The sequence below is a fragment of the Mesorhizobium sp. CA14 genome, from assembly GCF_020165195.1.
Taxonomy (GTDB): Bacteria; Pseudomonadota; Alphaproteobacteria; order Rhizobiales; family Rhizobiaceae; genus Mesorhizobium.
In genome coordinates this window covers 282860-339641 of record NZ_JAIUHR010000004.1, presented here as the reverse complement: position 1 = coordinate 339641, position 56782 = coordinate 282860, and the positions used below count along the sequence as shown (strand labels likewise).

Below are 56782 nucleotides of genomic sequence, written 5' to 3'. Positions count from 1 at the left end.
GACGCTGACCTCGGGCAACACAACTTTGTTCGGATCGGCCACAACCAGCGCCGCCAACATTTCCGGCGCGGGATCCAGCTGGAATGTGGGTGGATTTTTGACAGTTGGCAGGGGCCAGGGCAACGCCGGAACCGGCAGCGGCACGCTCAAGGTGACAAACGGCGCAGTGGTGACCGCCACCGGCATTATCACTATCGCTGGTAATAACCTAAGTGGAGCGGGAACCGGCACGGTGACTGTCTCCGGCACGGGCTCCCAGTTGAACACTAGCGCGGCACTCAACATCGGTGCCTATGGCCAGGGTACGTTGACGGTTTCCAACGGAGCGGCGGCGACCGCCAATACGGTGACAATGACCGCCATCGCGGCCTCAACGGCCACGCTCAACATATCTGGCGACGGCACCCTTTCCACAGGGGCGCTGACAGCCGGTCCAGGAACGGTGCAGGCCAACTTTGACGGCGCCACGCTGCGCGCCACCGCGAGCAACACAGCCTTTATTAGCGGTTTTACCGGCACCGGGCTCAACATCGCTGCGGGTGGGCTCACGCTCGATACCGGCGCCTTCAGCGTCACTGCCATATCGCCGTTCAGCGGCACGGGTGCGATCACCAAGATCGGCACCGGCACGGGGACGACGATCTCGGCGGGCACCCTGCAGCTCGGCAATGGCGGCGCGTCGGGCTCGATCCTTGGCGACGTGACCAACAACGGCACGCTGGCCTTCGACCGGTCAGACGCCTACACCTTCGCCGGGCTGATCTCGGGCAACGGTGCGGTCAATCAGATCGGCTCCGGCACCACCATCCTGACGGCGGACAACGGCTACACCGGCGGGACGACGATCTCGGCGGGCACCCTGCAGCTCGGCAATGGCGGCGCGTCGGGCTCGATCCTTGGCGACGTGACCAACAACGGCACGCTGGCCTTCGACCGGTCAGACGCCTACACCTTCGCCGGGCTGATCTCGGGCAACGGTGCGGTCAATCAGATCGGCTCCGGCACCACCATCCTGACGGCGGACAACGGCTACACCGGTGGGACGACGATCTCGGCGGGCACCCTGCAGCTCGGCAATGGCGGCGCGTCGGGCTCGATCACCGGCGATGTCGTCGACAACGGCATGCTGGCCTTCGACCGCTCGGACGCCGTCACCTTCGGCGGCGTGATCTCCGGCACTGGCGGGCTGAACCAGATCGGCGCCGGCACCACGATCCTGACCGCCGCCAACAGCTATGGCGGGCCGACCAACGTCAACAGCGGCACCTTGCTCGTCAACGGCAACCAGGCCGGCGCCACCGGCCAGACCGCGGTGGCAGGCGGGGCGACGCTCGGCGGCACCGGCATCATCGGCGGCGATGTCACCATGGCGGATGGCAGCACGCTCAGCCCCGGCGGCAGCGGCAATTCCGCCGGCGCGCTGACCATCAACGGCAACCTGACGCTCAGCGGCGGCACCAGCCTGGCGTATAATTTCGGGCAGGCCAACGCGCCCGGCGGCGCGCTGAACGACGTCGTCAATGTCGGCGGAAACCTGACGCTCGACGGCACGCTCAACATCACGCCGACCGCCGGCGGCAGCTTTGGGCCCGGCGTCTACCGCGTGTTCAACTACAACGGCGCGCTGATCGACAACGGGCTCGCCCTGACATCGCCCGACTATTCGGTGCAGACGTCGATCGCCAATCAGGTCAACCTCATCAACACGGCCGGGCAGCTGCTGACCTTCTGGGACGGCGATGCCGGCCCCAAGAACAACAGCGTGGTCGACGGCGGCAACGGCACCTGGCAGGTCGCCGGCTCCGGCAACAACTGGACAACGCCAGGCGGCGAGGTCAATGCGCCGTGGAGCAACGGCCAGTTCGCCGTGTTCCAAGGCACGCCCGGAACGGTGAGCGTGGACAACGGCAACGGCGCGGTGACCGTCAACGGCATGCAGTTCGCCGCCGACGGCTATGTCATCCAGGGCGGCGACATCAGCCTTGTTGGGCCGCAGTCGACGATCCGGGTGGGCGACGGCAGCAGTGCGGGCGCAGGCTACAAGGCCACCATCGCGTCGGACCTTGTTGGAAACTCAGGGCTGACCAAGGTCGACTACGGTACCCTGATCCTTGCCGGCAACAGCTCCTATGTCGGGGCGACGACCGTGCAGGGCGGAACCCTGGCGGCCGGCAAGGCAGGCGCCTTCAACGCAACCTCTGCATTCGCTGTCCAGTCGGGAGGCACGCTGGATCTCGCCGGCTTCGACCAGACGGTCGCCTCGCTCAATAACAGCGGCGCGGTGCGGCTTGGTGCTGCGGCACCCGGCACGGTGCTCACGGTCAGCGGCGACTATGTCGGCAATGGCGGCAAAATCCTCATCAATGCCGCGCTGAACGGCGATGCTTCTGCGACCGACAGGCTGGTAGTGCATGGCAACACCTCGGGCACCGGCATCCTGGCGGTCACCAATGTCGGCGGCGCGGGCGCGCAGACCAGCGAGGGCATCAAGATCGTCGACATCGACGGCAGCTCGGCCGGCACCTTCACGCTCGCCGGCGATTATATCTACCAGGGCGACCAGGCGGTGGTCGGCGGCGCCTATGCCTACCGGCTCTATAAGAACGGCGTGAGCACGCCCAGCGACGGCGACTGGTATCTGCGCTCCACCCTGATCAACCAGACCGGTCCGCTCTATGCGCCAAGCACGCCGCTCTATGAGGCCTATGCCGGCGTGCTGCAGAGCTTCAACGAGCTGGGCACGCTGCAGCAGCGCATCGGCAACCGGGCCTGGGGCGAGGACGCGACGCCGCAGGGCGCGGACGTGCCCGGCCAGGGTCCGGTCGACGGCAACGCCATCTGGGCGCGTGTCGATGCCGCCCACGGCAAGTTCGAGCCGAAGACCTCGACCACCGGCACCGACTACGACGTGACGACGTGGAAGATCAACGCCGGCGTCGACGGCCTGCTGCATGACAGCGAGGCCGGCATCCTGCTGGGCGGTATCACGGTTCACTACGGCACCGTCGCATCGGACGTCTCATCGACCTTTGGCACCGGCTCGATCTCGGCCACCGGCTACGGTGTTGGCGGCACGCTGACCTGGTTCGGCAACAGCGGCTTCTATGTCGACACGCAGGCGCAGGCGACCTGGTATGACAGCGACATCAACTCGGCCGAGCTGGGCAAGCTTGCCGACGGCAACAACGGCTTCGGCTATGCGCTTAGCATCGAGAGCGGTCAGAAGATCGCGCTGCGCTCCAACTGGTCGCTGACCCCGCAGGCGCAACTTTCCTATTCGGCGGTCGACTTCGACAAGTTCACCGATCGGTTTGGCGCGATCGTGTCGCCCGGCAGCGGCGACAGCCTGATCGGCCGCCTCGGCATCTCGGCCGACTATGAGGACCAGTGGGCCGACAGCGCCGGGCAGGTGAGCCGGGCGCATGTCTACGGCATCGCCAACCTCTACTATGACTTCCTCGGCGGAACCGATGTCGATGTCTCGGGCGTCAAGCTTGCCAGCCAGAACCAGAAGTTCTGGGGCGGCGTCGGCCTCGGCGGCTCGCTCGATTTCGGCGACGGCAAGTACTCGGTCTATGGCGAGGCACTGGCCAAGACGAGCCTGGCGAGCTTCGGCGACAGCAATGTCATCAGCGGCAAGCTCGGCTTCAGCGTGCGCTGGTAGCGGCGTCGACGAGGCATCGGGCACAGCTGTCCGCCGGTAGATTGTTCGGTCTCCAAACCGCAAGTCGCAAATCCGAAGCCCTGCTGCCTGTGCCATTTTCCAGGGTCGCGGGCCGATGAGCGGCCGCTCCGCGGTTGAAAATCGGTGAGCGGCTTGCCATATGGCGAGAATTGGGGCATAAGCCCCGTATAGCCGGGACGGGACGACTGGATGGTTCCGAGGCGGCGTTGAGACATAAAGCGGACCCTTGCCACTTGCGTGGATTAAGAATCGGTTTTATGTAGACAAGACAGACACGCGACGCGTGGAGCTGGGAAGCCGGCTTTACGCGTCTGATTTGCGTGGGTGAAATAGCGGCGCTGATTCGCGCCGCATAGAGCCCAGGCGGCACGTCCCGGTCAGCGGGATCATCCAGGAGGCCCGGCCAACGGGTCTCGAAAACAGGCGGCGCATGGCTTCGAAAACCACTAATCCCTTCACCTTTCTCCAGCAGGTTCGCGCGGAGACGGCCAAGGTGACATGGCCTTCGCGGCGCGAAACAATGATTTCGACCGTGATGGTCCTGATATTCGCGGTGATCGCGATGCTGTTCTTCTTCGCTGCCGATATTCTGATGGGCTATGCGATCGAGTGGATCCTGGGTCTCGGGCATTAATTCGGCGGTTTACGGAGAGGTCGTGAAATGACTGCGCGGTGGTATATCGTCCACGCCTATTCGAACTTCGAGAAGAAGGTCGCCGAGGACATCGAGAACAAGGCCAAGCAGAAGGGCCTGTCAGGTGACATCGAACAGATCGTGGTCCCGACCGAAAAGGTCGTCGAGATCCGTCGCGGCCGCAAGGTCGATGCCGAGCGCAAGTTCTTCCCGGGCTATGTGCTCTTGAAGGCCAACCTGACCGATGCCGTGTTCTCGCTGGTCAAGAACACGCCGAAGGTCACCGGCTTCCTGGGCGACTCCAAGCCTGTGCCGATCACCGAGACCGAGGCGCAGCGCATCCTGAACCAGGTCCAGGAAGGCGTCGAGAGGCCGAAGCCTTCGGTCACCTTCGAGATCGGCGAGGCGATCCGCGTTTCGGACGGTCCTTTCGCGTCGTTCAACGGCGTCGTTCAGGAAGTGGACGAGGAGCGGGCCCGCCTCAAGGTGGAAGTTTCGATCTTCGGGCGCGCCGTGCCCGTCGATCTGGAATTCGGACAGGTCGAAAAGGGCTGATCCGTAAAGCCGCGCCGAAAGGCGTCGGCACACCCGCGCCGAAAGGCGTCGGGTTCCCTGCTCCGATAGGTGCCAGGGGCGGTTGCTTAAAGCGCCGCATGAACGGGTGGGAGGCGAAGGCGGCATAGCCGGCCGTCGGAACCGCACCACCAGACTGCAACCGCCGGCGTCCCGGATCATGGGGTCGGCATGAGAAAAAGGCAGGAATAGAGATGGCTAAGAAAGTTGCAGGCCAGCTCAAGCTCCAGGTTGCCGCGGGCTCGGCCACGCCGTCGCCCCCGATCGGCCCGGCGCTTGGTCAGCGCGGCATCAACATTATGGAGTTCTGCAAGGCGTTCAACGCGCAGACCCAGGAGATGGAGAAGGGGTCGCCGATCCCGGTCGTCATCACCTACTACCAGGACAAGTCGTTCACCTTCGTCATGAAGACGCCGCCGGTGAGCTACTTCCTGAAAAAGGCCGCCAACCTGAAGTCGGGCTCCAAGGAGCCGGGCAAGACCAAGGTCGGCACGATCAGCCGCGACAAGGTGCGCGCGATCGCCGAGCAGAAGATGAAGGACCTGAACGCAAACGACGTCGAGGCGGCCATGCGCATGGTCGAGGGCTCCGCCCGCTCGATGGGCCTGGAAGTGGTGGGCTAAGATCATGGCAAAGATTGCAAAGCGTGTTGCCAAGAGCCGCGAAGGCATCGATCCGAACAAGGCTTACGCCCTCAATGAGGCGCTGCAGCTGCTCAAGGACCGGTCCGCGGTGAAGTTCGACGAGACCGTCGAGATCTCGATGAATCTCGGCGTCGATCCGCGTCATGCCGACCAGATGGTCCGCGGCGTGGTCAATCTGCCGAACGGCACCGGCCGCTCGGTGCGTGTCGCGGTGTTCGCCCGCGGCGACAAGGCCGAGGAAGCCAAGGCCGCCGGCGCCGATATCGTTGGCGCCGAGGACCTGGTCGACATCGTCCAGAAGGGCACGATCGATTTCGATCGCTGCATCGCCACCCCGGACATGATGCCGCTGGTCGGTCGTCTGGGTAAGGTGCTCGGCCCGCGCGGCATGATGCCGAATCCGAAGGTCGGCACCGTGACCACCGATGTGGCCGCAGCCGTCAAGGCTTCGAAGGGCGGCGCCGTCGAGTTCCGCGTCGAGAAAGCCGGTATCGTCCAGGCCGGCGTCGGCAAGGTCTCGTTCGACGTCAAGGCGCTGGAAGAGAATGTCCGCGCCTTCGCCGATGCGGTGAACAAGGCGAAGCCCGCGGGCGCCAAGGGCAACTACGTCAAGAAGGTGTCGGTCACCTCGACGATGGGCCCTGGCCTCAAGCTCGACATCGCGACGCTCGCCGCGTCGTAAGTGTCGTCTGACCGGGCTCAAGGCCGGTCATTGAAGAATTCCGGACCGCCGATCCGTCGGCGGCCCGGTACCCGGGAGCCGAGAGGTTTCCGGATATCCTGTCCGAGATTGCAGGCGGCCAGCCTTGTTCAAAAGGGGGCCTTAATTCATGTGGGCCTGCATGAGACGGGTGAAGACCCGACAAAGGAGCAAGTGCTCCAATGAAAGGTTCGAACCGTGTTTGCCTTTTGTCAGCGCATCGCCGGCTTGCCGTCGGTGTCGCGAAAAGGGGGCAGGATCCTCGAGCGCCGTTCGGGAGATCCAGGATTTTGGATGGCCCGGCCGGCAAAAGGCAACCCGACTTCTGACCTCGAGAATGAGGCAGAGGTCAACTGGAGATAGGCAGTGGACAGAGCGGAAAAGCGCGAACTCGTCACGGGCCTGAACGAAGCGTTCTCGAACGCGGGTTCAGTCGTCGTGGCCCACTACGCCGGTATCACCGTGGCGCAAATGAACGACCTTCGGTCGAAAATGCGCGCCGCCGGCGGCACCGTCAAAGTCGCGAAGAACCGTCTCGCCAAGATCGCTCTTCAGGGCACGGACTCCGCATCGATCATCGATCTGTTCAAGGGACAGACGCTGGTCGCTTATTCGGAGGATCCGGTTGCGGCGCCGAAGGTCACGTCCGATTTCGCCAAAGGGAATGACAAGCTGATCATTCTCGGCGGCGCGATGGGCTCGACCTCGCTCAACGCCGATGGTGTCAAGGCACTCGCCACGATGCCGTCGCTCGACGAGCTGCGCGCCAGGCTGGTTGGCATGATCGCCACCCCGGCTACCCGGATCGCCCAGATCGTCAATGCGCCCGCGGCTTCGGTCGCGCGTGTCATCGGCGCTTACGCCCGGAAGGACGAGGCGGCATGAGGCCGTTCCTCGCTGTCAACAACACACGTTCGAACCAACTAAAGGAATATCAAAATGGCTGATCTCGCGAAGATCGTAGACGACCTTTCGAAGCTGACCGTCCTCGAGGCGGCTGAGCTGTCGAAGCTCCTGGAAGAGAAGTGGGGCGTTTCGGCCGCCGCTCCGGTGGCTGTTGCCGCCGCTGGCGGTGGTGCTGCCGCTGCCGCTGCTCCGGTTGAAGAGAAGACGGAATTCGACGTCGTTCTCGCCGACGCCGGCGCCCAGAAGATCAACGTCATCAAGGAAGTCCGCGCCATCACCGGCCTTGGCCTCAAGGAAGCCAAGGACCTGGTCGAAGCGGCTCCGAAGCCGGTCAAGGAAGGCGTTTCCAAGGCCGACGCCGACAAGTTCAAGGCTCAGCTGGAAGCAGCTGGCGCCAAGGTCGAGCTGAAGTAAGCCTGTTAGGCGAGGGCGGACGGTCTCGCGCCGTCCGCCCCCTCCCTTGGATTGAGGGAGGCTTTGTTGCGCGAGGCGTTTGAAAACCTCTTTCCTGAGGGCCGAAAAGCGGCCTTCCGGAAACGGGTTTTCTCCCGTTTTAGCCGGTACCCCGTCAAAAGAGCGGCGAGGGCGGCCGGAAAACAGATAGGGGCAGCCGCCGAGGCCGCCCGTTGGTGCAAGGCGAGCCGCGGCGAGGTTCGCCCCGAGTTTAGAGCTAAGGAGCGACGATGGCCCAGACCCAGACTTTCAATGGCCGCAGACGCGTACGCAAGTTCTTCGGAAAGATCCCGGAAGTTGCGGAGATGCCGAACCTCATCGAGGTTCAGAAGGCATCCTATGACCAGTTCCTGATGGTGGACGAGCCCAAGGGCGGCCGTCCGGACGAAGGACTGCAGGCCGTTTTCAAGTCGGTCTTCCCGATCTCCGACTTTTCCGGCTCCTCCATGCTGGAGTTCGTGAAGTATGAGTTCGAGGCACCGAAATTCGACGTTGACGAATGCCGTCAGCGCGACCTGACCTATGCTGCGCCGCTCAAGGTGACGCTGCGCCTCATCGTGTTCGATATCGACGAGGATACCGGCGCGAAGTCGATCAAGGACATCAAGGAGCAGGACGTCTATATGGGCGACATGCCGCTCATGACGTCGAACGGCACCTTCATCGTCAACGGCACCGAGCGCGTCATCGTCTCGCAGATGCACCGCTCGCCGGGCGTCTTCTTCGACCATGACAAGGGCAAGTCGCACTCGTCGGGCAAGCTGCTGTTTGCCGCGCGCGTCATCCCCTACCGCGGCTCGTGGCTCGACATCGAGTTCGATTCCAAGGACGTCGTGCACGCCCGCATCGACCGCCGCCGCAAGATTCCGGTGACGTCGCTCTTGATGGCGCTCGGCATGGACGGCGAAGAGATCCTGTCGACCTTTTACAACAAGATCACCTACAAGCGCGCCGGCGACCATTGGCGCATTCCGTTCAACGTCGAGCGTTTCCGCGGCCTCAAGGCCGTTGGCGACCTGGTCGACGCCGACACGGGTGAAATCGTTGTCGAGGCCGGCAAGAAGATCACCGCCCGCCAGGCCCGCCAGCTCGGCGAGAAGGGTCTCAAGGCCATCAAGGCGACCGACGAGGATCTGCTCGGCAACTACCTTGCCGAAGACATCGTCAACTACGCCACCGGCGAGATCTTCCTCGAAGCCGGCGACGAGATCGACGACAAGACGCTGAAGGTGCTGCTCGGCACCGGCGAGGACGAGATCCAGATCCTGGACATCGACCACGTCAATGTCGGCGCCTACATCCGCAACACGCTCAACGTCGACAAGAACGAGAGCCGCCAGGACGCCCTGTTCGATATCTACCGCGTCATGCGCCCGGGCGAGCCGCCGACGCTCGAGACCGCCGAAGCCATGTTCAACTCGCTGTTCTTCGACAGCGAGCGCTACGACCTGTCGGCCGTCGGCCGTGTCAAGATGAACATGCGCCTCGAGCTCAAGGCAGAGGACACCGTGCGCGTGCTGCGCAAGGAAGACATCCTGGCCGTGGTCAAGACGCTGGTCGAGCTGCGCGACGGCAAGGGCGAGATCGACGACATCGACAATCTCGGCAACCGCCGCGTGCGTTCGGTCGGCGAGCTCATGGAGAACCAGTACCGCGTTGGCCTGCTGCGCATGGAGCGCGCGATCAAGGAACGCATGTCCTCGATCGAGATCGATACGGTCATGCCGCAGGACCTGATCAACGCCAAGCCGGCGGCCGCCGCCGTGCGCGAGTTCTTCGGTTCCTCGCAGCTGTCGCAGTTCATGGACCAGACCAACCCGCTGTCGGAGATCACCCACAAGCGTCGCCTGTCGGCGCTTGGACCGGGCGGTCTGACCCGCGAGCGCGCCGGCTTCGAAGTGCGCGACGTGCACCCGACGCATTACGGCCGTATCTGCCCGATCGAAACGCCGGAAGGCCCGAATATCGGTCTGATCAACTCGCTGGCCACCTTCGCACGCGTCAACAAGTACGGCTTCATCGAAAGCCCGTACCGCAAGATAGTGGGCGGCAAGCTGACCAACGAGGTCGTCTACCTGTCGGCGATGGAAGAGGCCAAGCACTATGTCGCGCAGGCCAACGCCGAGCTCGACAAGAATGGCAGCTTCGTCGACGAGTTCGTCATTTGCCGTAACGCCGGCGAAGTGATGATGGCGCCGCGCGAGAACGTCGACCTGATGGACGTCTCGCCGAAGCAGATGGTGTCCGTCGCGGCGGCACTCATTCCGTTCCTCGAGAACGACGACGCCAACCGCGCGCTGATGGGCTCGAACATGCAACGTCAGGCCGTGCCGCTGGTGCGCGCCGAAGCGCCGTTCGTCGGCACCGGCATGGAGCCGGTCGTCGCCCGTGACTCGGGCGCGGCCATCGGCGCCCGCCGCGGCGGCGTGGTCGACCAGGTGGACGCCACCCGTATCGTCATCCGCGCCACGGAAGATCTCGATCCCGGCAAATCCGGTGTCGACATCTACCGGCTGATGAAGTTCCAGCGTTCGAACCAGAACACCTGCATCAACCAGCGTCCGCTGGTGCGCATGGGCGACCGCGTCAACAAGGGCGACATCATTGCCGACGGTCCGTCGACCGAGCTCGGCGATCTGGCGCTCGGCCGCAACGTGCTGGTCGCGTTCATGCCGTGGAACGGCTACAACTACGAGGACTCGATCCTGCTCTCCGAGCGCATCGTGGCCGACGACGTCTTCACCTCGATCCACATCGAGGAGTTCGAGGTCATGGCGCGCGACACCAAGCTCGGGCCGGAGGAAATCACGCGCGACATTCCGAACGTTTCGGAAGAGGCGCTGAAGAACCTCGACGAGGCCGGCATCGTCTATATCGGTGCCGAGGTGCAGCCGGGCGACATCCTGGTCGGCAAGATCACGCCGAAGGGCGAAAGCCCGATGACGCCGGAAGAGAAGCTTCTGCGCGCCATCTTCGGCGAAAAGGCCTCGGACGTTCGCGACACCTCAATGCGCATGCCCCCGGGCACCTTCGGCACGGTCGTCGAAGTGCGCGTCTTCAACCGCCACGGCGTGGAGAAGGACGAGCGCGCGATGGCGATCGAGCGCGAGGAGATCGAGCGTCTGGCCAAGGACCGCGACGACGAACAGGCGATCCTGGATCGCAACGTCTATGCGCGCCTCTCCGACGTGCTGATCGGCAAGGAAGCGATCGCCGGACCGAAGGGCTTCAAGAAGGGCTCGAAGCTGTCGAAGGACACGCTCGACGAGTATCCGCGTTCGCAGTGGTGGCAGTTCGCCGTCGAGAACGAGAAGCTCCAGGGCGAGCTCGAGGCTCTGCGCGGCCAATATGACGAGTCCAAGAAGGCGCTCGAGCAGCGCTTCATGGACAAGGTCGAGAAGGTGCAGCGCGGCGACGAAATGCCTCCGGGCGTCATGAAGATGGTCAAGGTCTTCGTGGCGGTGAAGCGCAAGATGCAGCCGGGCGACAAGATGGCCGGCCGTCACGGCAACAAGGGTGTCGTGTCGCGCATCGTTCCGGTCGAGGACATGCCTTTCCTCGAGGACGGCACGCATGCCGACATCGTGCTCAACCCGCTGGGTGTGCCGAGCCGCATGAATGTCGGCCAGATCCTGGAAACGCATCTGGGCTGGGCTTGCGCAGGCATGGGCAGGAAGATCGGCGAACTGATCGATGCGTATAAGGGCGGCGGCGACATCAAGCCGCTGCGCAAGACGCTGGAAAGCTTCATGCCGGCCAACGACCGCAACGAGCCGATCCGCGAGTATGACGACGAGAGCATCGTTCGCCTGAGCGAGCAGATGCGCCGCGGCGTCTCCATCGCGACCCCGGTGTTCGACGGCGCGCATGAGGCCGACATCAACACCATGCTGGAGCAGGCTGGCCTGCACACCAGCGGTCAGTCGCAGCTCTATGACGGCCGCACCGGCGAGCCATTCGATCGCAAGGTGACGATGGGCTATATCTATATGCTCAAGCTGCACCACCTGGTGGATGACAAGATCCACGCGCGTTCGATCGGTCCGTACTCGCTCGTCACCCAGCAGCCGCTGGGCGGCAAGGCCCAGTTCGGCGGCCAGCGTTTCGGCGAAATGGAGGTCTGGGCGCTCGAAGCCTACGGCGCAGCCTACACGCTGCAGGAAATGCTGACGGTGAAGTCGGACGACGTCGCCGGCCGCACCAAGGTCTACGAGGCGATCGTGCGCGGCGACGACACGTTCGAGGCGGGCATTCCGGAGAGCTTCAACGTTCTCGTCAAGGAAATGCGTTCGCTCGGTCTCAACGTGGAGCTGGAGAACACCCAGGTCGAAGAGACCCCGACGCGTCTGCCCGACGCAGCCGAGTAAGCCTATGGCGCGCCGCGCTCAAAGACGCGGCGCGCCCCAAGAAATCTTCGGCCGGTTCGACCGGCCATTCTGCGGACAAGTCGTCCGCGATCGATGCAAGGGGTTATCGAGGACCCCGAAAAGGAGAACGGCATGAACCAAGAGGTCATGAATCTCTTCAACCCGCAGGCGCCTGCGCAGGTGTTCGATTCCATCCGGATCTCGCTTGCCAGCCCAGAGAAGATTCTGTCCTGGTCGTTCGGCGAGATCAAGAAGCCGGAGACCATCAACTACCGCACCTTCAAGCCGGAGCGTGACGGCCTGTTCTGCGCGCGCATTTTTGGCCCGATCAAGGACTATGAGTGCCTGTGCGGCAAGTACAAGCGCATGAAGTACAAGGGCGTCATCTGCGAAAAGTGCGGCGTCGAAGTCACGCTGTCGCGCGTTCGCCGCGAGCGCATGGGCCATATCGAGCTCGCCGCGCCCGTCGCCCATATCTGGTTCCTGAAGTCGCTGCCCTCGCGCATCGGCACGCTGCTCGACATGACGCTCAAGGATATCGAGCGCGTGCTCTATTTCGAGAACTACATCGTCACCGAGCCCGGCCTCACCGCGCTGAAGGAGAACCAACTCCTCAGCGAGGAAGAGTACATGCTTGCGGTCGACGAGTATGGCGAGGACTCTTTCACCGCCATGATCGGCGCCGAGGCCATCCATGACCTGCTTGCCGGCATGGACCTGGAGAAGATCGCCGGCGACCTGCGTTCGGAGCTGGCCTCCACCACCTCCGAGCTCAAGCAGAAGAAGTATCTGAAGCGGCTCAAGGTTGTTGAGAACTTCATGGAATCCGGCAATCGTCCGGAATGGATGATCATGAAGGTGGTTCCGGTGATCCCGCCGGACCTGCGTCCGCTGGTTCCGCTGGACGGCGGCCGCTTTGCCACGTCCGACCTCAACGATCTCTATCGCCGCGTCATCAACCGCAACAACCGCCTGAAGCGGCTGATCGAGCTGCGCGCGCCCGGCATCATCGTGCGCAATGAAAAGCGCATGCTGCAGGAAGCCGTCGATGCGCTGTTCGACAACGGCCGTCGCGGCCGCGTCATCACCGGCGCCAACAAGCGTCCGCTGAAGTCGCTGTCGGACATGCTCAAGGGCAAGCAGGGCCGGTTCCGCCAGAACCTGCTCGGCAAGCGCGTCGACTATTCCGGCCGCTCGGTCATCGTGACCGGTCCGGAGCTGAAGCTGCATCAGTGCGGCCTGCCGAAGAAGATGGCGCTCGAGCTCTTCAAGCCCTTCATCTACGCCCGTCTCGACGCCAAGGGTTTCTCCTCGACCGTCAAGCAGGCGAAGAAGCTGGTCGAGAAGGAGCGTCCGGAGGTTTGGGATATCCTCGATGAGGTGATCCGCGAGCATCCGGTGCTGTTGAACCGTGCGCCGACGCTGCACCGCCTCGGCATCCAGGCGTTCGAGCCGACCCTGATCGAAGGCAAGGCGATCCAGCTGCATCCGCTGGTCTGCACCGCCTTCAACGCCGACTTCGACGGTGACCAGATGGCGGTCCATGTGCCGCTGTCCTTGGAAGCGCAGCTTGAAGCCCGCGTGCTGATGATGTCGACCAACAACATCCTGCACCCGGCCTCCGGCGCGCCGATCATCGTGCCGTCGCAGGACATGGTTCTCGGTCTCTACTATCTGTCGATCGTCAACCAGAACGAGCCGGGCGAAGGCATGGTGTTTGCCGACATGGGCGAGCTCCAGCACGCGCTGGAGACCAAGGCCGTGACGTTGCACGCCAAGATCAAGGGCCGCTTCCGCTCCGTCGACGCGGAAGGCAAGGTCGTGTCGAAGATCTACGACACCACGCCTGGCCGCATGATCATCGGTGAGCTTCTGCCGAAGAACGTCAATGTTCCGTACGACATCGCCAACCAGGAGATGACCAAGAAGAACATCTCCAAGATGATCGACACCGTCTACCGCCATTGCGGTCAGAAGGAGACGGTCATCTTCTGTGACCGCATCATGGCGCTCGGCTTTGCGCATGCCTGCCGTGCCGGCATTTCGTTCGGCAAGGACGACATGGTCATTCCGGACACCAAGCTGAAGCTTGTTTCCGACACCGAGGCTTTGGCCAAGGAATACGAGCAGCAGTACAATGACGGCCTGATCACGCAGGGCGAGAAGTACAACAAGGTCGTCGACGCCTGGGCCAAGTGCTCGGAGAAGGTCGCCGACGAGATGATGGCGCGCATCAAGGCAGTGGAGTTCGAAGACAACGGCCGTCAGAAGCCGATGAACTCGATCTACATGATGTCGCATTCGGGCGCCCGCGGTTCGCCCACCCAGATGCGTCAGCTCGCCGGCATGCGCGGCCTGATGGCCAAGCCCTCGGGTGAAATCATCGAGACGCCGATCATCTCGAACTTCAAGGAAGGCCTCACCGTGCTCGAGTACTTCAACTCGACCCACGGCGCCCGCAAGGGTCTGGCCGACACCGCCTTGAAGACGGCGAACTCGGGTTACCTCACCCGCCGCCTCGTCGACGTGGCGCAGGACTGCATCGTCAATTCGCTGGATTGCGGCACCGACAAGGGCCTCACCATGCAGCCGATCGTCGATGCCGGTCAGGTCGTCGCCTCGGTCGGCCAGCGCGTGCTGGGCCGCACCGCGCTCGACGACATCAACCATCCGGTCAGCGGCGAACTGCTGGTCAAGGCCGGCACGCTGATGGACGAGCGCGACGTGGAGCAGATCGAGAAGGCCGGCGTGCAGTCGGTCCGCATCCGCTCGGCGTTGACCTGCGAGGTCAGGACCGGCGTGTGCGCGGTCTGCTACGGACGCGACCTGGCCCGCGGTACCCCTGTCAACCAGGGCGAGGCCGTCGGCGTCATCGCGGCGCAGTCGATCGGCGAGCCGGGCACTCAGCTCACCATGCGTACCTTCCACATGGGCGGCACGGCGCAGGTCGTGGATTCCTCGTTCCTTGAAGCCTCCTATGAGGGCAAGGTGCAGATCCGCAACCGCAACGTGGTGCGCAACTCGGAAGGCCAGCAGATGGTCATGGGCCGCAACATGGCGGTGCTCATCCTCGATGAGACCGGCAAGGAACGCGCCACGCACCGCGTCGCCTATGGTTCGCGTATCTTCGTGGACGATGGCGACAAGGTGAAGCGCGGCCAGCGTATCGCCGAGTGGGATCCTTACACCCGCCCGATCCTCACCGAAATCGAGGGTCGCGTCGCGTTCGAGGATCTGGTCGACGGCATCTCCGTTCAGGAAACGGCCGACGAATCGACCGGCATCACCAAGCGTGAGGTCATCGACTGGCGTTCGACGCCGCGCGGCAGCGACCTGAAGCCCGCGATCGTCGTCCAGGATGCCAAGGGCAAGGTCGGCAAGCTGTCGAAGGGCGGCGATGCGCGCTTCCTGCTCTCGGTCGAGGCCATCCTCTCGGTCGAGCCGGGCGCCCATGTGAAGCCTGGCGACGTGCTGGCGCGTATCCCGATGGAAAGCGCCAAGACCAAGGACATCACCGGTGGTCTGCCGCGCGTTGCGGAACTGTTCGAGGCTCGCCGTCCGAAGGATCACGCCATCATCGCCGAGATCGATGGCACGATCCGCTTCGGCCGCGACTACAAGAACAAGCGCCGCATCATCATCGAGCCGCATGACTCGACGCTCGAGCCGGTGGAGTACCTGATCCCGAAGGGCAAGCCGTTCCATCTCCAGGACGGCGACGTCATCGAGAAGGGCGACTACATCCTCGACGGTAATCCGGCGCCGCACGACATCCTGGCGATCAAGGGCGTGGAGGCGCTTGCCTCCTACCTCGTCAATGAAATCCAGGAGGTCTACCGTCTGCAGGGCGTGTCGATCAACGACAAGCACATCGAGGTGATCGTTCGCCAGATGCTGCAGAAGGTCGAGATCACCACGCAGGGCGATTCGACCTACATCCCGGGCGACCACGTCGACGTGATCGAGCTGGAAGAGGTCAACGAGCGCCTGATCGAGGACGGCAAGAAGCCGGCCGAAGGTCAGCCGGTGCTGCTCGGTATCACCAAGGCCTCGCTGCAGACGCCGTCCTTCATCTCGGCCGCCTCCTTCCAGGAGACGACCAGGGTGCTCACCGAGGCGGCGGTTGCCGGCAAGACCGACATGCTGCAGGGCCTGAAGGAAAACGTCATCGTCGGCCGCCTGATCCCGGCCGGCACCGGCGGCACGATGAGCCAGATAAGGCGCATCGCCACCTCGCGCGACGAGCTTATCATCGACGAGCGCCGCAAGGCCTCCGGTGTCGAGGTCGCCGAGCCGATGCTGACCGATATGGTCAACGCCGCGCAGTAAGTGGCTTGATATGACAAACGAAGAGAAGGGGCCCACGCGGCCCCTTCTTGCATTTTGGCTTCACCAACGAGGAAGAGCTATGAGCAGCAAGACCTGGACGGCTGTCGACGACTACATCGTTGCCTCTCTTTTCGAAGCGGATCCCGTGCTGGATGCAGTGCTTAAGGCCAACCGCGATCAGGGCCTGCCGGCGATCGACGTCTCGGCCGCGCAAGGCAAGCTGCTGTCGCTGCTGGTACGCATCCGCGGAGCGAGAACTGTGCTGGAGGTCGGCACGCTGGGCGGCTACTCGACCATCTGGATGGCGAGGGGATTGCCGGCGGACGGCAAGGTCGTGACGCTGGAGCTGGACCCGCATCACGCCAAGGTCGCGCGCTCGAATTTCGAGCGGGCAGGGGTTTCCGGCAAGGTCGACCTGCGGGTCGGTCCAGCGCTGCAATCGCTCGCCGCGCTGGCCGGCGAAAATGCCGGTCCGTTCGACCTGATCTTCATCGACGCCGACAAGCCGAACAACCCGAATTATCTGAACTGGGCGATGAAGCTGTCGCGCTCGGGCACGGTCATCGTCTGCGACAACGTCATCCGCGACGGCGCGGTCGTGAAAAAGAATAGCGGCGATGCCAATGTCGAAGGCGCTCGCGAGGCGTTCTCGTTCATCGGCGGCGAGAAGCGGCTGGACGGCACTGCCATCCAGACCGTCGGCGCCAAGGGTTATGACGGTTTTGCCATCGCGATCGTCGCGTGAGATTGCCGTTCGCCTCGACGCTTTGCCGCTGTCTCAGTCGAAAAACGCCTCGACCACATTGCGCTTGCCCAGCATGAAGGCATCGGCGACGTGCTGCAGCGGCGCGAGATCGATATCGGAAACGCCTGCGCGAACGATCTCGGCGAAGCGCTTGTAGAGCATCGGATATTCGGCCTCCGGCTCGTCATGGATGGTCTGCCCATCGACGGCGAGCTTGGCGCCGCCGCCCGAAAGCACCATTCTGCCCTTGTCGGTCTCGGCGACGATGTCCCAGCTTTGCGGGCCGGTCTGCAGCCAGTCGAGCTCCATCGTCACCGGCAGGCCGCTCGAAGTGCGGAAGGCGACATGCGCCGCGACCGGCGCCGCGCGGTTCTCCGGAAAGTCGAGCACGGCCGAAGTGATGAACATCGGCGGCAGGATATGGGTGGCGATCGACAGCGCATTGATGCCCGGGTCGAACACCCCGAAGCCGCCGGGCTCCCAGATCCATTCCTGGTTCGGATGCCAGCGGCGTACGTCTTCCTTCCAGTTGATGGCGGCCGAGGTCAGCCTGGCCGAGGCGAGGAAGCTGCGCGCGGCCTCGACCGCCGGCGCATAGCGGGAGTGCCAGCTGGCGAAGAGCGAGACACCGTTCTTGTCGGCAAGCGCCTTGAGGTGCTCGACCTCGCTCACCGTCGCGCCCGGCGGCTTTTCGAGGAACACGTGCTTTTTCGCTTCCAGCGCGGTGCGCGCGGCATCGTAGCGGAACTGCGGCGGCATGCAGAGCGAGACGGCTTCCAGGCTGGGCTCGGCCGCAAGCATCGCCTCGATCGTCGGGTAGTTCGCAATGCCATCGACTTTGCCATGTCGGCTGGCTGCGGCTGCGAGACGGTAATTGCCGTCCTTGGCGATCGCCGGCAGGTGCTGGTCGCGCACGATCTTGCCCACGCCGACGATGGCGAGCTGGATGGGGGTGATGGTCATGGGAACTCCGGAAAGGGAAGAGTAGCGTCGATTGGTTGAGGGATAAGCCGAAAAAACCCGGCGCGCCGGGGCCGCGATATCAGAAGGGCTCGTCGAAGGTGACGATCGAAACCTCGCCTTCGAGTGCGCCCTGATAGGCCGACAGATGCGGCTCCTCGTCGGGCTCGCCTTCCATGTCGCCGATCTGGTCGAGCTCGGCCTCCGCGAATCCTTCCGCCGCGAGCGATTCGAGCGCACGGCGCACGGCAGAATCATCGTCGGGCGCAACCAGCATCACATGCACGCCTTCCGGCTTGCCGCCTTTCTTGCGCCAGACCCGTCCGGTGATGATGGTGACCGGCCGTTCCTCATTGTCGTTCACGGGCTGATTCCTCGTTTTACCGGGAGATTGTCCGGCTCAAGCCGCCTTTTGACACGAAGCAGGCCGGGAAGACAGCCGCAAGCCGGTCACTTTCTTCCTCGCTCTTGAAAAAAGACGCAAGAAAATTACATGCGTTTTTCGCATGGCTGCCCAGCCTCCGGTTGGGCGCAATATTTGCCGCTTCGGGGTTGACGGACCTTGGGGTTGCGAGTAGAAGCCGCGACGTCAGAACCGATGTGAGGCTCTCCTGTCCGAAGCGACACGCTTTGGAGTTTGCCTCAAACAGGGTTCGTTTTACGAGCGAAAAGACATTTCCGGCGCGCATGAAGCGGCTTCCGCTTCCTCTGCAATTTGTTCGGGCAGGACCGCGAGGCGCGGTGTGTTGCCCGAATTTGCGTATGGAAATGACGCTTTGAGCGGCCCTGACAGGGCAGACACGGAATTGAGAGACAAGAGGGTTTAATGCCTACCGTCAACCAGCTGATCCGCAAGCCGCGCCTGGCGCCGGTGAAGCGCAACAAGGTCCCGGCCATGCAGCAGAACCCGCAGAAGCGGGGCGTCTGCACGCGCGTCTACACGACGACGCCGAAGAAGCCGAACTCGGCGCTGCGCAAGGTGGCCAAGATTCGCCTGACCAACGGCTTTGAAGTGATCGGCTACATCCCGGGCGAAGGTCACAACCTTCAGGAGCACTCGGTGGTCATGATCCGCGGCGGCCGCGTCAAGGATCTGCCGGGCGTCCGCTACCACATCATCCGCGGCGTGCTCGACACGCAGGGTGTGAAGAACCGCAAGCAGCGTCGTTCGAAATACGGCGCCAAGCGTCCGAAGTAAGGGTTTCCCATGTCCCGTCGTCACAGTGCAGAAAAGCGTGAGATCAATCCGGACCCCAAGTTCGGCGATCTGGTCGTCACCAAGTTCATGAACGCCGTCATGTATGACGGCAAGAAGTCGGTTGCCGAGACCATCGTCTACGGCGCGTTGGACCAGGTCCAGGCCAAGACCAAGCAGGAGCCGGTCACCGTCTTCCACCAGGCGCTCGACAATGTCGCGCCGCATGTGGAAGTGCGCTCGCGCCGCGTCGGCGGCGCCACCTACCAGGTTCCGGTCGACGTGCGCCCTGAGCGCCGTCAGGCGCTGGCCATCCGCTGGCTGATCGCCGCGGCCCGCAACCGCAACGAGACCACCATGGTCGACCGCCTCTCGGGCGAGCTGATGGACGCGGCCAACAACCGCGGAACGGCCGTCAAGAAGCGTGAAGACACCCACAAGATGGCGGAAGCCAACCGCGCCTTCGCGCATTACCGCTGGTAACGCGAAAGAGACTGAGAGGCACCTCCCATGGCCCGCGAATACAAAATCGAAGACTACCGCAATTTCGGTATCATGGCGCATATCGACGCCGGCAAGACGACGACGACCGAGCGCGTCCTGTACTACACGGGCAAGTCGCACAAGATCGGCGAAGTCCATGACGGCGCCGCCACCATGGACTGGATGGAGCAGGAGCAGGAGCGCGGCATCACCATCACGTCGGCCGCGACCACGACCTTCTGGAAGGGTCGCGACGGCAAGATGCGCCGCTTCAACATCATCGACACTCCCGGACACGTCGACTTCACCATCGAGGTCGAGCGTTCGCTGCGCGTGCTCGACGGCGCCATCGCGCTGCTCGACGCCAACGCCGGCGTTGAGCCGCAGACCGAGACCGTGTGGCGCCAGGCCGACAAGTACCACGTGCCGCGCATGATCTTCTGCAACAAGATGGACAAGATCGGCGCCGACTTCTACCGCTCGGTGGAAATGATCGGCTCGCGCCTCGGTGCGCAGGCCGTCGTCATGCAGCTGCCGATCGGCGCCGAGACCGAGTTCAAGGGCGTCGTCGACCTCGTCGAGATGAACGCGCTGGTCTGGCGCGACGAGACCCTGGGCGCCGCCTGGGACGTCGTCGAGATCCCGGCCGACCTCAAGGAGAAGGCCGCTCAGTATCGCGAGAAGATGATTGAAGCGGCCGTCGAAATGGACGAGACCGCGCTCGAGAACTACCTCGAAGGCAACATGCCGTCGAATGACGAGATCCGCGCGCTGATCCGCAAGGGCACCATCGCGGTCAAGTTCTTCCCGATGTTCTGCGGCTCGGCCTTCAAAAACAAGGGCGTGCAGCCGCTGCTCGACGCCGTCGTCGAATACCTGCCGTCGCCGATCGACGTGCCGGCCATCAAGGGTGTCGACGCCAAGACCGACGCCGAGATCGAACGTCATGCCGATGACAACGAGCCGCTGTCGATGCTGGCGTTCAAGATCATGAACGACCCGTTCGTCGGTTCGCTGACCTTTGCCCGCATCTACTCGGGCAAGCTCACCAAGGGCACCTCGCTCGACAACACGGTGAAGGGCAAGAAGGAGCGCATCGGCCGCATGCTGCAGATGCATGCGAACTCGCGCGCCGATATCGAGGAAGCCTATGCCGGCGACATCGTTGCGCTCGCCGGCCTCAAGGACACGACCACCGGCGACACGCTCTGCGATCCGCTGCACCCGGTCATCCTCGAGCGCATGGAATTCCCCGATCCGGTCATCCAGATCGCCATCGAGCCGAAGACCAAGAACGACCAGGAAAAGATGGGCCTCGCGCTGCATCGCCTGGCGGCCGAGGATCCGTCCTTCCGCGTCAAGACCGACGAGGAAAGCGGCCAGACCATCATCGCCGGCATGGGCGAATTGCATCTCGACATCATCGTCGACCGCATGCGCCGCGAGTTCAAGGTGGAAGCCAATGTCGGCGCGCCGCAGGTGGCCTATCGCGAGACGATCACCCGCACGCATGAGCAGGACTACACGCATAAGAAGCAGACCGGCGGTACCGGCCAGTTCGCCCGCGTCAAGATCATCTTCGAGCCGAACACCGAGAGCGAAGAGTTCGTGTTCGAGTCCAAGATCGTCGGCGGTGCGGTTCCGAAGGAATACATCCCGGGCGTCGAGAAGGGCATCCAGAGCGTCATGGGTTCCGGCCCGTTCGCCGGCTTCCCGATGATCGGCGTCAAGGCGACCCTCATCGACGGTGCCTTCCACGACGTCGACTCCTCGGTGCTGGCGTTCGAAATCGCCTCCCGCGCCTGCTTCAAGGAAGCCGCTCCGCGCCTCGGCGTGCAGCTGCTCGAGCCGATCATGAAGGTCGAGGTCGTGACGCCGGAAGATTATGTCGGCGGCGTCATCGGCGATCTCAACGGCCGTCGCGGTCAGATCCAGGGCCAGGAAGCGCGCGGCGTTGCCGTCGTCATCAACGCGATGGTGCCGCTGGCGAACATGTTCAAGTATGTCGACAATCTGCGTTCGATGTCGCAGGGCCGCGCCCAGTACACGATGCAGTTCGACCACTATGAGCCGGTTCCGACCGCGGTCGCCCAGGAAGTTCAGAAGAAATACGCGTAACTCGAGCGGGTTGCACGAGACCTTAATTCAAGGCCCGCACGGGCAGGCAGGAATGGAGAGATCACATGGCAAAAGGTAAATTCGAGCGCACCAAGCCGCATGTGAACATTGGCACGATCGGCCACGTCGATCATGGCAAGACGTCGCTGACGGCGGCGATCACGAAGTATTTTGGCGAATACAAGCGTTATGACCAGATCGACGCGGCGCCGGAAGAGAAGGCGCGCGGCATCACGATCTCGACGGCGCATGTCGAGTATGAGACGGCCAACCGTCACTATGCCCATGTCGACTGCCCCGGCCACGCCGACTATGTGAAGAACATGATCACGGGTGCCGCGCAGATGGACGGCGCGATCCTGGTCGTTTCGGCCGCCGACGGCCCGATGCCGCAGACCCGCGAGCACATCCTCTTGGCCCGCCAGGTCGGCGTGCCCTCGATCGTGGTGTTCCTGAACAAGGTCGACCAGGTCGATGACGCCGAGCTGCTCGAGCTGGTCGAGCTCGAGGTTCGCGAGCTTCTGTCGAAGAACGAGTTCCCCGGCGACGACATTCCGATCGTCAAGGGTTCGGCGCTGGCTGCGTTGGAAGATTCCAACAAGACCATCGGCGAGGACGCCATCCGCGAGCTGATGGCTCAGGTCGACGCCTATATCCCGACGCCGGTTCGGCCGCTGGACAAGCCGTTCCTGATGCCGATCGAGGACGTGTTCTCGATCTCGGGCCGCGGCACGGTGGTGACCGGCCGCGTCGAGCGCGGCGTGGTCAAGGTCGGCGAGGAGCTGGAGATCGTCGGCATCCGTCCGACCGCCAAGACCACCTGCACCGGCGTGGAAATGTTCCGCAAGCTGCTCGACCAGGGCCAGGCCGGCGACAACATCGGCGCGCTCTTGCGCGGCATCGACCGTGAAGGTGTGGAGCGCGGCCAGGTTCTGGCCAAGCCCGGCTCGGTCAAGCCGCACAAGAAGTTCGTGGCCGAAGCCTACATCCTGACCAAGGACGAGGGCGGCCGTCACACGCCGTTCTTCACCAACTACCGTCCGCAGTTCTACTTCCGCACGACGGACGTCACCGGCATCGTGACGCTGCCGGCCGGCACCGAGATGGTGATGCCCGGCGACAACATCACCGTCGACGTCGAGCTGATCGTGCCGATCGCGATGGAAGAGAAGCTGCGCTTCGCCATCCGTGAAGGCGGCCGCACCGTCGGTGCCGGCATCGTCGTCACCATCAAGGAATAATTGGACTGAAACGGATCTGTCGCGGGCGCGGGAGCTGCCCGCGCCGCGCCAGAACAAGGAATTGACGCATGAACGGACAGAATATCCGCATCCGCCTTAAGGCGTTTGACCACCGGGTGCTCGACGCCTCGACGCGCGAAATCGTGTCGACCGCCAAGCGCACCGGCGCCAACGTCCGCGGCCCCATTCCGCTGCCGACGCGGATCGAAAAATTCACGGTCAACCGGTCGCCCCACGTCGACAAGAAGAGCCGTGAGCAGTTCGAAATGCGCACGCACAAGCGGCTGCTCGACATTGTCGATCCGACCCCGCAGACGGTCGATGCTTTGATGAAGCTCGATCTGGCGGCCGGTGTCGACGTCGAGATCAAGCTCTAAGGAATGGAGCGCGGCAAGGGGCGTTGCCCCTGGCCCGGAACTCTAAAGGAATTGAACCGATGCGTTCAGGTGTGATTGCAAAGAAGGTGGGAATGACCCGCATCTATAACGATGCCGGGGAACACGTTCCCGTCACCGTTCTCCAGATGGAGAACTGCCAGGTCGTGGCTCAGCGCACGCAGGAGAAGAACGGCTACACCGCCGTCCAGCTCGGCGTTGGCCTTGCCAAGGTGAAGAACACGTCGAAGGCGATGCGCGGCCATTTCGCCGCCGCTTCCGTCGAGCCGAAGGCGAAGCTCGCCGAGTTCCGCGTGTCGGCCGACAACATGATCGACGTCGGCGCCGAGCTGACCGTCGAGCATTTCGTCGCCGGCCAGAAGGTGGACGTCACCGGCACCTCGACCGGTAAGGGTTTCCAGGGCGTGATCAAGCGGCACAACATGGGTGGTGGCCGCGCGACCCACGGTAACTCGGTCTCGCACCGCACGCACGGTTCGACCGGCCAGCGCCAGGACCCCGGCAAGGTGTTCAAGGGCAAGAAGATGGCCGGCCACATGGGCGATACCCGCGTCACCACGCAGAATGTCGAGGTCGTCTCGACCGACGCCGATCGCGGCCTGATCCTGATCCGCGGCGCGGTTCCCGGCGTCAAGGGCGCCTGGATCCTGGTTCGCGACGCCGCCAAGGTTGCGCTGCCGGCCAATGCACCGAAGCCGGCCGCGATCCGTGCCGCTGCCGCCAAGAACGAAGCCCCGGCCACTGAGGGAGCCGAATAATGGATCTCAAGATCACAACGCTGGGCGGCAAGGACGCCGGCAAGGTGAAGCTCTCCGAGGAGATTTTCGGCCTTGATCCGCGCGAAGACATCCTGCAGCGCGTCGTGCGCTGGCAGCTCGCCAAGAAGCAGCAGGGCACGCACAAGGCCAAGGGCCGCGCCGAAATCGCGCGCACCGGCGCCAAGATGTACAAGCAGAAGGGTACGGGCCGCGCCCGTCACCACTCGGCTCGCGCTCCGCAGTTCCGCGGCGGCGGCAAGGCACACGGCCCGGTCGTTCGCAGCCATGAGCACGAGCTGCCGAAGAAGGTCCGTGCGCTGGGCTTGAAGCATGCTCTCTCGGCCAAGGCCAAGAGCGCCTCGCTCATCATCGTCGACGAGCTGAAGCTCGCCGAAGCCAAGACCAAGGCGCTGGTGGCGAACCTCGAGACGCTGGGGCTGACCAACGCCCTGGTGATTGGCGGGGCCGAGCTTGACCAGAACTTCAAGCTGGCCGCGACCAACATTCCGAACATCGACGTGCTGCCCATCCAGGGCATCAACGTCTACGACATTCTGCGCCGCGGCACGCTGGTCCTTTCGAAGGCCGCCGTCGAGGCTCTCGAGGAGCGCTTTAAATGACCGACCTCCGTCACTACGACGTGATCGTCTCGCCGGCGATCACCGAAAAGTCGACCATGGCTTCCGAGCAGAACCAGGTCGTCTTCAACGTCGCCAAAAAGGCGTCGAAGCCGGAAATCAAGGCTGCCGTGGAAGCTCTCTTCGGCGTCAAGGTGACGGCTGTGAACACGCTCGTCCGCAAGGGCAAGATCAAGCGCTTCCGCGGCACTGTTGGCCGCCAGGGCGACGTCAAGAAGGCGGTTGTGACGCTGGCCGACGGCCAGTCGATCGACGTCGCGACGGGTCTCTGAGCAAGGCCGCGAGGACAGAACAATGGCACTTAAGAAATTCAACCCGGTAACGCCGAGCACCCGCCAGCTGGTCATCGTCGACCGCTCGGGCCTCTACAAGGGCAAGCCTGTCAAGGGCCTGACCGAAGGCCTGACCAAGTCGGGCGGCCGCAACAATTACGGCCGCATCACGGCCCGCTTCATCGGCGGCGGTCACAAGCGTTCGTACCGCATCATCGACTTCAAGCGGAAGAAGTACGACGTCGTCGGCACGGTCGAGCGTATCGAATACGATCCGAACCGCACCGCCTTCATCGCGCTGATCAAGTATGACGATGGCGAGCTGTCCTACATCCTGGCTCCGCAGCGCCTGGCTGCCGGCGACAAGATCGTGGCCGGCGAAGCGGTCGACGTGAAGCCGGGCAACGCGATGCCGCTGGCCTCGATGCCGGTCGGCACGATCGTCCACAACATCGAGCTGAAGCCGGGCAAGGGCGGCCAGGTCGCCCGTTCGGCTGGCGGTTACGCCCAGCTCGTCGGCCGCGACCAGGGCATGGCGATCCTTCGCCTCAACTCGGGCGAGCAGCGCGTCGTGCACGGCTCCTGCATGGCCACCGTCGGCGCGGTGTCGAACCCCGATCACGGCAACATCAACGACGGCAAGGCCGGTCGCACCGTGTGGCGCGGCAAGCGCCCGCACAATCGCGGCGTGGCCATGAATCCGGTCGACCATCCGCATGGCGGCGGCGAAGGCCGCACCTCGGGTGGCCGTCATCCGGTTTCGCCCTGGGGCAAGCCGACCAAGGGCAAGAAGACGCGGTCCAACAAGGCGACCGACAAGTTCATCCTGCGCTCGCGCCATCAGCGCAAGAGCTAAGAAGAGGTAACGCCAAGTGACTCGTTCGATTTGGAAAGGCCCCTTCATCGACGGCTACCTTCTCAAGAAGGTGGACAAGGTTCGTGAAGGTGGTCGCAATGAGGTGATCAAGATGTGGAGCCGTCGCTCCACCATCCTGCCGCAGTTCGTCGGCCTCACCTTCGGTGTCTACAACGGCCAGAAGCACGTCCCGGTCTCGGTGAACGAGGACATGGTCGGCCACAAGTTCGGTGAATTCGCTCCGACCCGGACCTATTACGGTCACGGCGCGGATAAGAAGGCGAAGAGGAAATAATCATGGGCAAGGCCAAAGCTCCGCGCAGGCTTGCTGATAACGAGGCGCGTGCCGTTCTGCGCACGATCCGTATCAGCCCGCAGAAGCTGAACCTGGTTGCCGCGCTGATCCGCGGCAAGAAGGTCGCGACAGCGCTTTCCGACCTCGAATTCTCGGCCAAGCGGATTTCCGGCACGGTCAAGAAGACGCTGGAATCGGCGATCGCCAACGCGGAAAACAATCACGACCTCGACGTCGATGCGCTGGTCGTGGCGGAAGCCTATGTCGGCAAGTCGATCGTCATGAAGCGTTTCCACGCTCGTGGCCGCGGTCGCGCCAGCCGTATCGAAAAGCCGTTCTCGCACCTCACGATCGTCGTTCGTGAAGTCGAGGAAAAAGGGGAGGCCGCATAATGGGCCAGAAAGTCAATCCGATCGGGCTGCGTCTCGGCATCAACCGCACCTGGGATTCGCGCTGGTTCGCGAACACCGGCGAGTACGGCCAGCTGCTGCATGAGGACCTCAAGATTCGCAAGTATCTCGAGAAGGAACTCAAGCAGGCCGCGATCTCCAAGGTCGTGATCGAGCGTCCGCACAAGAAGTGCCGGGTCACCATCCACGCCGCACGCCCGGGCCTCATCATCGGCAAGAAGGGCGCCGACATCGAGAAGCTTCGCAAGAAGCTGACCGAGATGACGAAGTCCGAAACGCATCTCAACATCGTTGAAGTGCGCAAGCCGGAAATCGACGCCACGCTGATCGCCCAGTCGATCGCCCAGCAGCTCGAGCGCCGTATCGCGTTCCGCCGTGCCATGAAGCGTGCCGTTCAGTCGGCCATGCGTCTCGGCGCCGAAGGCATCCGCATCAACTGCTCCGGCCGTCTCGGCGGTGCCGAAATCGCGCGCATGGAGTGGTACCGCGAAGGCCGCGTGCCGCTGCATACGCTACGCGCCGATGTCGACTACGGCACGGCCGAGGCGAACACGGCCTACGGTATCTGCGGCGTCAAGGTCTGGGTGTTCAAGGGCGAGATCCTCGAGCACGACCCGATGGCTTCCGAGCGCCGTGCAACCGAAGGTGATGCCGCGCATGGCGGCGGCGGTGCTGGTGGCGAGCGCGAACGCGGCCGCCGTCGCGAGAACGCCTGAGACATTTGAGAATTTGGAGTTAGAACGATGCTGCAGCCAAAGCGCACAAAGTTCCGCAAGCAGTTCAAGGGCCGTATCCACGGTACCGCCAAGGGCGGCACCAACCTGGATTTCGGCGGTTTCGGGCTGAAGGCGCTTGAGCCGAACCGCGTCACCGCGCGCGAGATCGAGGCGGCCCGCCGCGCGATCACCCGCGAGATGAAGCGCGCCGGCCGCGTCTGGATCCGGGTGTTCCCGGACCTGCCGGTCACCTCGAAGCCGACCGAAGTCCGCATGGGTAAAGGCAAGGGCGCCGTCGACTATTGGGCGGCGCGCGTCAAGCCCGGCCGCATCATGTTCGAGATCGACGGCGTCAGCGAGGAGACCGCTCGTGAAGCGCTGCGTCTCGGCGCCGCCAAGCTCTCGGTCAAGACGCGCTTCGTGCAGCGCATCGCAGAATAAGGACAGGCGATCATGAAAGCCGAAGACATCCGGACCAAGACCCAGGATCAGCTGACCGACGACCTGGCCGCTCTCAAGAAGGAGCAGTTCAACCTGCGCTTCCAGAAGGCCACCGGCCAGCTCGAAAAGACCGCGCGCGTGAAGCAGGTCCGCAAGGACATCGCGCGCATCAAGACCATCGCCGCGGAAAAAGCCGCGGCCAAGAAGGGTTAAGGACGAGAACCATGCCAAAGCGCATCCTGCAGGGCACCGTCGTCAGCGACAAGAACGAGAAGACGGTCGTGGTCAAGGTCGAGCGTCGCTTCACCCATCCGGTGATGAAGAAGACCGTGCGCATGACCAAGAAGTACAAGGCGCACGACGAGAACAACGCTCACAAGGTCGGCGACCAGGTGTTCATCCAGGAATCGAAGCCGATTTCGAAGGATAAGCGCTGGGTTGTCGTCTCTTCGGATCAGGCTTGATCCGGGCGAACGAACCGAATTTTGGACAGACCGGGGAGGGGTGAAGAACCCGTCCCGTTAGAAAAGAAGAAGGCGGCCAGTCATGATTCAGATGCAAACAAACCTCGACGTCGCGGACAATTCCGGCGCCCGTCGTGTCATGTGCATCAAGGTGCTGGGCGGCTCGAAGCGGAAATATGCCTCCGTCGGCGACATCATCGTGGTGTCGATCAAGGAAGCCATTCCGCGCGGCCGCGTTAAGAAGGGCGATGTGATGAAGGCGGTCGTGGTTCGCACGGCCAAGGACATCCGCCGCCCGGACGGCAGCGTGATCCGTTTCGACAAGAACGCGGCCGTTCTCGTCGACAATAAGAAAGAGCCGATCGGCACCCGTATCTTCGGACCGGTTCCGCGCGAATTGCGCGCCAAGAACCACATGAAGATCATCTCGCTCGCGCCTGAAGTGCTGTAAGGAGCCGGACCAATGCAAAAGATCAAAAAAGGCGACAAGGTCGTCGTGCTTGCCGGCAAGGACAAGGGCCGTTCGGGCGAAGTCCTGTCGGTGCAGCCGAAGGAAGACACCGCGGTTGTCCGTGGCGTGAACCTCATACGCCGTCACCAGAAGCAGACCCAGTCCCAAGAGGGCGGGATCATCACCAAGGAAGCGCCGATCCACCTGTCGAATATCGCGCTGGCCGACCCCAAGGACGGCAAGCCGACCCGCGTCGGCTTCACCATCCAGAAGGATGGCAAGAAGGTGCGCGTCGCCAAGCGTTCGGGAGAAGTCATCAATGGCTAAGGCTGAAACCAAGCAGGCAACTGCCAAGAACGAGCCGCGCCTCAAGAAGGTCTACAACGAGACCATCCGCAAGGCGATGCAGGAGCAGTTCGGCTACGAGAACGACATGCAGGTTCCGCGCATCGACAAGATCGTGCTGAACATGGGTGTCGGCGAAGCAACCGCAGACTCCAAGAAGCCCTCGGTCGCGGCCGAGGATCTGGCGCTGATCGCCGGCCAGAAGGCCGTCGTCACCCGCGCCCGCAACTCGATTGCCGGCTTCAAGGTGCGCGAGAACATGCCGATCGGCGCCAAGGTCACGCTGCGCAAGGAACGCATGTACGAGTTCCTCGACCGCCTCGTGAACATCGCGCTGCCGCGCGTTCGCGACTTCCGCGGACTGAACCCGAAGAGCTTTGACGGCCGTGGCAACTACGCCATGGGCATCAAGGAACACATCGTGTTCCCGGAGATCAACTACGACAAGGTTGATCAGGTCTGGGGCATGGACGTCATCGTTTGTACGACGGCGAAGACGGATGACGAGGCCAGAGCGTTGCTCAAGGCCTTCAACTTCCCCTTCCGCCAGTAACGGCAGCGAAAAAGGAAAAATCTGAAATGGCAAAGACCAGCTCAGTCGAGAAGAACAACCGGCGCCGCAAGCTCGCCGACCAGTACGCCGCCAAGCGCACGGCGCTCAAGGCCATCATCATGGATCAGTCCAAGCCGATGGAAGAGCGTTTCCGCGCCCAGTTGAAGCTTTCGGCGCTGCCGCGCAACTCGGCCAAGATCCGCATCCGCAACCGCTGCGAGGTGACGGGCCGTCCGCGCGCCTACTATCGCAAGCTGAAGCTTTCGCGTATCGCGCTTCGCGATCTGGGCAATACCGGCCAGATCCCGGGCCTGGTCAAGTCGAGCTGGTAAGGAGACACTGAGATGTCATTGAGCGATCCTCTCGGCGATATGCTGACCCGCATCCGCAACGCCTATGGCCGCAAGAAGTCGAGCGTTTCGACCCCGGCCTCGCGTCTGCGCGCCCGCGTCCTCGAAGTGCTGAAGTCGGAAGGCTATATCCGCGACTACAGCCAGACCGACTTCGAGAACGGCAAGTCGGAAATCGAGATCGAGCTGAAGTATTTCGACGGTGCCCCGGTGGTGCGCGAGATCGAGCGCGTCTCGAAGCCTGGCCGCCGCGTCTATGTCTCGGCCAAGTCGATCCCGCAGGTCGCCAACGGCCTCGGCATTGCCATCCTCTCGACGCCGAAGGGCGTCATGGCCGACCATGAAGCGCGCGAGCAGAATGTCGGCGGCGAGATCCTCTGCCAGATCTTCTGATCCGGCGCGAGATTGATGAATGGGCTTCGGTTCTCGGGATCGCGCCCGGGAACTGGAACCTGAAACCAAAGAAGTGACGAGGACAACAAAATGTCTCGTATCGGAAAGAAACCCGTTTCGCTGCCGCAGGGCGTGACCGCCTCCGTCAACGGCCAGACCGTGACGGCGAAGGGCCCGAAGGGCGAGCTGAAGTTCGTGGTGAACGACGAAGTGCTGGTCAAGATGGAGAACAACGAGATCTCCGTCGAGCCGCGCGACCAGACCAAGACCGCCCGCTCCAAGTGGGGCATGTCGCGCACGCAGATAGTCAACATCCTGCAGGGCGTGAAGGACGGCTTCGAGAAGAAGCTCGAGATCACCGGCGTCGGCTATCGCGCGGCGCTGCAGGGCAAGAACCTGCAGCTGGCCCTCGGCTTCAGCCACGACGTGGTCTATGAGACGCCCCAGGGCATCACCATCACGGTGCCGAAGCCGACCGAAATCACGGTCTCGGGTATCGATAAGCAGCAGGTCGGCCAGGTCGCCGCCGAGATCCGCGAATATCGCGGTCCCGAGCCCTACAAGGGCAAGGGCGTGCGCTATGCCGACGAGCGCATCGTGCGCAAGGAAGGCAAGAAGAAGTAATCGGCCTGGCCCCGAAAAGGCGCAGACTTTTCGGAAAGGCCAAGCCGGAGAAGTGTAACGCCGCGGGGAGCGGCCGCGGGAGGCTTGGCCTACCGCACAGGGTTGCCCCCGTTTTCTGAAGGCAAGGAACTGACATTATGGCAAGCCCCAAAGAAACCATCCAACGCCGCGCGCAGCGCGTGCGCCGTCAGCTGAAGAAGGTCGCCGGCGAGCGTCCGCGGCTTTCGGTGCACCGTACGTCGAAGAACATTTACGCTCAGGTGATCGACGACGCCAACGGCCACACGCTGGCCGCCGCCTCGACGCTCGAGAAGGACCTCAAGGGTTCGCTCAAGACCGGCGCCGACACCGCTGCCGCCGCTGCCGTCGGCAAGCTGATCGCCGAGCGCGCCGCCAAGGCGGGCGTCAAGGAAGTCGTCTTCGACCGCGGCCCATATATTTATCACGGCCGCGTCAAGGCGCTGGCCGAGGCAGCGCGCGAAGGCGGCCTCAGCTTCTGATTTTTAGCCGCTGACGACCCGAAAACGGCGTCGGCAAACAGCAACCCGTGCTTCCGGAAAAGAACAAGGACTAGGATATGGCACAGGAACGTAGAGAAGGCGGCCGCGGCCGAGAGCGTGAACGCGAAGAGCGTGACGACGGCATGGTGGACAAGCTCGTCCACATCAACCGCGTCGCCAAGGTGGTGAAGGGTGGCCGTCGTTTCGGCTTTGCCGCTCTCGTCGTCGTCGGCGACCAGAAGGGCCGCGTCGGCTTCGGCCACGGCAAGGCGCGCGAAGTGCCGGAAGCCATCCGCAAGGCGACCGAATCGGCCAAGCGCGACATGATCTTCGTGCCGCTGCGTTCGGGCCGCACGCTGCATCACGACGTCGAGGGCCGTTGGGGCGCCGGACGCGTTCTGCTGCGCGCCGCCAAGCAGGGTACCGGCATCATTGCCGGCGGTCCGATGCGCGCTGTCTTCGAGACGCTCGGCATGCATGACGTGGTCGCCAAGTCGATGGGTTCGTCGAACCCCTACAACATGGTTCGCGCCACCTTCGACGCGCTGAAGAGCCAGATGCATCCGAAGGATGTGGCTGCTGCGCGTGGCATCAAGTACTCGACCCTTCAGGCCCGCCGCGGCTCCGCCGTTGCGGCTGAAGAATAGTCGACGCTGACCAGGGATTTCGACCATGGCCAAGAAAGCTACCAAGACCATTACCGTCGAGCAGATCGGCTCCCCGATCCGCCGGCCGAAAGAGCAGCGCGCGACGCTGGTCGGCCTCGGCCTGAACAAGATGCACAAGCGGCGCACCCTGGAAGACACCCCTTCCGTGCGCGGCATGATCGCCGCCGTCCAGCACCTCGTCCGCGTCGTGGACGAGGCCTGAACGGAAGCGCAGGAGAAGAATGATGAAACTCAACGATCTGCGTGACAAGGACGGCGCCACGCACTCCAAGAAGCGCCTCGGTCGCGGCATCGGCTCCGGCTCGGGCAAGACCGCCGGTCGCGGCGTCAAGGGCCAGAAGGCCCGTTCGGGCGTTGCCATCAACGGCTTCGAGGGTGGCCAGATGCCGCTTTACCGGCGCCTGCCGAAGCGCGGCTTCGACAACCTGTTCGGCAAGAGCTTCGCGATTGTGTCGCTGGCCAAGATCCAGGCGGCGATCGACGCCAAGAAGCTCGATGCCAAGGCGGCCGTGACGGCCGAGGCCCTGGTTGCCGCCGGCGTCATCCGCCGTGCCAAGGACGGCGTGCGCGTGCTGTCCGACGGCGAGCTCAAGGCCAAGCTCTCCTTCGACGTCGCCGGCGCCTCCAAGGCCGCGATCGAGAAGATCGAGAAGGCCGGCGGTTCGGTCAAGCTGCCGGAAGCGGCCGCCGCCGAGTAACGGCGATTTGAAGCGCGGCCGACCGGGATGATTTCGCATTTTCCGTCGAACCGCGCTTTGACCAGATGAATTGGGCGGCCGCGTCAACGCGGCCGCTTGCATGTTTAAGGTCCGGAGCTTATCTCGTGAGCTTCGGTGACACGCGCGCCTGCGGGCATAGAGCGTGACACAGAAATCAATGAAGTAGAGCACGGTATCGTCCGAAAACCGCTCCATATTTTTCGGCATCATGCTCTAGCGGAGAATCAGGCATGGCTTCGGCTGCTGAACAACTAGCCTCCAATCTGAATTTTGCGGCCTTCGCCAAGGCCGAGGATCTCAAGAAGCGCATCTGGTTCACCATCGGCGCGCTGCTCGTCTACCGCCTCGGCACCTATATCCCGCTTCCCGGCATCAACCCCGACGCTTTCGCCCAGGCCTTCTCCTCGCAGAGCAAGGGCGTGCTCGGCATGTTCAACATGTTCGCCGGCGGCGCCGTGCAGCGCATGGCGATCTTCGCGCTAGGCATCATGCCCTACATCTCCGCCTCCATCATCATGCAGCTGATGACCTCGGTCATCCCGTCGCTGGAAGCGCTGAAGAAGGAAGGCGAGCAGGGCCGCAAGATCATCAACCAGTACACGCGCTACGGCACAGTGCTTCTGGCGCTGATCCAGGCCTATGGCATTTCGATCGGCCTCGAAGGCGGCAACGGCATCGTCAACGATCCCGGCATGTTCTTCCGCATCTCGACCGTCGTCACGCTGGTCGGCGGCACCATGTTCCTGATGTGGCTCGGCGAGCAGATCACGGCGCGCGGCATCGGCAACGGCATTTCGCTGATCATCTTCTCCGGCATCGTCGCCGGCCTGCCGCGGGCGATCTCCGGCACGCTGGAGCTCGGCCGCACCGGCGCGCTGTCGACGGGCCTCATCCTCGCGATCATCGTTCTGGCCATTATCGTCATTGCGCTCATCGTCTTCTTCGAGCGCGCGCAGCGCCGCCTGCTCATCCAGTATCCGAAGCGCCAGGTCGGCAACCGCATGTTCCAGGGCGATACCTCGCATTTGCCGCTGAAGCTCAACACCTCGGGCGTCATCCCGCCGATCTTCGCGTCCTCGCTGCTGCTTCTGCCGGCTACCGTCGCGGGCTTCTCGCAGGCGACCAACATGCCGGCCTGGGCAAGCACGATCCTGGCCTCGCTCGGCCACGGCCAGCCGCTCTACATGATCTTCTACGCAGGAATGATCGTCTTCTTCGCCTTCTTCTACACGGCGATCGTCTTCAATCCGAAGGACACGGCCGACCAGCTCAAGAAGCATTCCGGCTTCATCCCGGGCTATCGTCCGGGTGAGCGCACGGCCGACTATATCGACTATGTTCTGACGCGTATCACCGTCGTCGGCGCCATTTACCTGGTGCTGGTCTGTCTGCTGCCGGAGTTCCTGATTTCGGCGACTGGCGTACCTTTCTATCTCGGTGGCACATCGCTTCTGATCGTGGTCAGTGTCACGCTCGACACGGTGGCGCAGATTCAGGGCCACCTGATCGCGCACCAGTATGAGGGCCTGATCAAGAAGTCGAAGTTGCGCGGGGGTAAGAGGAGCAGATGAGGCTGATATTGCTTGGGCCGCCAGGAGCGGGCAAGGGGACGCAAGCACAAAGACTGGTAGAAGAATACGGCATCCCGCAGCTCTCGACGGGCGACATGCTGCGTGCCGCCGTCCAGGCCGGAACCGAGGTCGGCAAGCGCGCCAAGGCGGTGATGGATGCGGGTGAGCTGGTTTCGGATGCGATCGTCAACGCCATCGTCGCCGAACGCATCGATCAGTCGGATTGCGCCAAGGGCTTCATCCTCGATGGCTATCCGCGCACGCTGGTCCAGGCGGACGCGGTCGAGGCGATGCTTGCCGAGCGCGGCATTGCGCTCGACACCGTCATCGAGCTGGTCGTCGACGACAAGGCGCTGGTTGGCCGAATCGTCAAACGCGCCGAGGACGCCAAGGCTGCCGGCCAGCCGGTGCGCAAGGACGACAATCCGGAGGTGTTTGAGGAACGCCTGCGCGAATACTACAAGAAGACGGCGCCGCTGACCGGCTACTACTACGCCAAAGGCAAGCTCAAGACCGTCGACGGCATGGCCAGTATCGATGCCGTGACAGCCGAGATCGGCAAGGTGCTCGCGGCCGCGGCGAAGTAGGCCGGGCCGACAATTGAAGATTGCGCTTGGCGGCAATTGACGATTGCGCTTGACTGGAGGGGGCCGTTGGGGTATGGCGGCCCGTCTTCCTATCAGGCATGGACTTTGCTTGCCCTTGCGGGCAAGGCATCCGCTTTGAACCAGGAAACTCCCGCAAGGGCCGGCCTCCACCGGACGCGGGGCAACTTCGACAGCGCCGGGCATGCCCGGCCCACATGGAGAAAGAGAAGAAAATGGCTCGTATAGCCGGCGTCAATATTCCGACCAACAAGCGCGTCGTCATTGCGCTTCAGTACATTCACGGCATCGGCAAGAAGTTTGCCCAGGAGATCGTCGACAAGGTCGGCATCCCGGCGGACCGCCGCGTCAACCAGCTGACCGACGCGGAAGTGCTGCAGATCCGCGAGACGATCGACCGCGACTACCAGGTCGAAGGCGACCTGCGCCGCGAAGTCTCGATGAACATCAAGCGGCTCATGGACCTCGGCTGCTACCGCGGCCTGCGTCACCGCCGCTCGCTGCCGGTCCGTGGCCAGCGCACGCACACCAATGCGCGCACCCGCAAGGGCCCGGCCAAGGCGATCGCCGGCAAGAAGAAGTAATTGAGCGAATAGCGAGTAGCCGTTAGCGAGTAGGGGACCCTATTCGCTATTCCCTACTCACTACTCGCTTTTCCAAGGTGGAGCCGCTGGCATTACGGCGGTGTAGAGATCAACTGAAAGGACTACCATGGCCAAGGAAGCCGCTCGTGTTCGCCGTCGCGAACGCAAGAACATCTCGTCGGGCGTTGCCCACGTCAATTCGACCTTTAACAACACCATGATCACCATCACCGACGCGCAGGGCAATTCGATTGCCTGGTCGTCGGCCGGTGCGCAGGGCTTCAAGGGTTCGCGCAAGTCGACCCCGTTCGCTGCCCAGATGGCTGCCGAGGACGTCGCCAAGAAGGCGCAGGAACACGGCATGCGCATGCTCGAGGTCGAGGTCTGCGGACCCGGCTCCGGCCGTGAATCGGCCCTTCGCGCGCTACAGGCCGCAGGCTTCACCATCACCTCGATCCGCGACGTGACGCCGATCCCGCACAATGGCTGCCGTCCGCGCAAGAAGCGCCGCGTCTGATTTTTTAAACGCCGCGCGAACGCCACGGCGTTCCTCCGCGGTTTTCCGTGTCGCCCGCCACGATTGGATGGTGGCGGGGCAAAGGAAGGAAGATATTTATGATCCAGAAAAACTGGCAGGAACTGATCAAGCCGAACAAGATCGAGTTCTCGTCGAAGAAGAAGACGCTGACCACGCTAGTGGCCGAGCCGCTCGAGCGCGGCTTTGGCCTCACGCTTGGCAACGCGCTGCGGCGCGTGCTTCTGTCTTCGCTGCGCGGCGCGGCTGTCACCGCCGTGCAGATCGACGGCGTGCTGCATGAATTCTCGTCCATCGCCGGCGTGCGCGAGGACGTGACCGACATCGTGCTCAACATCAAGGAAATCGCCATCCGTATGGAAGGCGATGGTCCCAAGCGCATGGTCGTGCGCAAGCAAGGGCCGGGCGCCGTGCTCGCCGGCGACATCCAGACCGTGGGCGACGTCGAGATCCTCAACCCCGACCACGTCATCTGCACGCTGGACGAGGGCGCCGAGATCCGCATGGAGTTCACCGTCGACACCGGCAAGGGCTATGTCCCGGCAGAGCGCAACCGCGCCGAGGACGCACCGATCGGCCTGATCCCGGTCGACAGCCTCTACTCGCCGGTCAAGAAGGTCTCCTACAAGGTCGAGAACACCCGCGAGGGCCAAGTGCTCGACTATGACAAGCTGACCATGACCATCGAGACCAACGGCTCGATCTCGGGCGAGGACGCGGTCGCGTTCGCCGCCCGCATCCTGCAGGACCAGCTCGCGCTGTTCGTCAATTTCGACGAGCCGCAGAAGGAAGTCGCCGCCGAAGCCGTCACCGAGCTCGCCTTCAACCCGGCGCTGCTCAAGAAGGTCGACGAGCTCGAGCTTTCGGTGCGTTCGGCCAACTGCCTGAAGAACGACAACATCGTCTATATCGGCGACCTGATCCAGAAGACCGAAGCCGAGATGCTGCGCACCCCGAACTTCGGCCGCAAGTCGCTGAACGAGATCAAGGAAGTGCTGGCGGCCATGGGCCTGCATCTCGGCATGGAAGTGCCGGACTGGCCACCGGAAAACATCGAAGATCTCGCCAAGCGTTACGAAGACCAATATTGAGCATGAATTCCAAGGATCGGCGGCGAGAGCCGCTCGGTCCGACGGTCATGCGGAAAACCATCAGAGGCCGTGGCCTCTTGAACAACTGAAGAAGGAAAAGAGCCATGCGCCACGGTTTCAAAGGCCGTCGCTTCGCCCGCAGCGTAAGCCACCGCAAGTCGATGTTCGCCAATCTCGCCGTGTCTCTGATCGAGCATGAGCAGATCGTCACCACTCTGCCGAAGGCGAAGGACCTGCGTCCGATCGTCGAGAAGCTCGTCACGCTCGGCAAGCGCGGCGACCTGCACGCCCGTCGTCAGGTCATCGCCCAGATCGGCAACGAGTCGGTCGTGAAGCGCCTGTTCGACACGCTTGCGCCGCGTTACGCGCAACGCAACGGTGGCTATCTGCGCATCATGAAGGCGGGTTTCCGCAAGGGCGACAACGCCGCGATGGCGGTCATCGAATTCGTCGACCGCGACACCTCGGCCAAGGGCGCCGCCGACCGCGCCCGTATCGAGGCGGAAGGCGCCAATGAGGAAAACGCGGCCGCCTGAGGTCGCTGTTTCGCCAATGACTTCGAGGGGCCTACGGGCCCCTTTTTGCATTTGGAGCAGGTTTGAGCCGAGTGAGCGGAATTTCACGCCTAGGCTCAAGCTTTTGCGCGACAAGTGTCGCATTTGTGTGCATTAGCCTTTCATTCTGCACATTCGTCGAGACAATGGCGCCCGATCTGGAGGGATTCGAAAATGCACCTCAAACGAGTGTTTCTTGTTGCCGCGCTGGCCGTCTTCGCCGCGGCACCGGCCGCAAGACAGGCTTTTGCCGAGAACGCCGCCAAGCCGGCCGATCCGGGCCTCTCCGATGTGCTGACGGACCTGCTGCATGGCGTCGAAGGCGAGAACGGCACGTCCGGACCTGACAAGCGCGTGCCGTTCGGCCGCGAGGAGGTGCAACTCTCCTTTGCGCCGCTGGTCAAGCAGACGGCCCCGGCCGTCGTCAATGTCTATGCCTCGCAGACCGCCAAGGTGACGTCGCCTTTCGAGGGCGACCCCTTCTTCGAGGAGTTCTTCGGCCGCGCCCAGCCGCGCGCGCAGTCCTCGCTGGGCTCCGGCGTGCTTGTCGATCCGAGCGGCGTCATCGTCACCAACTTCCATGTCATCAAAGATGCCGACGAGGTGAAGGTCGCGACCGCCGACGGACGCGAATTCACGTCCAAGGTCATGCTCAAGGACGAGACGCTCGATCTCGCCGTGCTCAAGATCTCGGCCGACAAGCCGTTTCCGGTGATTGCCATCGGTGATTCCGACGCGCTCGAGGTCGGCGACCTGGTGCTCGCCATCGGCAATCCGTTCGGCGTCGGCCAGACCACCACCAGCGGCATCGTCTCGGCGCTTGCACGCAGCCATATCGGCGTTTCGGATTCGGGCTATTTCATCCAGACCGATGCGGCCATCAATCCCGGCAATTCGGGCGGCGCGCTGATCAACATGGGCGGTCAGCTGGTCGGCATCAACACGGCGATCTACAGCCGCAGCGGCGGCTCGATCGGCATTGGCTTCGCCATCCCCTCGAACATGGTGCGCGCCTTCGCCGACGCCGCCAAGGCCGGGTTGGACTTCTTCGAGCGTCCCTATATCGGCGCAGAATTCGAAATGGTGACCCCGCAGATCGCGGAATCGCTCGGCATGGAGAAGCCGACCGGCGCCCTGGTGTCGTCCGTGGACGCGGCGGGGCCTGCCGGCAAGGTTGGTCTGAAGCCCGGCGACGTCATCCTGTCGCTCAACAACACGCCGGTCGAAGGCATCGAGGCGCTCGACTACCGCATGGCGACGCTGTCGATCGGAACCAAGGCGACGTTCGCCGTGCTGAGCAAGGGGCAGCAGGCGACGCTGGAAATCCCGCTGGAGCGCGCGCCGGAAGGCGCCAAGCCCAGTGAGGTCACTCTGCGTGGCCGCAGTCCCTTTTCCGGCGCCAAGGTCGCGGAGCTTTCGCCCAGACTTGCCCAGCGGCTTGGCCTGCGCACCGATCTCAAGGGCGTCACCGTGATTGATATCAGCCGCGATTCGCCGGCCGCCGATTTCGGCTTCCAGCCGGGCGATATCGTACGCGAGGTGAACGGCACCACCATCGAGACCGCGGCAACGCTGGCGCAGGTTGCCCAGCAGGACACGCGCTGGTGGCGCTTTACCGTCGAGCGCGGCGGGCAGATACTGCGCCAGGTGTTGCGTTACTGAGGCGATCTGCCCATTTAGAGCATGATCCCGAACTGAAGGTCCGCATAGCAAAAAGCGGGAACCGGTGTTCGGACAAGATCATGCTCTTAAAAGAGCGGAATCGCGTTTCAACCAAAAGACTTGCATGGCCGATCTGTTCAGTTCCGATGAGCCGGAAAAGGCGCCGCCCGGGCGGCCGCTGGCCGATCGGCTGCGCCCGAAAAACCTCGGCGAGGTCGTCGGCCAGGAGCATCTGACCGGCCCGGACGGAGCGCTGACCAGGCTAATCGATTCCGGTTCGCTCGGCTCGATGATCTTCTGGGGTCCGCCCGGCACCGGCAAGACGACGGTGGCGCGGCTGCTCGCCGGCGAGACCAATCTTGCCTTCGAGCAGATATCTGCCGTGTTTTCCGGTGTCGCGGACCTCAAGAAAGTGTTCGAGGCGGCGAAGCTCAGGCGCGCCAATGGCCGCCAGACGCTGCTCTTCGTCGACGAGATCCATCGCTTCAACCGCGCCCAGCAGGACGGTTTTTTGCCGGTGATGGAAGACGGCACCGTGGTGCTGGTCGGCGCCACCACGGAGAACCCGTCCTTTGAGCTCAATGCAGCACTTCTGTCGCGAGCGCGTGTGTTGGTGTTCCGTTCGCTGGGCGAGGAAAGCATCGCCAAGCTTCTGGCCCGGGCGGAAGAAACCGAGGGCAGGGCGCTGCCGCTCGACGAAGAGGCGCGCGCGATGCTGATCCGCATGGCGGATGGCGACGGCCGCGCCTCGCTGACGCTGGCGGAGGAAGTCTGGCGCGCCGCAAAGAAGGGCGAGGTGTTCGGCCCGGAAGGCCTGCAACGCGTCATCCAGCGCCGCGCGCCGATCTACGACAAGGGCCAGGACGGCCATTACAATCTGATCTCGGCGCTGCACAAATCGGTGCGCGGTTCCGATCCGGATGCGGCGCTCTATTATCTTGCCCGCATGTTCGATGCCGGCGAGGATCCGCTCTATCTTGGCCGCCGGCTGGTGCGTATGGCGATAGAGGATATCGGGCTCGCCGATCCTCAGGCGCTTGTCGTCGCCAATGCGGCCAAGGACGCCTATGACTATCTTGGCTCGCCCGAGGGCGAGCTCGCCTTCGCCCAGGCCGCCGTCTATCTGGCCACGGCGCCGAAATCGAACGCTGTCTACACAGCCTTCAAGGCTGCGACCGCGGCGGCCAAGGAGTTCGGCTCGCTGCTGCCGCCCAAGCACATTCTCAATGCGCCGACCAAGCTGATGAAGCAGGAGGATTACGGCGCCGGCTATCGCTACGACCATGACGAGCCGGACGCGTTTTCAGGCCAGGACTATTTTCCGGAGAAGATGGGCCGGCACACTTTCTACGATCCGCCGGAACGCGGTTTCGAGCGCGATATCCGCAAGCGACTGGAATACTGGGCAAAGCTGCGCAGCGAACGGAACAACTGAGTTCCGCGGCCCCGGTCGGCACGCTTCGTCGCCGAGCCACGCCATGGTGGACCACACCTGCTGCGGCATTGTGCCGGGAAACAAAAAATCCTATCAAGACGCACGGCTGGCGGGGGTCGCCGTGATTTTGTCCCATGGAACAGGATCGCGCTCCCGCGCGAATGACAATGACAAAGCAAACCGTCAAGACGCTCCGCAAGGCCGCCATCGCCGTCGTAGTTCTCGCGCTCGCCTTCTATTTCATACCGATCCTGGCCGCCATCTGGGTCGTCTGCGGCCTGATCGATGTCATGCGCAACGACCAGAAGGACCGGAACCTGTTCGAGCGTTACTTCCTCGGCAACGGCCTGTTCACCTGGCTGTTGTCGCCGTTCAACCTGATCGTCGACCTTCTCTGCTACCGCAATCCCGGCGTCTGGAAGCCCGAGCAGTTCCCCGAGGACTATCAGCGCGAGATCAATGAGGTGCTGAGCGTCTTCAAGGCGCGCAAGGACGAGATCATCGCCGACATCGACGCCAATTTCGGCGCCGGCCGACGCGGCATGTATGTCTACCAGTGGTACGGCAAGCACAAGATCGAGAACGTTCCCGAATTCAACAGGGATTACAAATACATCAAGACGATCGCGGTATCCGTTTTCAGCAAACGCGAATCCACGTCCTGGCATTTCGGCCCGCTCCGGCTCAGCCTGCGCATCCTCTACAATCTGATTCCCGTGCAGGCGGAGATCTTCGTCCAGTGCGGCAGCAAGAAGAACTACTGGTACGACAATCCCTTGTTCATCTTCGACGACACGCTGTTCCACCGCTCCGTCAACGAATATGACGGCCGCCGCTATTGCGTCTTCGTCGACATCATCCGCCCATCTCCGTTCCCAAAACTGATCGCGGGCCTTCTCGCCATCGTCTCGGTCAGCGTGGAGCGCATCAACTCCATCTTCTACAAGAACTGGAAGATGATCGGCTCGTCCAAGCCGAAGGCCGCCGCGAACTGATCACGGCGCTTCTTCAATCGCAAGTTCGGCCGGCGTGCGGCCGAGCCTCGCGTGGCTCCGCTTGGGGTAATCGTCGCGCTTTGTTGGGTCTTTGGCTCGCAACATGCTCGCCTTAGTGCTATGGCCCCGCTTTCAAACGGAAAAGCGTAGTCATGGCAGGTGTTGAACAGATCACGATTGAGGCCGGCGAGGCGGGCATGCGGCTCGACCGCTGGTTCAAGGTCCATTACCCGGGCCTCGGCTTTGGCCACCTGCAAAAGCTGTTGCGTTCGGGGCAGATCCGCGTCGACGGCGGCCGAGTGAAGGCCGACACGCGCGTCGAGCCCGGCCAGTCGGTCCGCGTTCCGCCGCTCGACGTCGACAAGAAGGGCGATGCTCCACTCACCGGCCACTCGATCCGCAATCAAGGCGATGCCGATGTGCTCGCCAAGATGCTTCTGCACGAGGATCCGAAAGTCTTCGTCTTCAACAAGCCCGCCGGCCTCGCCGTGCAGGGCGGCTCCGGCGTTACCCGCAATGTCGACGACATGCTGGAAGCCTGGCGCAACCAGAAGGGCGAGAAGCCCCGCCTCGTCCACCGCCTCGACCGCGACACGTCCGGCGTGCTGGTGGTTGCCCGCACCCGTCTTGCAGCGATGAAGCTTTCGGAAGCGTTCCGCGCGCGCGAAACCAAGAAAACCTACTGGGCGCTGGTCAAGGGCGTGCCGCCCAAGCGCGAGGACAAGATCTCGACCTGGCTGATCAAGGAGCCGACGGAGGATGGCGACCGCGTGCGCGTGGCCGCGCATGGAGAGAAGGGCGCCGACCACGCCGTCTCCTATTACCGTGTCATCGAGCAGGCGGCGCAGACGATGACCTGGCTGGAGATGGAGCCCTATACCGGCCGCACTCACCAGCTTCGCGTTCACGCCGCCTACATAGGTTGCCCGATCATTGGCGACCCCAAATATTTCGAGGCCGATATCAACTGGGATTTCCCGGGCGGCATCCAGAACCGCCTGCACCTGCATGCGCGCCGCATCATTATCCCGCATCCCGACCAGGGTGTAATCGACGTGACGGCGCCTATGCCGCCGCATATGCGCCAGAGCTGGAACCTGATCGGCTTCGACGACCAGAGCGCGGAGGACTGACTTGGCTGTCGCCCCCGCGCTGGATCGCCGCGATGCGGTCGACATGGCCGCGGCGGTCATCATGGTCGGGCTGACCTTTTCCTGGGGCCTGAATTACGTCGCCGCCAAGGTCTCATACGCTGGCTACGACCCTGTTTTCGTCTCGATCGCACGTTCGCTCATCGGGGGAGCTTGCGTGTTCGCCTGGTGCCGGCTGCGCGGCATCAAGCTCTTCGAAGCGGACGGGACGCTGGCCGCCGGCATCGTCGTCGGCGTGCTCTTCGGCATCGAGTTCCTCTGCCTCTATATCGGGCTCGAATATACGACCGTTGCCCGCAACACGCTCCTGGTCAACACCATGCCGTTCTGGGTGCTGGTCGGCGGACACTTCCTGCTTGGCGAGCGCATCAACGCGCGCAAGCTCGGCGGGCTTGTTCTCGCCTTCTGCGGCCTGGCGGCGGTTTTCTCCGACGGCATTACTGCCGGCAGCGACGCGAAACTGACAGGCGATCTGCTCAGTCTCGGCTCGGGCATTCTCTGGGCGGCGACCAGCATCGTCATCAAGCGATCGAAGCTGGTCGAGACGAGTGCGGAGAAGCTGCTGCTCTATCAGCTGGCCGGCGCCGCCGTCGTTGGTCTCCTGGTGATGCCTTTCGCCGGTCCGCCGATCCGCGCGGTTGCCGCTTTGCCGACACTGGCGCTGCTGTTCCAGTCTTTCTATATCGTCGCCTTCACCTATGTGTTGTGGTTCTGGCTGCTCACGCGCTATCCGGCGGCCGGTCTGTCGAGCTTCGCTTTCCTGTCGCCGGTGTTCGGCGTTCTGTGCGGCGCGGTGCTGTTGGGCGAGCCGCCGACGGCCAGGATAATCCTGGCGCTCGGCCTGATTGCCGCCGGCCTGATCATCGTCAACCGGCCGGCGCGCAGGCAGCCAACACCGTAGATCAGCTCGCCGAACGGCAAGCTGCTCTATCTCTTTGTTTTGACGCAATTCCGGACGGAAAACCGCTTCACATTTTTCCTGGAATTGCTTTAAGGAGTTCGGCATGCGCGAAATCCTCGAAGACCTCGAAGCCGGAAAATTGCTGTCCGATCCCGATCCCGTGCGCCGCGCCCAGATCCAGATGAAGACGCCGCTGCCGAAGCGTTTCTACAAGGCCGTTTCGGTGGCTCCCGTCGAGAACGGTTTTGCCATCCATCTTGACGGACGGCCGGTGCGCACGCCGGGCAAGGCCATGATGGTGCTGCCGACCGAAAAGGCTGCCGCACTTGTGGCCGATGAATTCAGCGCGCAAACCGAGGTCATCGATCCCGTGACGATGCCCGTCATGCGCCTCGTCAACACCGCCATTGACGGCGTCGCCTCCGATCCGCAGGCGGTGCTGGAAGACGTGCTGCGCTTCGCCTCGTCCGATCTTTTATGCTACCGGGCCGACGGTCCGCAGGGACTGGTCGATCGCCAGAACAGACTCTGGGATCCGGTGCTCGACTGGGCACGCAGCAGCCTCGGCGCGCGCTTCAATCTTGCCGAAGGCGTCATCCATGTCGAGCAGCCGCGCGAAACCATCGCCGTCCTCGGCGCGCATCTTGGCCAACGCTCCGAGCCGATGCGGCTGGCCGCCATCCATGTCATGACGGCGCTGACCGGTTCGGCGCTGCTGGCTTTAGCCGTCGATTTCGGCGAGATCGACGCCGAGGAAGCTTGGACGGCGGCCCATGTCGACGAGGACTGGCAGATCGAGCATTGGGGCCAGGATGCCGAGGCGGTGGCGCGTCGCTCGGCCCGCAAGCGCGACATGATGGCGGCGGTCAGCCTGCTCGAGGCGCTGCAAGGCTAAAGCAATCCCAGGAGGTGGGCAGCGGCCTTCTGCTCAAGAATTGCGCAAAGCTGAGCCACTCCAAGTGTCGCGCAGCTTTCGCAGCGCACCTAATACCAAAGTCATAATCCCATCGTCGCGGTGCCTTTCGCCCGCCCTTTCTGTCATTTTTCCTTCGTTGGCTGCGTTTTGAGTCCGCGTTCGGAGGAGCGCGGACGGTGGCGCGCAGCCATCGAGGACAGACGGGATCTCACGGGAGGATATATAAATGGCAATGGCTTCGACCGCCGGCGGAACCAGCCGCGGCATGACGCGGGAGGAGAAGAAAGTCATCTTCGCCTCCTCGCTCGGTACCGTTTTCGAATGGTATGATTTTTATCTCTACGGCTCGCTGGCAGCCTTCATAGGCTCGACCTTCTTCAGCCCGGCGATCCCGGAGGCGACGCGCAATATATTCGCGCTGCTGGCTTTTGCCGCCGGATTCCTTGTCCGTCCGTTCGGCGCGCTCGTGTTCGGCCGGATCGGCGATCTCGTCGGCCGCAAATACACCTTCCTCGTAACCATGACGATCATGGGCCTGTCCACCTTCCTGGTCGGCCTGCTGCCCGGTTATGCCAGTTGGGGCATTGCGGCGCCCGTGATCCTGATCGGGCTGCGCATGCTGCAGGGCCTTGCGCTTGGCGGCGAGTATGGCGGTGCCGCGACCTATGTCGCCGAACACGCGCCGGACGACCGACGCGGCTACTACACGTCCTGGATCCAGACCACGGCGACGCTCGGCCTGTTCCTGTCGCTGATCGTCATCCTGATCGTCCAGGGCTCGCTCAGCAAGGAGACGTACGCGAATTGGGGTTGGCGCATCCCCTTCATCGTCTCGTTCTTACTGCTCGCCATCTCGATCTGGATCCGGCTGTCGCTTTCGGAGTCGCCGACCTTCCAGCGCATGAAGGAGGAAGGCAAGGGCTCGAAGGCGCCGTTAACGGAAGCTTTCGGTCAGTGGAAGAACGCCAAGATCGCCCTTCTGGCGCTGCTCGGCCTCACCGCCGGCCAGGCCGTGATCTGGTACAACGGGCAGTTTTACGCCCTGTTCTTCCTGCAGAACGTGCTGAAGGTCGACGCATGGTCGGTCAACGTCATGATCGCCATCGCGCTTGCCGTCGGCTCGATCTTCTTCGTCGTGTTTGGCTGGCTGTCGGACAAGATCGGCCGCAAGCCCATCATCATGGCCGGGCTCGCGTTGGGTATCGTCTGTACCTTCCCGCTGTTCAAGGCGCTTACCTGGGCCGCCAATCCGGCTCTGGCCACCGCGCAGCAGAACACCCGCGCGACAGTGACGGCGGCGCCCGGCGACTGCAAGTTCCAGTTCAATCCTGTCGGCACGGCGAAGTTCACGACATCCTGTGATATCGCGACGTCATTCCTGACCAAGAACTCAGTGCCTTACGACGTCGTTGCGACGGCGGCACCCGGCACCGCTGCCACGGTCAAGATCGGCAATGAGACGGTACCGTCCTATGACGCCGTTGCCGCTGGCGATCAGGCCAAGGCCAAGGAGGCGGCCTTCCAGAAAGCGGTGAACATGTCACTGCAGGACGGCGGCTACCCGCTGAAGCGCGCAGCAGCCAAGGTTCCGGACCAGAAGCTCGACGCCTTCATCGCGGCCAATCCCGAACTCAAGCTCGATGCCGCGGCCATCCGCGGCGGCGAAAAGGCGACGGTTCCGACCGACAAGGCGATCGCCGACAAGCTGCTGACCAAGGAGGAGGCTGCCGGCGCGCCGGAAGTTACCGTCTACACCATCCCGGGCGGCGGTCCGTTCGCCATGACTGCCGATCCGGCAGCCATCAACTGGCCGCTCACGATCGGCATCCTGTTCATCCTGGTGCTGTTCGTCACCATGGTCTATGGGCCGATCGCCGCGATCCTGGTCGAGATGTTCCCGACCCGCATCCGCTACACCGGCATGTCGCTGCCTTACCACATCGGCAATGGCTGGTTCGGCGGTCTGCTGCCGGCGACGGTGTTCGCCCTCAGCGCCTATAAGGGCGATATCTACTACGGTCTCTGGTACCCGGTGATCATCGCGGCAATGTCGCTCATCATCGGCATGATCTTCGTCAGGGATACGCTCGGCACAGACCTGCACGCCAAGCAGTAGCCGATCGAGCCTTCTGTAATCAAAAAGCCCGGCGCGAGTGATCGCGCCGGGCTTTTCGCGTGTCGGACTGGAAAGTGGTGATCAGCTCTTGCGCTGCTGGTTCTCTTCCTCGATCGCCGCCTCGTGGTACCAGCCGTCGAAATCGGCGTGCTCGCCGCGAAGTGCTGCAAGTTCTGCCGCGAATTTGGCCTTGGCGCCTAAATTTGAGGCAGACTTGCGTGCTGCAAGCGGGAACAGCAGGATTTTTGCCGACGGTCGCGATGGCGTGACTTGCATTGCCGACCTCCTCGTCTTTTCAGGAGCATACCGATTCACTTTCCCATCAAAATATGTCCTGCGATTCCTTTAGGCAATATGCTTACAAAAAGATCAGTAATTGCCTATTTTATAAGCAAAATTGGCGCCTGAACGATCCAGGCGCATTGCTGAAGCGGCTCAACAAAATCAACGCGTTGCCATGACCATTTTGCCGCACCCGGTGGAGGCCGAGTGGCATACGAATTGCTTTTTAACCGTCGGCAGGCCGGCTCCAGCCGGCCGAGCGTCGCCACCGTTTGGCGGTGATCAAGCAACGAGAGGCACTGGAATGACCAAATACAAGCTCGAGTACATCTGGCTCGACGGCTACACCCCGACCCCCAATCTGCGCGGCAAGACCCAGATCAAGGAGTTTGCCGAGTTCCCGACGCTCGAGCAGCTGCCGCTATGGGGCTTCGATGGTTCCTCCACGAACCAGGCTGAGGGCCGCAGCTCCGATTGCGTGCTGAAGCCGGTTGCGCTTTATCCGGATCCGGCCCGCACCAACGGCATCCTGGTCATGTGCGAAGTCATGATGCCCGATGGCGTTACCCCGCATGAATCGAACAGCCGCGCCACCATCCTCGACGACGAGGACGCTTGGTTCGGCTTCGAGCAGGAATATTTCTTCTACAAGGACGGCCGCCCCCTCGGCTTCCCCGAGAGCGGCTATCCGGCCCCGCAGGGCCCGTATTACACCGGCGTCGGCTACAAGAATGTCGGCGACGTCGCCCGCCAGATCGTCGAGGAGCATCTTGACCTCTGCCTCGCCGCCGGCATCAACCATGAAGGCATCAATGCCGAAGTGGCCAAAGGCCAGTGGGAATTCCAGATTTTCGGCAAGGGCTCCAAGAAGGCCGCCGACCAGATCTGGATGGCGCGCTACCTGCTGCTGCGCCTGACCGAAAAATATGGCATCGACATCGAGTTCCACTGCAAGCCGCTCGGCGACACGGACTGGAACGGCTCGGGCATGCACTGCAATTTCTCGACCAAGTACATGCGTGAAGTTGGCGGCAAGGCTTATTTCGAGGCGCTGATGGCGCAGTTCGAGAAGAACCTGATGGATCACATCGCCGTCTACGGTCCGGACAACGACAAGCGCCTGACCGGCAAGCATGAGACCGCGCCGTGGAACAAGTTCTCCTACGGCGTCGCCGACCGGGGCGCTTCGATCCGCGTGCCGCACTCCTTCGTCAAGAACGACTACAAGGGCTACCTGGAAGACCGTCGCCCGAACTCGCAGGGCGACCCCTACCAGATCGCCTCGCAGGTGCTGAAGACGATCTCGCAGGTTTCGACCGACGCGAAGGTCTCGGCGGCCGCCTGATCCCTTATCGGCGCGAGCTGCGGTCCGCAGTCAGCCTCTCGACGAAAAAGCCCCGGTGGAAAAAGACCACCGGGGCTTTTTTCGTGAACATCGCGCCAGGCCGATTGCGGCTTCCATGCATGTGGCCAAAAAAGAACCCCGGCAAATTTTTTGCCGGGGCTCTTTTTTCGAAAATGTAGCAGCTTAGACCGAATAGTACATGTCGTACTCGACCGGATGCGGGGTCATTTCGAAGCGCATGACCTCGGCCATCTTGAGTTCGATATAAGAGTCGATCTGGTCATCGTCGAAGACGCCGCCGGCCTTCAGGAAGCCGCGGTCCTTGTCGAGGCTCTGCAGCGCTTCGCGCAGCGAGCCGCAGACGGTCGGGATCTTCTTCAGTTCCTTCGGCGGCAGGTCGTAAAGATCCTTGTCCATCGGCTGTCCCGGATGGATCTTGTTCTTGATGCCGTCGAGGCCGGCCATCAGCATGGCGGCGAAGCCGAGATAGGGGTTCGCGCCCGGGTCGGGGAAGCGGACCTCGACGCGCTTCGACTTCGGCGACGAGCCGAACGGAATGCGGCAGGAAGCCGAACGATTGCGCGCCGAATAGGCGAGCAGCACCGGTGCCTCATAGCCCGGCACCAGACGCTTGTAGGAGTTGGTGAGCGGATTGGTGAAGGCGTTGATCGCCTTGGCGTGCTTGATGATGCCGCCGATGTAATAGAGGCAGCTCTCCGACAGGCCGGCATATTCGTTGCCGGCGAAGGTCGGCTTGCCGCCCTTCCAGATCGACTGGTGCACATGCATGCCCGAGCCGTTGTCGCCGAACACCGGCTTCGGCATGAAGGTGGCCGTTTTGCCGTAGGCGTTGGCGACCTGATGCACGACATATTTGTAGATCAGCATCTTGTCGGCGTTGCGCACCAGCGTGTCGAACTTGATGCCGAGCTCGTGCTGCGCGGCGGCGACCTCATGATGATGCTTTTCGACCCGCACGCCCATCTCGGCGAGCACGGTCAGCATCTCGGAGCGCATGTCCTGGCAAGAATCGATCGGCGGCACCGGGAAATAGCCGCCCTTGATGCGCGGGCGGTGGCCAAGATTGCCGGTCTCGTAGTCGGTATCGTCGTTGGAGGGCAGTTCGGTCGAGTCGAGCCGGAAGCCGGTGTTGTAGGGATCGGCCTTGTACTTGACGTCGTCGAACACGAAGAACTCGGCCTCCGGGCCGACATAGATCGTGTCGCCGATGCCTTCCGACTTCATATAGGCTTCGGCCTTCTTGGCGGTGCCGCGCGGATCGCGGTTATAGGCCTCGCCCGAGACCGGATCGAGGATGTCGCACAGGATGACCATGGTCGACTGCGCGAAGAACGGATCCATGTGGACGGTATCGGTGTCGGGCATCAGCACCATGTCGGACTCGTTGATCGCCTTCCAGCCGGCGATCGAGGAGCCGTCGAACATGACGCCATCGGCGAACATGTCCTCCTCGACCTCGACGACATCCATCGTCACATGCTGCAGCTTGCCCCGCGGATCGGTGAAGCGCAGGTCGACGAATTTCACGTCGTTATCCTTGATCTGCTTCATGATGTCTTTGGCTGTCGTCATGTCATTTCTTCCCTGTGTGATGACGTCCGGAATGGATTGAAGGGTCAGATGGCGTCGATGCCGGTCTCGCCGGTGCGGATGCGCACGACTTCCTCTATGTTGGAGACGAAGATTTTTCCATCGCCAATGCGGCCGGTCTGCGCCGCCTTGCGGATGGCCTCGATGGCGCCTTCCACGGCCTCGTCGCCGAGCACCACCTCGATCTTCACCTTGGGCAGGAAATCGACGACATATTCGGCGCCGCGATAAAGCTCGGTGTGACCCTTCTGGCGGCCGAAGCCCTTGGCTTCGGTGACGGTGATGCCTTGCAGTCCGGCCTCCTGAAGCGCTTCCTTCACTTCGTCCAGCTTGAATGGCTTGATGATCGCTTCGATCTTTTTCATGTAAAAAGTGGCCTCCACTGCCAAGAAGACGGGTTGTGTGCCCCGCTTGCGCCTTCATCAAGCACGAAGCGTGCCAATCGTGAGGAGTGCAGGCGGTGAGGGGCGTTTTCGAGCCCATGCCGCACACGGATGCAAATTCGCGTCATCCGCTGCATCGCGTGCGTCATGGACGCCCAAAGCCTGTACATCGCCCCTCCTCAGGTCTGCGCAAAAAATGGGCAGACAGCGCAACTTGCAAGCAGAACCCTCTCGGACGCGACCGCATGTGCAAGATAATGCCGCAATCGCGCTGGTTTGCTTCGAACCGAAAACTGGACAATGCTTGATCGCATGGAGATCGGCAATCCCATGCGCAATGAACTTCTATCGCCGGCCGAAATGGCCGAGGTCGACAGACTGACGATCGCGGCCGGGCCGCTCGACGGCTATCGCTTGATGCAACGTGCCGGCGAGGCAGTCGCTGCCGCCGTGCTGGCGCGCTACCCTGGCGCGAAGAAAGTGCACGTGCTGTGCGGTCCCGGCAACAATGGCGGCGACGGCTATGTCGTGGCGCGGCTGCTGGCCGAGGCCGGCGTCGATGTGGCCCTGTGGACATCGGGCAAACCGCGGGCAGGCAGCGACGCCGCGCTTGCGGCGGCTGATTGCGCTCTGGAGCAGCACCCGCTTTCGGCTTTCGCCGCGGAAGCCGGCTCGCTGGTTGTCGACGCGATCTACGGCGCGGGCCTGTCGAAGCCTCTCGCCGGCGACGCCAAAGGCGCGGTCGACGCCGTGACCAGGCTGAACCTGCCGGTTGTCGCGATCGACCTGCCTTCGGGCGTTTCCGGCGAAAGCGGCGAAATCCTCGGCTCGGCATTTCGCGCGGCGCTCACGGTGACCTTCGCGCGAAAAAAGCCTGGGCACCTGCTTCTGCCTGGCCGCGAGCGCTGCGGCGAGATCGTGTTGGCCGATATCGGCATTCGTGACGAGATCATCGACGCGATCGCGCCGCGAGCCTTCGAGAACAGGCCCGGGCTCTGGATCGCGAACTTCCCCGCGCCGGCCGTCGACACGCATAAGTACAGGCGCGGCCATGCAAGCGTCTTTTCAGGCGGACCATCCGCGACGGGTGCGGCGCGCCTCGCGGCGCTTGCGGCCGCAAGAAGCGGGGCAGGGGCCGTCACCGTGCTGTCGCCGGCGAAGGCCATGCAGGTCAACGCGGCGCATCTGACCTCGATCATGCTGCGCAAGGTCGACGCGATCGAAGACGTGCACGACCTTATCGGCGATCGCCGGCCGTCCGCCTTCGTTCTCGGCCCCGGCTTTGGCATCGGCGACAAGGCGCGCGATTTCACGCTCGCCGTGCTCGCCAAAAACCGCCAGGACGGCGGCGTCGAGGGCCTCGTGCTCGACGCCGACGGCATCACGTCTTTCCGTAATGCGGCCTCGACACTATTCGAGGCGGCCGGCAGACCGGACGCGCCGGCGTTGATCATGACGCCGCATGAGGGTGAGTTCGGCAGGCTGTTTGGCGACATTGCCGCCGACAAGGCCTTGTCGAAGCTGGCCAAGGCGCGCGAAGCCGCGCGGCGCGCCAACGCCGTGATCGTCTACAAGGGCGCCGACAGCGTGATCGCCTCGCCGGACGGCCGCGCCGGGATCAACAGCAATGGCGCGCCTTGGCTCGCAACCGCCGGTTCAGGCGACGTGCTGGCGGGCCTCATCGCGGGCCTGCTTGCCCAAGGCATGCCGGCCTTCGAAGCGGCTTGCGCAGGAGTCTGGATCCATGCCGAAGCCGGCAGCCGATTCGGACCGGGCTTGATTGCCGAAGACCTGCCGCTGGCGATGGTGCCGGTCCTCCGCGAACTGGCGCAGAGCGCTGTCCGATGAAATTGCGGCGCCGCCCGCGCGCCGGCATGGACGCCGGCTTCGGCGCGGCAGCCGAGGAATAGGTCAGGCAACCTACCTGGGGCGCGGCTCCCTCATGGCGTCGGCCAAAGCGGCAAGAACACGTTCCTCGCTGACACCGCGTGTGTCCTGGACCCAGCTCGGCGTCGAAATCGGCGGCTCGAGATAGCGGACCTGGTCGTTTACCGGTCCGGTCTCATAGGAGCGGTTCGATCCGAAGATAAGCACGCATGGTCCGCCCAAGGCCGCGGCCGCATGGCAGAGCCCGCCATCGACGCCGAGAAACGCAGTCGAGGCGGCGATCTGGCATATGGCGTCGGTCAGTTGCGGTGTCGATGTGAAATCCACCGCCTCCGGAAGCGCTGCCCGGATTTGGGCGGCGGCCTCGCGTTCGCGCGGGCCGCCGATGAGCCAAACCGACCAGCCGCGCCGGGCGTGATCCTGCGCTACCGAGATAAACCGCTCCGCCGGCCATGAACGGAAATTGCTGAAAGCCGAGGTGTAGAGCGCCAGCGCCGGCCGCGCCGGATCGATTCCATGCCGGGCGCGCCAATCGGAAAGTTCCTCGGCTGAAACCGCCATTTGCGGCGCAGGCAGGCGCATGTCATCGCCAGGCTTCTCGCCCAGCATCGCGATCGCGCAGACTTGCTCGAACAATCTCGTCTTGCGCGGGCCGAACGCCACGAAGCTCTTCGGCCAGCCGGCGGGAAGGCGGTTGATGATGCCGAACTGGAATTCGCGCGGATAGCCGATACGCTCCGGTATGCCGGCCAGCCATGGCACAAGCGCGGCCTTGGTGCTGCTGGTGAGCATATAGGCCGCCTGGTAGTTCTCCTTGCGGATTTCGCGCGCCAGACCTGCGCGCTCTTTCAGCCCGGGCCTCCAGTGCTTCTCAACGATCCAGGTCTTGCGGATATGCGGCATCAGCCGCGCCAGCGGCGCGGCGAGCGGCGAGGTGGCGACGTCGATCGGATGCTCGGGGAACTTCTCGGCAAGTATCCGGATTGCCGAATGGCAACGGATGAAATCACCGATCGCCGGCAAGCAGAAGACGAGGATGGGACGCAACAAGCGCTACCTTTTTGATCTGGAACAGCCGCTGCCAATGGCGAGCATGACGGTGATTTGTCACGGAAGCGCTTCGCCATCAAGGATGCGGGCATAGAGTTCCAGATAGGCTTTTGCCGTTTTCTCGATCGGGAATCTGTCCGCCGCAGACTGCCGGCATCGCTGCGCGGACAGGCCTCCGGCCTCGGCAAAACCGCGCCCGAACTCCTCGTCGGACTCGAAGAACCGGCCGGTATCCGCATCGACGGTTTCGACGAGCGCGCCGCGCGGTGTGGTGAGCACGGGCGTGCCGCACAGCATGGCCTCGACCTGCGCCATGCCGAACGGCTCCTCCCAGGAGATCGGGTTGAGAAATGCCTTCGATTCACCCAGCAGGCGCAATTTGTCCTGGCCGTCGACCATGCCGTGAAAGCGGTAGCGGGCGGAAATGCTCTTGAAAAACACGCCCTCGCGACGTGTCTTGCTGCGGCCGAGCAGCTTCCAGCGCGAGCCGCCGGCGATATCGAGGGTGAAGTCGAATTTCTTCGCCAGGTCCACCGCCCGGTTCAGCCCCTTTCCGGCCCGCGCGATGGCCGCCATGAAAAACAAATGGTCGTTCTTCGACGGTGCCAGGCGATAGGCGTCCACCGGAAAACCATTGTAGACGAAGGTCTTGCGGCCATGCAGCTCGGCATGGCGAGCGCTGAGAAAGTTCCAGTTGGGCTGCGGCCGTGGATAATCCGGAAGATGACCGTGCTCGGTGTTGAGCGTCGGAAAGGGGACCTCTACCTTCCAGGCGTGGAGATTGACGATCTGCGTGTCGCGTGGAATCGCCGCCCGGCACTCGGCATCGCTGATCGCATGCCTGACCTCGCATAGTGGATGCGACGATCCCGGCGCGGCGATCAGGACCACATGGTGCCCGAGCCTGACCAGTTCGGTGATCAGCCACTCGACCTGACGCTGTGTGCCGCCATACCCCTTCGCTGGAATGAGGCTCTGGGCTGCAAGGGTTATGCGCATTTCTTATCGGTGCAGCTTGTCACAGCGGGATGTTGTCGTGCTTCTTCCAGGGGTTCTGCATGTCCTTGTTGCGCAGCATGCGCAGCGCTCGCGCGACGCGGCGGCGGGTCGAATGCGGCATGATCACCTCGTCGACGTAGCCGCGTTCGGCTGCAACGAAGGGCGACAGGAAGCGATCCTCGTAAGTCTTTGTATGGGCAGCAATTTTCTCGGGATCGCCGATATCCTTGCGATAGATGATCTCGACCGCGCCCCTGGCGCCCATCACCGCGATCTGCGCCGTCGGCCAGGCATAGTTCATGTCGCCGCGCAGATGCTTCGAGGCCATCACGTCATAGGCGCCGCCATAGGCCTTGCGGGTGATGACGGTGATCTTCGGCACGGTCGCCTCGGCATAGGCGAAAAGCAGCTTGGCGCCATGCTTGATCAGCCCGCCATATTCCTGCGCGGTGCCCGGCAGGAAGCCTGGCACGTCGACGAAGGTGACGATTGGGATGGAAAAACAGTCGCAGAAGCGCACGAAGCGCGCGGCCTTGCGGCTGGCGTCGGAATCGAGCACGCCGGCCAGCACCATCGGCTGGTTGGCGACGAAGCCCACGGTGCGGCCCTCGACCCGGCCGAAGCCGGTGACGATGTTCTTGGCAAAACTCTGCTGGATCTCGAAGAAATCGCCTTCGTCCGCGACCTTCAGGATCAGCTCCTTGATGTCGTAGGGCTTGTTCGCATTGTCGGGGATCAGCCGGTCGAGCGACAGGTCGTGATCCGTCACCGACTGGTAGCACTCGATCTCGGGAATCTCGGCTGTGTTCGACGCCGGCAGAAGATCGACCAGCCGGCGCATCTGCAGCAGCGCCTCGACATCATTGTCATAGGCGCCATCGGCGATGGAGGATTTGGTGGTGTGCACGCTTGCGCCGCCGAGGCTTTCCGCGGTCACCGTCTCGTTGGTCACCGTCTTCACCACATCCGGTCCGGTGACGAACATGTAGGAGGTGTCGCGCACCATGAAGATGAAATCGGTCATGGCGGGCGAGTAGACGTCACCGCCGGCGCAGGGACCCATGATCAACGAAATTTGCGGAATGACGCCGGATGCCAGCACATTGCGCTGGAATATCTCGGCATAGCCGCCAAGCGCGGCCACGCCTTCCTGGATGCGTGCGCCGCCGGCGTCGTAGAGGCCGATGATCGGCGCGCGATTGCGCAGCGCCATCTCCTGGACCTTGATGACCTTTTCGGCATGCGCTTCCGAAAGCGAGCCGCCGAACACGGTAAAATCCTTGGCGAAGATATAGACCGGGCGGCCGTTGACGGTGCCCCAGCCGGTGACCACGCCGTCGCCGGCGATCTTGGTCTTCTCCATGCCGAAATCGGTCGAGCGGTGCTCGACATACATATCGAATTCCTCGAACGAGCCCTCGTCGAGGAATATCTCGATGCGCTCGCGAGCGGTGAGCTTGCCCTTCTTGTGCTGCGCCTCAATGCGGTCCTTGCCGCCGCCCATGCGGGCAATCTCGCGGCGGCGCTCGAGTTCCTTCAGCACGTCCTTCATTGCCGGTCCTCAAAACCAATAAGCAATTTGTGGTAATCGCGCGGGCAGGGGAGCGCAAGCATCCCTGTTTTGCTGCATTGCAATATGGAGCCCTTGCATTTCGGAACGAACTCAGCCATATGCGGTGGCATAGGCGCTTGGGCCGGGATATCCGGCCTTCTCGACGAATGAGACTGGTTGCGTCTGTTTTCCCTCTTTCCGGCAAATCGGCCATGGTCGATCGGCAAGCTGGCGAAAAAGCCCCGAGGCATGATGCTTGCGGGCACGACAGCGCAGCCGCGCGGACGATTGTCCGCCGCCTTGTCGTTCCATGACAATTTATCCGACGGCAGGTTGCGCCCTGCCGCCATTGATGTTTGCGGCCACAAGGCCGCGTGAAAGAAGATTATTTTGACCAACGAAAACACAGCGGAACTGAACGGTTTCGCAGCACTTGGGATTTCGGGCGCGCTGCTCAAGGCAACCCATGCCGCCGGTTTCACCGATCCGAAGCCGATCCAGACGCAGGCGATCCCGCCGCAGATGGAAGGCCGCGACATTTTCGGCATCGCCCAGACCGGTTCGGGCAAGACCGCGGCCTTCGCGCTGCCGATCCTCTCGAAGATCATCGGTCTCGGCACCAAGCGCCGGCCGAAGACGACGCGGGCGCTCATCCTGGCGCCGACGCGCGAGCTCG

60 protein-coding genes (2 of these 60 cut by a window edge) are annotated in these 56782 nt (G+C 63.1%); 51 read left to right on the top strand and 9 right to left on the bottom strand.

Features of this window, described 5'->3' with window-relative positions:
* From LB565_RS08005 to LB565_RS07960, 10 genes are all read left to right on the top strand, one after another.
* A protein-coding gene (locus LB565_RS08005) for an autotransporter outer membrane beta-barrel domain-containing protein (RefSeq protein WP_224582543.1) crosses the window boundary here: on the top strand, positions 1-3664 show its 3' portion. The gene continues 563 nt to the left of window position 1, outside the view; the window shows 3664 of its 4227 coding nt (coding positions 564-4227); its start codon lies off the left edge, out of view; it ends in the stop codon at positions 3662-3664.
* A 451-nt stretch (positions 3665-4115) separates the two neighbouring features.
* Entirely contained in the window at positions 4116-4319 is a 204-nt protein-coding gene (gene secE / locus LB565_RS08000) for a preprotein translocase subunit SecE (protein WP_095765634.1), read from the top strand.
* Between the two features lie 27 nt (positions 4320-4346).
* The gene (gene nusG, locus LB565_RS07995; RefSeq protein WP_140545994.1) at positions 4347-4874 is read left to right on the top strand and encodes a transcription termination/antitermination protein NusG; all 528 of its coding nucleotides are present in this window, start codon (positions 4347-4349) and stop codon (positions 4872-4874) included.
* A 212-nt stretch (positions 4875-5086) separates the two neighbouring features.
* A complete protein-coding gene (gene rplK, locus LB565_RS07990) occupies positions 5087-5515 on the top strand; it encodes a 50S ribosomal protein L11 (protein ID WP_040983061.1) in 429 nt (142 codons plus the stop codon).
* A 4-nt stretch (positions 5516-5519) separates the two neighbouring features.
* Positions 5520-6218, top strand: coding sequence for a 50S ribosomal protein L1 (gene rplA, locus LB565_RS07985; RefSeq protein ID WP_224582542.1), 699 nt, complete (start codon positions 5520-5522; stop codon positions 6216-6218).
* Between the two features lie 384 nt (positions 6219-6602).
* Complete coding sequence (rplJ, locus tag LB565_RS07980; protein WP_224582541.1) at positions 6603-7121, top strand: 50S ribosomal protein L10; 519 nt, start codon at positions 6603-6605, stop codon at positions 7119-7121.
* A 54-nt stretch (positions 7122-7175) separates the two neighbouring features.
* Positions 7176-7556 carry a 50S ribosomal protein L7/L12 gene (gene rplL, locus LB565_RS07975; protein WP_140755767.1) on the top strand — a complete coding sequence of 127 codons (381 nt, stop codon included), beginning with the start codon at positions 7176-7178 and terminating at the stop codon, positions 7554-7556.
* A 269-nt stretch (positions 7557-7825) separates the two neighbouring features.
* Positions 7826-11962 (top strand): DNA-directed RNA polymerase subunit beta, encoded by a 4137-nt coding sequence (rpoB, locus tag LB565_RS07970; RefSeq protein ID WP_224582540.1) that lies wholly within the window; start codon positions 7826-7828, stop codon positions 11960-11962.
* A 132-nt stretch (positions 11963-12094) separates the two neighbouring features.
* Positions 12095-16291: a DNA-directed RNA polymerase subunit beta' gene (gene rpoC, locus LB565_RS07965; RefSeq protein WP_224509800.1), complete on the top strand. Its 4197-nt coding sequence runs from the start codon at positions 12095-12097 to the stop codon at positions 16289-16291.
* Between the two features lie 79 nt (positions 16292-16370).
* Complete coding sequence (locus LB565_RS07960; protein WP_224582539.1) at positions 16371-17036, top strand: O-methyltransferase; 666 nt, start codon at positions 16371-16373, stop codon at positions 17034-17036.
* A gap of 33 nt (positions 17037-17069) precedes the next feature.
* On the opposite strand, the gene LB565_RS07955 is transcribed toward LB565_RS07960, so the two are convergent.
* Positions 17070-17993: a Gfo/Idh/MocA family protein gene (locus tag LB565_RS07955; protein WP_224582560.1), complete on the bottom strand. Its 924-nt coding sequence runs from the start codon at positions 17991-17993 to the stop codon at positions 17070-17072.
* Between the two features lie 85 nt (positions 17994-18078).
* Entirely contained in the window at positions 18079-18360 is a 282-nt protein-coding gene (locus LB565_RS07950) for a hypothetical protein (RefSeq protein ID WP_040983044.1), read from the bottom strand.
* 462 nt (positions 18361-18822) lie between these two features.
* On the opposite strand from LB565_RS07950, the gene rpsL reads away from it, so the two are divergent.
* The 38 genes from rpsL (at position 18823) to LB565_RS07760 (ending at position 46997) form a co-directional block, all read left to right on the top strand.
* Positions 18823-19194 carry a 30S ribosomal protein S12 gene (gene rpsL, locus LB565_RS07945; RefSeq protein WP_006202128.1) on the top strand — a complete coding sequence of 124 codons (372 nt, stop codon included), beginning with the start codon at positions 18823-18825 and terminating at the stop codon, positions 19192-19194.
* Between the two features lie 9 nt (positions 19195-19203).
* Positions 19204-19674: a 30S ribosomal protein S7 gene (gene rpsG / locus LB565_RS07940; protein ID WP_127229703.1), complete on the top strand. Its 471-nt coding sequence runs from the start codon at positions 19204-19206 to the stop codon at positions 19672-19674.
* Between the two features lie 27 nt (positions 19675-19701).
* Positions 19702-21792 carry an elongation factor G gene (gene fusA / locus LB565_RS07935; RefSeq protein ID WP_224582538.1) on the top strand — a complete coding sequence of 697 codons (2091 nt, stop codon included), beginning with the start codon at positions 19702-19704 and terminating at the stop codon, positions 21790-21792.
* A gap of 65 nt (positions 21793-21857) precedes the next feature.
* Positions 21858-23033, top strand: coding sequence for an elongation factor Tu (gene tuf, locus LB565_RS07930; RefSeq protein ID WP_040983039.1), 1176 nt, complete (start codon positions 21858-21860; stop codon positions 23031-23033).
* Between the two features lie 68 nt (positions 23034-23101).
* On the top strand, positions 23102-23410 hold the full coding sequence (gene rpsJ / locus LB565_RS07925) for a 30S ribosomal protein S10 (protein ID WP_006205468.1): 309 nt from the start codon (positions 23102-23104) through the stop codon (positions 23408-23410).
* A 59-nt stretch (positions 23411-23469) separates the two neighbouring features.
* A complete protein-coding gene (gene rplC / locus LB565_RS07920; RefSeq protein WP_224509813.1) occupies positions 23470-24186 on the top strand; it encodes a 50S ribosomal protein L3 in 717 nt (238 codons plus the stop codon).
* A complete protein-coding gene (gene rplD, locus LB565_RS07915) occupies positions 24186-24806 on the top strand; it encodes a 50S ribosomal protein L4 (protein ID WP_224582537.1) in 621 nt (206 codons plus the stop codon). The genes rplC and rplD overlap by 1 nt, the downstream gene beginning before the upstream one ends.
* Positions 24803-25096: a 50S ribosomal protein L23 gene (locus LB565_RS07910; RefSeq protein ID WP_040983033.1), complete on the top strand. Its 294-nt coding sequence runs from the start codon at positions 24803-24805 to the stop codon at positions 25094-25096. Before rplD ends, LB565_RS07910 begins: the two co-directional genes overlap by 4 nt.
* Before the next feature lie 22 nt (positions 25097-25118).
* Complete coding sequence (rplB, locus tag LB565_RS07905; protein WP_126084116.1) at positions 25119-25952, top strand: 50S ribosomal protein L2; 834 nt, start codon at positions 25119-25121, stop codon at positions 25950-25952.
* 16 nt (positions 25953-25968) lie between these two features.
* Positions 25969-26247 (top strand): 30S ribosomal protein S19, encoded by a 279-nt coding sequence (gene rpsS / locus LB565_RS07900; protein WP_015317982.1) that lies wholly within the window; start codon positions 25969-25971, stop codon positions 26245-26247.
* 2 nt (positions 26248-26249) lie between these two features.
* Positions 26250-26639, top strand: coding sequence for a 50S ribosomal protein L22 (rplV, locus tag LB565_RS07895; RefSeq protein WP_010909277.1), 390 nt, complete (start codon positions 26250-26252; stop codon positions 26637-26639).
* On the top strand, positions 26639-27373 hold the full coding sequence (gene rpsC / locus LB565_RS07890) for a 30S ribosomal protein S3 (protein ID WP_112129139.1): 735 nt from the start codon (positions 26639-26641) through the stop codon (positions 27371-27373). Before rplV ends, rpsC begins: the two co-directional genes overlap by 1 nt.
* 27 nt (positions 27374-27400) lie before the next feature.
* Positions 27401-27814 carry a 50S ribosomal protein L16 gene (gene rplP, locus LB565_RS07885; protein WP_027170364.1) on the top strand — a complete coding sequence of 138 codons (414 nt, stop codon included), beginning with the start codon at positions 27401-27403 and terminating at the stop codon, positions 27812-27814.
* Positions 27815-27826: 12 nt separating this feature from the next.
* Positions 27827-28027 (top strand): 50S ribosomal protein L29, encoded by a 201-nt coding sequence (gene rpmC / locus LB565_RS07880; RefSeq protein WP_042642190.1) that lies wholly within the window; start codon positions 27827-27829, stop codon positions 28025-28027.
* Positions 28028-28038: 11 nt separating this feature from the next.
* Positions 28039-28278: a 30S ribosomal protein S17 gene (gene rpsQ, locus LB565_RS07875; protein ID WP_023675136.1), complete on the top strand. Its 240-nt coding sequence runs from the start codon at positions 28039-28041 to the stop codon at positions 28276-28278.
* Positions 28279-28360: 82 nt separating this feature from the next.
* Complete coding sequence (gene rplN / locus LB565_RS07870) at positions 28361-28729, top strand: 50S ribosomal protein L14 (RefSeq protein WP_006205457.1); 369 nt, start codon at positions 28361-28363, stop codon at positions 28727-28729.
* A 12-nt stretch (positions 28730-28741) separates the two neighbouring features.
* Positions 28742-29056: a 50S ribosomal protein L24 gene (gene rplX, locus LB565_RS07865; protein WP_042642195.1), complete on the top strand. Its 315-nt coding sequence runs from the start codon at positions 28742-28744 to the stop codon at positions 29054-29056.
* On the top strand, positions 29049-29627 hold the full coding sequence (gene rplE / locus LB565_RS07860; protein ID WP_224582536.1) for a 50S ribosomal protein L5: 579 nt from the start codon (positions 29049-29051) through the stop codon (positions 29625-29627). The genes rplX and rplE overlap by 8 nt, the downstream gene beginning before the upstream one ends.
* A 26-nt stretch (positions 29628-29653) precedes the next feature.
* Positions 29654-29959, top strand: a complete 306-nt coding sequence (rpsN, locus tag LB565_RS07855; protein WP_042642199.1) for a 30S ribosomal protein S14 — start codon at positions 29654-29656, stop codon at positions 29957-29959.
* A gap of 12 nt (positions 29960-29971) precedes the next feature.
* Positions 29972-30370 carry a 30S ribosomal protein S8 gene (rpsH, locus tag LB565_RS07850; RefSeq protein ID WP_042642201.1) on the top strand — a complete coding sequence of 133 codons (399 nt, stop codon included), beginning with the start codon at positions 29972-29974 and terminating at the stop codon, positions 30368-30370.
* 90 nt (positions 30371-30460) lie between these two features.
* Positions 30461-30994, top strand: coding sequence for a 50S ribosomal protein L6 (gene rplF, locus LB565_RS07845; protein ID WP_042642203.1), 534 nt, complete (start codon positions 30461-30463; stop codon positions 30992-30994).
* Positions 30995-31131: 137 nt separating this feature from the next.
* Positions 31132-31494, top strand: a complete 363-nt coding sequence (gene rplR / locus LB565_RS07840) for a 50S ribosomal protein L18 (RefSeq protein ID WP_224582535.1) — start codon at positions 31132-31134, stop codon at positions 31492-31494.
* A 77-nt stretch (positions 31495-31571) separates the two neighbouring features.
* Positions 31572-32141: a 30S ribosomal protein S5 gene (gene rpsE / locus LB565_RS07835; protein WP_224582534.1), complete on the top strand. Its 570-nt coding sequence runs from the start codon at positions 31572-31574 to the stop codon at positions 32139-32141.
* Between the two features lie 25 nt (positions 32142-32166).
* Positions 32167-32364 carry a 50S ribosomal protein L30 gene (gene rpmD / locus LB565_RS07830; protein ID WP_027170355.1) on the top strand — a complete coding sequence of 66 codons (198 nt, stop codon included), beginning with the start codon at positions 32167-32169 and terminating at the stop codon, positions 32362-32364.
* A 22-nt stretch (positions 32365-32386) separates the two neighbouring features.
* On the top strand, positions 32387-32860 hold the full coding sequence (gene rplO, locus LB565_RS07825; protein ID WP_224582533.1) for a 50S ribosomal protein L15: 474 nt from the start codon (positions 32387-32389) through the stop codon (positions 32858-32860).
* A 251-nt stretch (positions 32861-33111) separates the two neighbouring features.
* A complete protein-coding gene (gene secY / locus LB565_RS07820; RefSeq protein WP_224582532.1) occupies positions 33112-34452 on the top strand; it encodes a preprotein translocase subunit SecY in 1341 nt (446 codons plus the stop codon).
* On the top strand, positions 34449-35039 hold the full coding sequence (locus LB565_RS07815; RefSeq protein WP_224582531.1) for an adenylate kinase: 591 nt from the start codon (positions 34449-34451) through the stop codon (positions 35037-35039). Before secY ends, LB565_RS07815 begins: the two co-directional genes overlap by 4 nt.
* Before the next feature lie 233 nt (positions 35040-35272).
* Positions 35273-35641, top strand: a complete 369-nt coding sequence (rpsM, locus tag LB565_RS07810) for a 30S ribosomal protein S13 (RefSeq protein WP_027170351.1) — start codon at positions 35273-35275, stop codon at positions 35639-35641.
* Positions 35642-35768: 127 nt separating this feature from the next.
* Positions 35769-36158 carry a 30S ribosomal protein S11 gene (gene rpsK, locus LB565_RS07805; protein ID WP_006205444.1) on the top strand — a complete coding sequence of 130 codons (390 nt, stop codon included), beginning with the start codon at positions 35769-35771 and terminating at the stop codon, positions 36156-36158.
* Between the two features lie 98 nt (positions 36159-36256).
* Complete coding sequence (locus LB565_RS07800) at positions 36257-37267, top strand: DNA-directed RNA polymerase subunit alpha (protein ID WP_040983001.1); 1011 nt, start codon at positions 36257-36259, stop codon at positions 37265-37267.
* Between the two features lie 104 nt (positions 37268-37371).
* Entirely contained in the window at positions 37372-37803 is a 432-nt protein-coding gene (rplQ, locus tag LB565_RS07795; protein WP_224582530.1) for a 50S ribosomal protein L17, read from the top strand.
* Positions 37804-37995: 192 nt separating this feature from the next.
* Entirely contained in the window at positions 37996-39483 is a 1488-nt protein-coding gene (locus LB565_RS07790) for a DegQ family serine endoprotease (RefSeq protein ID WP_224582529.1), read from the top strand.
* Positions 39484-39607: 124 nt separating this feature from the next.
* Positions 39608-40918 (top strand): replication-associated recombination protein A, encoded by a 1311-nt coding sequence (locus LB565_RS07785; protein WP_224582528.1) that lies wholly within the window; start codon positions 39608-39610, stop codon positions 40916-40918.
* A gap of 167 nt (positions 40919-41085) precedes the next feature.
* Entirely contained in the window at positions 41086-41913 is an 828-nt protein-coding gene (locus LB565_RS07780) for an aspartyl/asparaginyl beta-hydroxylase domain-containing protein (protein ID WP_224582527.1), read from the top strand.
* A 152-nt stretch (positions 41914-42065) separates the two neighbouring features.
* Positions 42066-43046 carry an RluA family pseudouridine synthase gene (locus LB565_RS07775; RefSeq protein ID WP_224582526.1) on the top strand — a complete coding sequence of 327 codons (981 nt, stop codon included), beginning with the start codon at positions 42066-42068 and terminating at the stop codon, positions 43044-43046.
* A 43-nt stretch (positions 43047-43089) separates the two neighbouring features.
* Complete coding sequence (locus LB565_RS07770; RefSeq protein WP_224582559.1) at positions 43090-43965, top strand: DMT family transporter; 876 nt, start codon at positions 43090-43092, stop codon at positions 43963-43965.
* A gap of 103 nt (positions 43966-44068) precedes the next feature.
* Positions 44069-44860: an ATP12 family chaperone protein gene (locus LB565_RS07765; RefSeq protein ID WP_224582525.1), complete on the top strand. Its 792-nt coding sequence runs from the start codon at positions 44069-44071 to the stop codon at positions 44858-44860.
* Between the two features lie 247 nt (positions 44861-45107).
* Positions 45108-46997: an MFS transporter gene (locus LB565_RS07760; RefSeq protein WP_224582524.1), complete on the top strand. Its 1890-nt coding sequence runs from the start codon at positions 45108-45110 to the stop codon at positions 46995-46997.
* 81 nt (positions 46998-47078) lie between these two features.
* On the opposite strand, the gene LB565_RS07755 is transcribed toward LB565_RS07760, so the two are convergent.
* On the bottom strand, positions 47079-47273 hold the full coding sequence (locus LB565_RS07755) for a DUF2735 domain-containing protein (RefSeq protein ID WP_224582523.1): 195 nt from the start codon (positions 47271-47273) through the stop codon (positions 47079-47081).
* 310 nt (positions 47274-47583) lie between these two features.
* Here LB565_RS07755 and LB565_RS07750 point away from each other — a divergent pair, with 310 nt between their 5' ends.
* Entirely contained in the window at positions 47584-48624 is a 1041-nt protein-coding gene (locus LB565_RS07750) for a glutamine synthetase beta-grasp domain-containing protein (protein WP_149803858.1), read from the top strand.
* 183 nt (positions 48625-48807) lie between these two features.
* On the opposite strand, the gene glnA is transcribed toward LB565_RS07750, so the two are convergent.
* Both glnA and LB565_RS07740 read right to left on the bottom strand, forming a co-directional pair.
* A complete protein-coding gene (glnA, locus tag LB565_RS07745) occupies positions 48808-50217 on the bottom strand; it encodes a type I glutamate--ammonia ligase (protein ID WP_224509847.1) in 1410 nt (469 codons plus the stop codon).
* A 44-nt stretch (positions 50218-50261) separates the two neighbouring features.
* Positions 50262-50600 (bottom strand): P-II family nitrogen regulator, encoded by a 339-nt coding sequence (locus tag LB565_RS07740; RefSeq protein ID WP_018428041.1) that lies wholly within the window; start codon positions 50598-50600, stop codon positions 50262-50264.
* 348 nt (positions 50601-50948) lie between these two features.
* Between LB565_RS07740 and LB565_RS07735 the strand changes: the two genes are divergently transcribed.
* Positions 50949-52466, top strand: coding sequence for an NAD(P)H-hydrate dehydratase (locus LB565_RS07735; RefSeq protein ID WP_224582558.1), 1518 nt, complete (start codon positions 50949-50951; stop codon positions 52464-52466).
* A 72-nt stretch (positions 52467-52538) separates the two neighbouring features.
* On the opposite strand, the gene waaF is transcribed toward LB565_RS07735, so the two are convergent.
* From waaF to LB565_RS07715, 4 genes are read right to left on the bottom strand one after another with little or no spacing between them, the layout of a single operon-like run.
* On the bottom strand, positions 52539-53555 hold the full coding sequence (gene waaF, locus LB565_RS07730) for a lipopolysaccharide heptosyltransferase II (protein WP_224582522.1): 1017 nt from the start codon (positions 53553-53555) through the stop codon (positions 52539-52541).
* Positions 53556-53612: 57 nt separating this feature from the next.
* Positions 53613-54554, bottom strand: coding sequence for a glycosyltransferase (locus LB565_RS07725; protein ID WP_224582521.1), 942 nt, complete (start codon positions 54552-54554; stop codon positions 53613-53615).
* A 19-nt stretch (positions 54555-54573) separates the two neighbouring features.
* A complete protein-coding gene (locus tag LB565_RS07720) occupies positions 54574-56106 on the bottom strand; it encodes an acyl-CoA carboxylase subunit beta (protein ID WP_140542881.1) in 1533 nt (510 codons plus the stop codon).
* Positions 56103-56456 (bottom strand): hypothetical protein, encoded by a 354-nt coding sequence (locus tag LB565_RS07715; protein ID WP_224582520.1) that lies wholly within the window; start codon positions 56454-56456, stop codon positions 56103-56105. The genes LB565_RS07720 and LB565_RS07715 overlap by 4 nt, the downstream gene beginning before the upstream one ends.
* 40 nt (positions 56457-56496) lie before the next feature.
* On the opposite strand from LB565_RS07715, the gene LB565_RS07710 reads away from it, so the two are divergent.
* Positions 56497-56782, top strand: the start of a protein-coding gene (locus LB565_RS07710; RefSeq protein WP_224582519.1) for a DEAD/DEAH box helicase. The gene runs 1154 nt beyond the window's last position; 286 of the gene's 1440 nt are visible here — the first part of the coding sequence; it begins with the start codon at positions 56497-56499; its stop codon lies beyond the right edge, outside the window.

Coding starts and splice junctions, on each gene's coding strand:
- secE (WP_095765634.1), top strand. CDS start 4,116: ATGGCTTCGAAAACCACTAATCCCTTCACCTTTCTCCAGCAGGTTCGC.
- nusG (WP_140545994.1), top strand. CDS start 4,347: ATGACTGCGCGGTGGTATATCGTCCACGCCTATTCGAACTTCGAGAAG.
- rplK (WP_040983061.1), top strand. CDS start 5,087: ATGGCTAAGAAAGTTGCAGGCCAGCTCAAGCTCCAGGTTGCCGCGGGC.
- rplA (WP_224582542.1), top strand. CDS start 5,520: ATGGCAAAGATTGCAAAGCGTGTTGCCAAGAGCCGCGAAGGCATCGAT.
- rplL (WP_140755767.1), top strand. CDS start 7,176: ATGGCTGATCTCGCGAAGATCGTAGACGACCTTTCGAAGCTGACCGTC.
- rpoB (WP_224582540.1), top strand. CDS start 7,826: ATGGCCCAGACCCAGACTTTCAATGGCCGCAGACGCGTACGCAAGTTC.
- rpoC (WP_224509800.1), top strand. CDS start 12,095: ATGAACCAAGAGGTCATGAATCTCTTCAACCCGCAGGCGCCTGCGCAG.
- LB565_RS07960 (WP_224582539.1), top strand. CDS start 16,371: ATGAGCAGCAAGACCTGGACGGCTGTCGACGACTACATCGTTGCCTCT.
- rpsL (WP_006202128.1), top strand. CDS start 18,823: ATGCCTACCGTCAACCAGCTGATCCGCAAGCCGCGCCTGGCGCCGGTG.
- rpsG (WP_127229703.1), top strand. CDS start 19,204: ATGTCCCGTCGTCACAGTGCAGAAAAGCGTGAGATCAATCCGGACCCC.
- fusA (WP_224582538.1), top strand. CDS start 19,702: ATGGCCCGCGAATACAAAATCGAAGACTACCGCAATTTCGGTATCATG.
- tuf (WP_040983039.1), top strand. CDS start 21,858: ATGGCAAAAGGTAAATTCGAGCGCACCAAGCCGCATGTGAACATTGGC.
- rpsJ (WP_006205468.1), top strand. CDS start 23,102: ATGAACGGACAGAATATCCGCATCCGCCTTAAGGCGTTTGACCACCGG.
- rplC (WP_224509813.1), top strand. CDS start 23,470: ATGCGTTCAGGTGTGATTGCAAAGAAGGTGGGAATGACCCGCATCTAT.
- rplD (WP_224582537.1), top strand. CDS start 24,186: ATGGATCTCAAGATCACAACGCTGGGCGGCAAGGACGCCGGCAAGGTG.
- LB565_RS07910 (WP_040983033.1), top strand. CDS start 24,803: ATGACCGACCTCCGTCACTACGACGTGATCGTCTCGCCGGCGATCACC.
- rplB (WP_126084116.1), top strand. CDS start 25,119: ATGGCACTTAAGAAATTCAACCCGGTAACGCCGAGCACCCGCCAGCTG.
- rplV (WP_010909277.1), top strand. CDS start 26,250: ATGGGCAAGGCCAAAGCTCCGCGCAGGCTTGCTGATAACGAGGCGCGT.
- rpsC (WP_112129139.1), top strand. CDS start 26,639: ATGGGCCAGAAAGTCAATCCGATCGGGCTGCGTCTCGGCATCAACCGC.
- rplP (WP_027170364.1), top strand. CDS start 27,401: ATGCTGCAGCCAAAGCGCACAAAGTTCCGCAAGCAGTTCAAGGGCCGT.
- rpmC (WP_042642190.1), top strand. CDS start 27,827: ATGAAAGCCGAAGACATCCGGACCAAGACCCAGGATCAGCTGACCGAC.
- rpsQ (WP_023675136.1), top strand. CDS start 28,039: ATGCCAAAGCGCATCCTGCAGGGCACCGTCGTCAGCGACAAGAACGAG.
- rplN (WP_006205457.1), top strand. CDS start 28,361: ATGATTCAGATGCAAACAAACCTCGACGTCGCGGACAATTCCGGCGCC.
- rplX (WP_042642195.1), top strand. CDS start 28,742: ATGCAAAAGATCAAAAAAGGCGACAAGGTCGTCGTGCTTGCCGGCAAG.
- rplE (WP_224582536.1), top strand. CDS start 29,049: ATGGCTAAGGCTGAAACCAAGCAGGCAACTGCCAAGAACGAGCCGCGC.
- rpsN (WP_042642199.1), top strand. CDS start 29,654: ATGGCAAAGACCAGCTCAGTCGAGAAGAACAACCGGCGCCGCAAGCTC.
- rpsH (WP_042642201.1), top strand. CDS start 29,972: ATGTCATTGAGCGATCCTCTCGGCGATATGCTGACCCGCATCCGCAAC.
- rplF (WP_042642203.1), top strand. CDS start 30,461: ATGTCTCGTATCGGAAAGAAACCCGTTTCGCTGCCGCAGGGCGTGACC.
- rplR (WP_224582535.1), top strand. CDS start 31,132: ATGGCAAGCCCCAAAGAAACCATCCAACGCCGCGCGCAGCGCGTGCGC.
- rpsE (WP_224582534.1), top strand. CDS start 31,572: ATGGCACAGGAACGTAGAGAAGGCGGCCGCGGCCGAGAGCGTGAACGC.
- rpmD (WP_027170355.1), top strand. CDS start 32,167: ATGGCCAAGAAAGCTACCAAGACCATTACCGTCGAGCAGATCGGCTCC.
- rplO (WP_224582533.1), top strand. CDS start 32,387: ATGAAACTCAACGATCTGCGTGACAAGGACGGCGCCACGCACTCCAAG.
- secY (WP_224582532.1), top strand. CDS start 33,112: ATGGCTTCGGCTGCTGAACAACTAGCCTCCAATCTGAATTTTGCGGCC.
- LB565_RS07815 (WP_224582531.1), top strand. CDS start 34,449: ATGAGGCTGATATTGCTTGGGCCGCCAGGAGCGGGCAAGGGGACGCAA.
- rpsM (WP_027170351.1), top strand. CDS start 35,273: ATGGCTCGTATAGCCGGCGTCAATATTCCGACCAACAAGCGCGTCGTC.
- rpsK (WP_006205444.1), top strand. CDS start 35,769: ATGGCCAAGGAAGCCGCTCGTGTTCGCCGTCGCGAACGCAAGAACATC.
- LB565_RS07800 (WP_040983001.1), top strand. CDS start 36,257: ATGATCCAGAAAAACTGGCAGGAACTGATCAAGCCGAACAAGATCGAG.
- rplQ (WP_224582530.1), top strand. CDS start 37,372: ATGCGCCACGGTTTCAAAGGCCGTCGCTTCGCCCGCAGCGTAAGCCAC.
- LB565_RS07790 (WP_224582529.1), top strand. CDS start 37,996: ATGCACCTCAAACGAGTGTTTCTTGTTGCCGCGCTGGCCGTCTTCGCC.
- LB565_RS07785 (WP_224582528.1), top strand. CDS start 39,608: ATGGCCGATCTGTTCAGTTCCGATGAGCCGGAAAAGGCGCCGCCCGGG.
- LB565_RS07780 (WP_224582527.1), top strand. CDS start 41,086: ATGACAAAGCAAACCGTCAAGACGCTCCGCAAGGCCGCCATCGCCGTC.
- LB565_RS07775 (WP_224582526.1), top strand. CDS start 42,066: ATGGCAGGTGTTGAACAGATCACGATTGAGGCCGGCGAGGCGGGCATG.
- LB565_RS07770 (WP_224582559.1), top strand. CDS start 43,090: ATGGCCGCGGCGGTCATCATGGTCGGGCTGACCTTTTCCTGGGGCCTG.
- LB565_RS07765 (WP_224582525.1), top strand. CDS start 44,069: ATGCGCGAAATCCTCGAAGACCTCGAAGCCGGAAAATTGCTGTCCGAT.
- LB565_RS07760 (WP_224582524.1), top strand. CDS start 45,108: ATGGCAATGGCTTCGACCGCCGGCGGAACCAGCCGCGGCATGACGCGG.
- LB565_RS07755 (WP_224582523.1), bottom strand. CDS start 47,273: ATGCAAGTCACGCCATCGCGACCGTCGGCAAAAATCCTGCTGTTCCCG.
- LB565_RS07750 (WP_149803858.1), top strand. CDS start 47,584: ATGACCAAATACAAGCTCGAGTACATCTGGCTCGACGGCTACACCCCG.
- glnA (WP_224509847.1), bottom strand. CDS start 50,217: ATGACGACAGCCAAAGACATCATGAAGCAGATCAAGGATAACGACGTG.
- LB565_RS07740 (WP_018428041.1), bottom strand. CDS start 50,600: ATGAAAAAGATCGAAGCGATCATCAAGCCATTCAAGCTGGACGAAGTG.
- LB565_RS07735 (WP_224582558.1), top strand. CDS start 50,949: ATGCGCAATGAACTTCTATCGCCGGCCGAAATGGCCGAGGTCGACAGA.
- LB565_RS07725 (WP_224582521.1), bottom strand. CDS start 54,554: ATGCGCATAACCCTTGCAGCCCAGAGCCTCATTCCAGCGAAGGGGTAT.
- LB565_RS07720 (WP_140542881.1), bottom strand. CDS start 56,106: ATGAAGGACGTGCTGAAGGAACTCGAGCGCCGCCGCGAGATTGCCCGC.
- LB565_RS07715 (WP_224582520.1), bottom strand. CDS start 56,456: ATGGCGGCAGGGCGCAACCTGCCGTCGGATAAATTGTCATGGAACGAC.